Here is a 54,955-nt window from a genome sequence, read left to right on the forward strand (position 1 = left end):
GACCGGTGCTTCTCCCGCCACCGCGGCAACGAGCCCGCAGCGCCGAAGTACCGGTCCGCGATCGCCGCATCCGCCGCCTCGTGCGCGAACTCGTCGACGACCAGCCGGCCGCTCGGGCGAAGCAGCGCACCCGCCGCGTTCAGCGCGCAGCCCAGGTCATCGACATGGTGCAGGGAGAGCGAGAAGACGACGGCGTCATAGGCCTCGCCGTCGCGGAAGCCGCAGATGTCGGCGATCCGGATCCCGGGCCGCGCCCACACAGGGTCGACGTCGATCGCGGTGACGGCGTACCCGTCGGCACGCAGCGTGTCGGCCAGCAGGCCGTCGCCACACCCGGCATCCAGCACACGGGCGGGAGCGGGAGGGAGACACGACGTGATGAAGTCCATGTCATCCACCGTGCTGCCACCCGGCCATAACCACAACTGCGGGTTGAGCAGAGCAGGTATACGCTCAGAACATGCTCGAGACCTGGTCGCTCCGCGTGCTGGTCGAGGTGGCCGAGCGCGGTTCGTTCTCCGCCGCCGCCGAGGCGCTGACCATGACCCAGCCCGCCGTCTCTCGCCAGATCGCCTCGCTGGAGCACAAGGTCGGGGTGGCGCTGTTCCGCCGTGTCCCGCGCGGCGTCGCCCCCACCGCGGCGGGATCCATCGCCATCGACGAGGCACGCGCCATCCTCGGGCGACTGGCGGGCATGGAGGCCCGGCTCGGTGCGTTCGCCGAGCTCCGCACCGGTCACGTCCGCGTGTCGGCGTTCCCCAGCGCCAACACCGGGTTCGCTCCCGAGGCGATCCGCCGCTTCAGCGACCTCTATCCCGGTGTCGAGGTCAGCCTGGTCGTCGCCGGCTGGCGCGACATCCGCTCCGGCGGCGTCGACGTCGCGCTGGTGACCGACTGGGACGAGATCGACGACGACGGTGTCGGCCTGGTGCCGCTGCTCGAGGAGGAGCACTGGATCGTGCTCCCCGCCACGCACCGCCTGGCCGGCCGGACCACCGTCCCCTTGCGAGAGCTGCGCGGCGAGACCTGGATCGAGGGTAGCCACCCCGACTGCCTCGGCCCGCTGGAGGGCCTCGAGAAGGCGCTCGGCGGCCCGCCGCACATCGGCTTCACCTGCGACGACTGGACCGGCAAACAGGCACTCGTCGCGGCGGGCATGGGCGTCACGATCATGTCGACGCTGGCGGGTTCGGCCGTGCGTCCGGACCTCGCGCTGCGGCCTACCGCGCCGGCACTCCCCCGCCGGCGCGTCCTCGCCGCCGTCAGGCCGAAGGGGGTCCGGCCCGCGGCGGCGAGCGCGATGCTGACGGTGCTCACCTCACTCGCCGCCCGCTACCATTAGGGGGTGTCTGACGGCGGCCGTGCTCGTCGAGGTCGAGGCTCAGTGCTCGGCTCGAGGACGCCGCGTCAGCGGAGCTGACTGGCGAGCGGGCAGCGGAACGGGTCCGGGACACGGCCGACGGCGTTGAGGTAGCGGACGATCGCCCGGTACGCATCGACGAAGCTCGTCTCCGTGTAGTGGACGTCGTGCTTGGCGCAGTGTTCCCGGACGAGGGCTCGCGCCCGCCGGAGGTTCGGCCGAGGCATGTTCGGGAAGAGGTGGTGCTCGATCTGGTAGTTGAGCCCGCCCATGGCGAAGCTGGTGAACCGGCCGCCGGCGATGTTGCGCGACATCAGCACCTGACGGCGCAGGAAGTCGATCTTCTGGTCGGCCGGGACGATGGGCATGCCCAGGTGGTTGGTCGCGAAGGTGCCCCCGAGCAGCAGGCCGAACATGGCCATCTGAACCCCGAAGAACGCGGCCGCCTTGCCGGGCGGCAGCACCAGCAGCAGCACGGTGATGTAGCCGCCGAGCCGCCCGGTGACGAACGCCACCTCCCACCATCGATGCTTGAGCGGCTGCCGGCCCGCGAGCCGCTGGATGCTCGCGACGTGCAGGGCGAGCCCGACGAACATGATGAGCGGGAAGAAGTATCCCTGCCACTTCGTGAGGCGGGCCGCGAGCCCGCGCCGGCCCGACGCGATGGCGGGGGTGAACGCGAAGGCGCTGGGTCCGATATCGGGGTCGGCGCCTTCCTTGTTCGGATTGGCGTGGTGGCGGCTGTGCTTGCTCATCCACCAGCCGTGGCTGAGCCCTGCGAACAGCCCCGACAGCACCCGGGACATCCAGTCGTTCCAGCGGTGGGACTTGAAGATCTGGCGGTGTGCGCTGTCGTGCCCCAGGAAGCTGATCTGGGTGAGCACGACCCCCAGCCCCGCGGCGAGGAGGAGCTGGAACCAGGAGTCGCCGAGGAACGCGAACGCGACCCAGATGCCGGCGAAGAGCGTCACGGTCGCGACGATCATCGTCCAGTAGTAGGTGTAGCGGCGCCGGAGCAGGCCGGCGGCGCGCACCTGCTGCGCCAGCTCGGTGTACGTGCTCACGAACCGCTCTCTGCGCGGCACGGCTCGGGTGTTCGATTCGGCTGTGGCGCTCGGCGAAATGGTGGTCATGTGGTTCTCCCTGTCGCCGGCGCGGCTTGCGCCGTCAACGTCTGGCCGGCCCCCGTCCCTGTCATGCTCTGTACCCAGCCGGCCGGATGTCATCCCGCTCGTCCGCGAGCCCGGCCCTGGGTCGCGGCGGTTCTGCCGACGGCGCGGCGATCAGTTCCTCGAGCTGCCGGACGATGGTCGCGGGCGGGATCGGCGCCGGCTCGGCGAGGACGCTCAGCAGCGTGTCGACGGACTGCCCGACGGTGAATCTCGCGCCGGCGTCGCGGCGAGCGGCGTCGGAGAGCGGCCCGGCGGCCACGGCCGCCCGGATGCCCCAGGCGAGCGCCTCGGCGTCGTCCGGCTTGATCAGGGACACGCCCCCGCAGTCGGTCTCGGGCAGGCCGCCGTCGTCGGAGGCGATGACCCGGCAGCCGGCGTGCTGGGCCTCGATCGAGACGATGCCGAAGGTCTCGTGCCAGTACTGGCTGTTGGACGGCATCACCACGATGTCGTGCTCGGCCATCAGCGCCGCCATGGCGGCCGGCGTCTTGCGGGTGGGGACGACGGAGATCCGGGGATGCGCGTCGAGCAGCCGCTCGATGACCTTGCCCTGCGGCTTGTCGGCTCCGGCTGTCGTCGCCATGAAGTCGAGGTCGAGGTCCTGGTCGATGACGTCGATGTGCAGCGTCGACAGCAGGGTGTAGATGCCCTTCTCCGGGCTGAGTCGGCCGGCGAACAGCACCCTGGTGCGGCCGCCGGTGTTGACCGGCCGGGGCTGCGTGGCGAAGCAGGGCTCGGCGAACGGGTAGACGACCCTGATGGTGGCGACGTCGACATCGAGGAAGCGCGACCACAGTCCGGCCGCGTAGTGGCTGGTGGCGATCAGCGACCGATCCCTGGTCCCGTCGGCGGCGAACGCCCACTCGTGTTCCCGGATGGGCGGCGGGTTGTGCAGGATCAGGTACGCCGGCGTCTTCGTCGCCACCATGTACGGCTCGTTGACGAAGACGACGGTGCCGTCGAGGTCTCCCACTTCGGCCAGTGTCGCCAGGGACCGGAACGGGATGTCCGCGAACTCGTCGCGGCCGTCGGCGGTGCCCAGCCCGACGGTGACGACCTGCGCCGGGACACCGCGCCGGTTCAGTTCGCGGACCTGACCGACGGTGTAGTTCTCGGATCCGCCGGTGCCCGCCGGAAGCGGGTTGCCCGGGGACCAGATGAAGGAGATCAACGCGTGTACCACCCAAGGGTCGGCTGATTCGGACTCGAACAGGGCGCGGTCGTATGACCGCGGCTGCGAGCCCGGACGCGACGTCGGGCCATGACGACGGCCCGCGCGAAATCGACCAAGCGTGAGGGAGATCTACGTCAACGCCGAAACACCCGACGACCGGGCAGAGGCGCATCCCACAACATTCGATGAAACAACGATCACAGCTATCCATACACTACCATGAACAGCGCCATTACCAGCACGAACAGTAGAAGAACGACGGCGACGGGGCCGCCTGCGGTCCGCGGTGCGAATCCGGAGCCGACCCCGTCACGCCGGGTGCTGCGAGACCTACTCGACCGGCGTCTCCGCCGGCTCGTCCGGCGCACCGAACGGCGAGAAGTACGGCCACAGCGGCGAGGTCCGGTCCCACCGGCCCGGCCGGCCGTCGGCCGCCGCCGTCGTGAACACCGCGGGCTCGGCGGCCGTCACGCCGCCACCGGCACTCGTCGCCGTCACGATCCACGCGTACGTCGTCGACGGCGCCAGGCCCGGCCAGTCCGCCGTCGCCACCGCGCCCGAGGGCACCGTCACCGAGCCGACCTCGGCCACCGGGACGTACAGCGCCAGCGCGTCGGTCCGGAACGTCGTCGACCGGGTCTGCAGGTCGACCGGGAGCACCATGGCGTCCTCGGTGCCGTCGTACCGGCCGTCGGTGTCGAACTCCGTCGCCCCGAAGTTCGCCAGCAGCGGCGAGTAGGTGTCGACGATCATCTCGGAACGGTCGACGTCGAACTGCAGCAGCCGGAAGAAGCTGGCGCCGAACCGCAGCTGGTCGTCCGGGTCGTAGCCGCCGACGTCCGTGAGGCCCAGCCGCTCGGCGGACACCGTGTAGAACTGGTAGTCCGCCAGCAGCTCCACCACGCCGCGCCCGATCTCGCCGCCGACCTGCGGCTTGATGTTGGTGGCGACCCCGTGCTCGTGCCCGGCCAGCACCAGGAACACGTTCGGGTTGGGCTCGACCACCCGCCGGTAGAGCAGCGCCCCGTCCGGAGCGGAGAAACCGGCCATGCGCCCGTCCGGGTTGGTCGACGGGACGAGGTAGTCGTGCGAGAGCAGGATGCCGTTGCGGTCCGGGAACCGCTCGAAGATCGAGGTGGCCCACTCGGCCTCCTCCTTCGTCACCCCGTACGAGAGCCCGACGACGACGAAGTCCAGCCCGCCGGCCGAGAACAGGTCGTAGTGGTTCTGGTTGTCGCCTTCGCGCCACGGGCCGCCGTACTCCGCGTGCTCCCACTGGTCGTCCGCGGCGGCGTACCGGTCCGGGCCGTAGTACTGGTTGTACAGCGCCTCCGGCCCGGTCTCGCGGCCGGCCTGGTTGTCGTGGTTGCCGGCGATGACGCCGTTCGGGATGCCGGCGCCGTCGAGCACGCCCTGCTGCTGCGACGAGAACTCGAACTCGCCGATGACCTGCTGGCGCATCGGCTCGTCCAACGCCGGGCGGGTGTTGTTCTCGATGATGTCGCCGGTGTGCGCGGCGTAGGCGATCTTCCGCAGCTCCGCGTTGTCGACGACCCAGTCGACGATCCCCTCGTAGGCCGACGCCCAGACGGCGCGCTCCTCCGGCGTCTCCTGCTCGACGGCGCCCTCGGAGATGTACTGCGTGTCGGTGAAGTGGACGATCGAGAAGTCGTACGTCGACGGGTCGGCGAAGCCCTCGGGGTCGCCGGCCTCCATGTCGTCGGCGAACGGGTCCTGCGCCGTCACCAGCACGTGCACCCGGCCGCGGTCCACATACCGCCGCGCGACGGTGGCCGACAGGACGGTGCTGCCCTCGACGGCGCCGCGCGCGGTCCCGAGGGCCTCCCACGCGCCGGCCGACGGGTCCCAGGCGTGCAGCGTCGCCAGCCGCTGCGGGTCGACGACGCCCTCCCAGCGCAGGAAGGGCGTGTCGACGTTCGCGCGGACCCGGATGTCGAAGCGCTGGTAGGTGAGCTCGCGGCTGGTCGGCGCGGCCAGCGTGCGCCCGTCCAACGGGGCCAGGTCCCTCGTCGACACCGGCCGTTCCCCCGGCACCCGCAGCGTCGTCGGCATCGTCGCCGTCGAGCCCTGCCAGGCGGTGTCGGCGGTGAACACCTCGGCCTGCGAGAACGTCGCCTCCACGTCGCCGCCGCCCGGCGTGGCCACCCGCGCCGACAAGGACGCCGTCGAACCCACGTCGGTCGCGCCCTGCGCCGGCGACGGCTCGGCCGGGACGTCCGGGATGCCGGCGCTGGTGAAGACGATCTCGCGGACGGCGGTGTTGCCCAAGACGTCGGTGCCGGTCACCGAGAGCGTGTGCTCCCCCGGCGCCAGGCCCGGGCCCACGAGCGACCCCAGCGCGACCTCGGCGCCGTCCAGCGTCACCACCGGACCCGACAGCACACCCGACGCGTCGTCGACCGCGACGTCCAGCACCACCGACGACGTGAGCGTCGAGCCCGCGGCCGGCGTGCTCGTCACGACGTCCGGCGCGGTGTTGTCCGTCTCCAGCACACGCGTTGCCACCTCGCCCGTCGTCGACGACGCGGCGATGGTGTGCGAGCCGTCCGGCAGGGCCGCCGTGTCGAGGTCCGCCCTGAGGCCGCGCGACGGCGCGTCGACGACGAAGTTGAGGTCGACCTCGCGCAGCGGGTTCGCCGACGAGCCGCAACTGCCGTCGCCCATCCCGTAGCCGGCCTGCGGCCGCTGGACGGTCGCCGTGCCCTCGGCCGGGGTGAGGGCGACGCCGGAGATCGCATAGTCGTCCCGGTTGTCGCCGCAGCTGGTCGAGAACGTGCCGGTGACCAGGTCGATGGTGTTCCAGCCCGGCATGAGCCACTCGTTCGGGATGGTGACGTCGACGCGCTCGCTGACGTAGTCACCGCCCAGGTCGACCCTCATGCCGTTGACCAGCAGGTAGCTGTGGTAGCGCGCCTCGATGGAGTTCGTCCCGACATCGAAGCTGACGGTGGCCAGGCCCGAGCCGAGGGTCGGGCGCACGTGGGTCGCCGGAGCGTCGATGGTGTAGTGCAGCTCCACCTCGCGCAACGCCGTCGTGCTGGTGCCGCACGACCCGTCGCCCATCGCGTACGACGGCGCGATCTGCTGGCCCGTCGCGGTCCCCTCGGTGAGCGTGAGGGCCAGGTTCGAGAGGGTGAAGTCGTCGCGGTTCACGCCGCACGACTCGCTGCGCCCGCCGGTGACGACGGTGATGACGTTCTCGCCCGGGCGCAGGTACTGGTTCGGGATGGCGAAGTCGACCCGCTGGCTCACGTAGTTGCCGCCGAGGTCGATCTTCTTGCCGTTGACCAGCAGGTGGTTGTGGTAGCGGACGTCGAGGGAGTTGCCGCCGACGTCGAAGCTGAACGTGGCCGCGCCGCCGCCGAGGGTCGGCGCGGTGACCGGCTCGGCGCCGTCGACGGTGAGTGCCGGCACGCCGCCGGACGTCCCCGCCGGGAACGACGCGAACACCGGCTGGATGCCGGCCGTCAGGGTGCCGTCGGCCGGGGCGAGGTGCGGGGCGCCGGTCGGGGCGTTGTTGACGGTGACGGTGTGCGTGACGGTCGTGTTCGACGTGGTCCGGGCCACGATCTCGTGCGGGCCGTTCGCCAGCGTCGTCGTGTCGACCTGCGCGGTCAGCCCGGTGGTGGCCTGCGGCTCGCCGGCGATGTCGAAGGTCAGCTCCGCGGTCAGCAGCAGCGACGTGTTCGAGCCGCAGCTGCCGTCGCCGAAGGAGTAGCTGAACTCGTTCGCCTCGCCGTCGGCGACCTCTCCGAGCAGTTCGAGCGTGAAGTCGGACAGCACGAAGTCGTCGTAGTTGGTGCCACAGCTCGACGAGACGGTGCCGGCGAAGACCTCGACGGTGTTCTCACCCTGGCGCAGGTGCTCGTTCGGGAGGTCGAGGCTGACCCGCTGGTTGACAGCGTCGCCGAGGTCGATCCGGTGCGTGCCGTTGACCAGCACGTAGTTGCGGTAGCGCGCCTCGGTCGAGTTGCTGCCCACGTCGAAGTTCAGCGTCGAGACGCCGACGGTCGGGGTGGCGTCCTCGATCGGTGCGCCGTCGACGGAGAGGCTCGTGACGTCGTCGCCGGCGGTGGCCGGGACCGACGCGACGGTGACGACGCCCTCGAGGTACGCGCCGTCGGCGGGAGTGAGGGACGGCGGGGTGACGGCGGCGGGGCGGGCCCGCTCGGCCGCGGCCTCGGCGGCCTCCGCGGCCCCAGCCGCCTCCGTCGTCGCGTACGACGCGGGCCACGCGGCCCCGACGAGCACGGCCGCCAGCGCGGCGGCGACGATGCCGGCGCGTCTCACGCGTCGTGCGCGGTGGGCGGACTGACGTGGCGGGTGCGTCATCGACCAGGCCTCTCTTCGGGGGACGAACGCAGGATTGTCGCGATTGCCGGGAACCTCTGCGGGACCGCGGAGGGAAACGGCGGTGACCGTGACGTGAACCCTTCGAGCGGCGGCTGCGAGAGACCGAGTGTCCGTGTGGCCGGGGCGGCCGGCCCGAAGGTCGGCGACTGCTCGCCGGCGCCGCTCGCCGACGCCGCCCAGAACTGCTGCTCCGCGGGGCGGTCTCCGGCGCACCGCCGTCGCCGGCCGCTCTCACTGACGTCGATCTTGGAGCAAGTGCGCCATCTCTCGGACATTCCGCCGCACAATCGCCCCGTTTCTCCAAGATCAACGTCGTCCGGGGGAAGCGACGCCCTTCGGCCCGCCCCGGATCTCACTCGGTGACGAGCTCCGGGCATCGAAGACGGTCGATGCGGGTCAGTCCGCCGGGGCGCCCGTTGCGGCGGCCTCGGTGAGGGCGGCGATGACGGCGGCCGTGGCGGGCGGGTCGGGCGGCTCGCCGTAGCTGGCGGCGTAGATGCGCCGCGGCGGGACCGCGAGCCGGGTGACGGTGATGTCCGGGTGACGGTGCGCCTGCAGCGCCAGGCCGGGAATCGTCGTGACGCCGAGGCCGGCGGCGACCAGGCCCTGCATGACCACCATGTCGTCGGTGACGTGCGCCAGGCGGGGTGAGAAGCCGGCCTCCTCGCACAGTTCGACGAGGTGGCTGCGGCAGCGGACGCAGCCGCCGACCCAGGCGGCGTCGCGGTGGTCCGCCAGCGCCGGCCCGCCGCCGCGGGTCAGCAGGTACAGCGGGTCGTCGAGCAGGTGGGCGAGGCGGACGCCGTCCTGCTCGGGGGCGGTCTCGTCGAAGCGGAAGATGACGGCGAGGTCGATGCGGCCGGCGCGGAGCAGCTGCAGCGCGTCCTCGGGATGGGCGTCGGTCAGGCTCAGCTCGAGCCCCGGGTGGCGATCGGCGAGGACGGCGGCGGCCCGCGGGACCAGCGCGCTCATGACCGACCCGAACCCGGCCAGCCGGACCCGGCCGGACTGGAGCCCGACCAGCGTCGACAGCTCGGCCGTCGCGGAGTCGACACGCCCGATGATCTCCGCCGCACGGTCGGCCAGCAGCCGGCCGGCCTCGGTGAGCCGGATGCCGCGCCCGACCCGCTGGAGCAGCTGAGCCCCGGTCTCGGACTCGAGCCGGGCCAGGTGGTGGCTGAGCGACGGCTGGGCGTAGTGCAGGTCCTCGGCGGCGGCCGTGACGGAGCCGAGCCGGCTGACGGCGTCGAGGACGCGGAGCTGGACGAGGCTGACCATCGATGGAGTCTATCGGTCAGCGCGCGGATTGACATTGGACCTATGGGTCGGGCGCCGCCAGGCTGGGACACATGACGACATTCGCGATCGCGGCACTGGTGCTGATCATGATGCCCGGACCCGACCAGGTCCTCATCACGCGCAACGCCCTGGTCGGCGGCACGGCCGGCGGGCTGCTCACCATGCTGGGCGGCGTCCTCGGGCTGGCCGTGCACGCGAGCGCCGCCGCGCTCGGGCTGTCTGCGCTGCTGCTGACGTCGGCGACGGCGTTCACCGCAGTGAAGATCGTCGGCGCGGCGTACCTGCTCTGGCTCGCGATCCAGGCGCTGCGGTCGGCCGCCCGCTCGCTGCGTGAGCCGTCATCTCCGACGGCGACGGCGGACGCCGGGAACGCATCCGCCGCCGCGGCCTCGACCCGCCGCTCGGCCTACCTGCGCCAGGGCTTCCTGTCGAACGCGCTCAACCCCAAGGTGGCGCTGTTCTTCGTGACCTTCCTGCCGCAGTTCCTGTCGACGGGCTCCGGCTCGCCGCGGGCGGAGGCGCTGTTGCTCTCGGCGATCTTCGCCGGCCTCTACCTCCTCTGGTTCGGCCTCTACGTCGCCGCCGTCGAGCGTCTCGGCCGGTGGCTGCGCCGCCCCCGGGTGCGGGCCCGCATCGAGCAGGTCACCGGCGTGTTCCTGCTGACGGTGGCCGTGCGGCTCGCCACCGCGACCGCCGCTCACTGACCGATCGGGTGCAGACGCTCAGCGGAGCGACCGGCCTGGACCCGCCCGAGTTCGACCCGCCGGGCTGGCGACGACGACGGCGGTCGCGTAGCCTCCGGCGGAGTGACAAAGGAGGACAAAGAGGATGGCCGTCTGCGGCGCCTGCGGGTACCGGGTCTCCGAGCTGGCCCTCGAGTGCGGCCGATGCCGGGGGCCGATCCCCACCCCGAGCCGGGCCCCGGTCCCGGCGGTTCCGGTCGCGTCCGGGGCGAGCTCGGCCTCCGAGCCGTTCCCGCCACCGCCGCCCCCGCCGTCGTCGATGCCGCCGCCGTCGCCGCCCATGACGCCGTCTCCGGTGCTGCCGCTGCGCTCCCCCGTGCCGCCGTCGCCGCCCGCTCCCCCGGCCGCCGACCAGGCTGACGGCCACGCCGACGACCAGGGCGACGACCGGGCGCCGGTCTCGCGCGGGGTGATCGCCATCGTGGCGGCCGCCGCGGTGATCCTCGTCGTCATGATCGTGGTGATCGCCGCCGGCGGCCAGGGCCCGGCCGACGACGACCCGGCCGGGTCGGGCCAGGCGCGGGCGGAGCTCGCCGCGCAGGCCGACCTCGAGGTCCCGGGCACCGCCCCCGACGGCGTCGACAGCAGCGGCAACGAGGTCGGCTACGCCGCCGCCAACCTCGTCGACGGCGACCCGAGCACGGCCTGGCGGGTCGAGGGCGACGCGAGCGACGAGGAGATCGTCCTCACGCTGCCGTCGGCCCGCACCGTCACCGAGGTCGGCATCGTCAACGGCTACGCCAAGATCGACGACGACAGCGGCGACCGCCGCTACGGCCAGAACCGCCGGGTGCTCGCCGTCACCTGGATCTTCGACGACGGCACCGAGGCCTCGTTCGACCTCGAGGAGACGCCGGAGCTGCAGACCTTCACCCTCGACGCACCCGTCGAGACGACCACGGTCCGGGTCCGCCTCGACGAGGTCTCCGACCCCGGCGGCCGCGACTTCACGGCCGTCGGCGAGCTCAGCCTCCTCGGCAGCTGAGGGCGGTCACGCGGCCGCGGCGCCGAACCAGCGCGTCAGCGCGCCGGCCAGGGAGTCCTGGTCGTCACCGAGCCACACGATGTGGCCGTCGGGCCGCAGGAGCACGGCCGGCACGTCGAGGTCGGCGCCGAGGTCGGCGAGGTGGTCGACGCGGTCCGTCCAGCCGTCCGCCGAGAGCGCGCCGGTGCGGTCGAGCAGCAGCCCTCGGCCCTGATGCATCCTGTCGTAGAGACGCCCCCGCGTCAGCGTGACGTCCTTCTGCCTCCGGCCGAGCGGGTCGGGCTCGTCGCCGAGGTCGTAGCGGATCCCGACCGCGGTGACCTTCTCGATGAGGAACCGGTTCACCCCCTCGATCTGCATCAGTTCCTCGAGGACCCGGCGCACCGCCCGCGGTCCGGGCTCCTGGCGCAGCAGCTCGCTCTGCGCGTGGGTGTTGTTCAGGACGTCGTCGGCGACCGGGCGCCGCTCGGCCTCGTAGGTGTCGAGCAGGTCCTTCGGCGCCCAGCCGGCGAGCTCGGCGGCCAGCTTCCAGCCCAGGTTGAACGCGTCCTGGATGCCGAGGTTGAGCCCCTGTCCGCCCAGCGGCGGGTGCACGTGCGCCGCGTCGCCGGCCAGCAGCACCCGCCCGACGCGGTACCGCTCGGCCAGCCGCGTGGCGTCGCCGAAGCGGGACAGCCAGCGCGGCGAGTGCACGCCGAAGTCGGTGCCGGCGAAGGCCCGCAGCCGCTCCTTGACCTCGTCGAGGGTCGGCGGGACGGTGCGGTCCTCGGCCACCGCCGCGGCCGGCACGATGACGCGGAACGTGTCGCCGATGGGCCCGATGCCGAACGTGTGGTGGGTCTTGCGGATCTCGGCGATGATGGGGACCAGCTCGTGCAGCGGCGTGGTCACCTCCATCTCGCCGAGCAGCCACTCGTTCCGGGCGGGCTCGCCGTCGAAGCCGACGCCGAGCAGCTTGCGGACCGTACTGCGCCCGCCGTCGCAGCCGACGAGAAAGCGCGCCTCCAGCCGGGTGCCGTCGGCCAGCTCCACGTTCACGCCGTGGTCGTCCTGGGTCAGGCCGGTGAGCTCGCTACCGCGCCGGATCCCGGCGCCGAGCTCGGCGGCCCGCTCGGCCAGCAGCCGGTCGATGACGGGCTGCGGCAGGCCGAGGACGTACGAGTGCGCGGTGTCCATGCCCTCGGGCCAGTCCGTGCCGATGCCGGCGAAGTACCCGCCGAACCGGAACTGCCGGCCGGGCTCGAGGAAGCGCTCCAGCAGGCCGCGCTGGTCCATCACCTCGATGCTGCGCACGTGCAGGCCGAGCGAGCGAACCACTGGAGACGGCTCCGCGTCCCGCTCCAGGACCAGGACCCGCACCCCCTGCAGGCGCAGCTCAGCCGCCAGCATCAGGCCGGTCGGGCCGCCGCCGGCGACGATCACGTCGATCATGGAACCCCCAACTCACGGTGTGTGAGCTGCAGATTCTGCAGCAGCACCGGGGCCTTGCCGCAAGACCCCGGTGCTGCTATACGTTGAAGAGGGAGAGGTGTACCCCTCAGCCGGCCCTCTCGGCCGGTCCGGCTCAGCCGGCCTCTGGCCGGTAGCGCAGCCACACCACACCCGAGCGGTACGGCGTCGCGGCCACCAGGTTGAGCCGCACCGGGCCGACGCCGTCGAGGATGCGCGGGCCCTCGTGCCAGATGTGCGGGTGCAGCCAGAACCAGAACTCGTCCACCAGGCCGAGCCGGGTCAGCGCGTGCGCGAAGCTGCCGCAGCCGGTCACGACCAGGTTGCCCCGATGCTTGCCCTTCAGGGCCGGGATCGCGTCCTCGAGCTCGCCGTCGATCACGGTGGCGTTCCAGGCCAACGGATCGCGGAGCGTGCGCGACGCGACGTACTTGGGCATCGCGTTGATGCGGCCGGCCAGGTGGCCCATGCCGGGGTCCTCGCCGAGCTGCGGCCACACGGCCGACAGTCCCTCGTACACGGGCCGGCCCATCAGCAGCGCATCGGCGAGGACGAGCTGGTCCAGCGAGTCGTTGGTGCTGTCGTTGTCGAGCTCGAGCCAGGCCTCCGGGCTCGGCGACTCGAACGCGGCGTTCACCGACATGGAGTTGTGGACTATCAGCTTGCCCATCGTGGGCCTCCGTTCGTCATCGGGATGTGCCTGCGACGGTAGGAGGAGGCGGCGACCGGCCGCATCTGTCGAATGACTGGCGGTGAACCGGCCGGTGGGCGCGCCTAGAGGTCGAGCCTGCCCAGCTCGGCCCGCCGGGCGACGCCCAGCTTCGGATACGCCTTGTACAGATGGTGCCCCACGGTGCGCGGGCTGAGGAACAGCTGCGCGGCGATCTCGCGGTTCGTCTGCCCCTGCGCCGCCAGCCGCACGACCTGCAGCTCCTGCGGGGTGAGCCGGACCGCGCGGCGCGGCTCCGGCGGCGGCTGGCCGGTCGGACGCACGCCCAGCGCGTCGAGCTCGGCCTCGGCCCGCGGCGTCCACGCGTGCGCGGCGATCCGGTCGAACATCGCGAGCGCCTCGGCCAGCTGGGTCCGTGCGGCGGTCGGGCTGCGGTGCCGGCGCAGCCACTCGCCGTAGGCCAGGCGCGTCCGGGCCCGGTCGTACGGACCGCAGCCGTCGAGGCGCAGCGATTCCTCGAAGCGGTCGCGCGCCGACGGGCCGTCGTCGAGGATGGCGGCGCAGCGCAGCTCCAGGGCCGACGCGACGGGGCTCGCCGTCCGCGCGGCCCAGCTGCCGAGCTCGGCCAGCAGCTCCCGGGCGCGCTCGCGCTCGCCCACCCGCACGGCGGCGTCGATGTGGTCCGGGCGCGCGCGCACCAATACGTCGCGACGGACCGGTCCGCGGCCGGCCTCCTCGAGCCGGTCCAGCGCGGCGGCCGGCTCGGCCCGGGCCAGGTCGGTGACGGCCAGTGCCCAGGTGGCCAGAGCCTCGGCCACGCGGTGCCCGCGGGTGTCGGCGCGGACCTGCGCGGCCAGCCGCCCGCACCCGGCGGCGTCGCCACGGACGGCGGCCAGCCAGGCCGCGATGGACCGCAGCACGGTCACCTGCAGGTGCTGGCCGAGCTCGCCCGCGAGGGTGGTCGCTTCGGCGACGGTGACCTCGGCCTCCCGGAACCGCCCGGACACCAGGTACGCGAGGGCGAGCGGCTCGTTCGCGTACGGCAGCCAGCCGATGGCGCCCTGGTCGCGCAGCGCGGCGGCGAGCGCGGAGAGCGTCGCCAGCGCGGTCTCGTCGTCGCCGACGAGCAGCCCCACGAAGCCGCCGGTCAGCCGCTCGACGGCGCCGGTGATCCGGCCGTCGCGGGTCGCGTGCAGCAGGGTTCGCATCGTCCGCGCCGTCGTGGGGGTCGAGCCGCTGCTCAGCAGGGTGGTGAACGCGGCGAGCGCATCGCGCACCTCCACCGCCGGGCCGGGCGGCACCCGGGCCAGCAGGACGGCGCAGCGAGCGAGCAGCGCCGGGTCGGCGGCGTCGCGGGCGCACCAGCTCGCCTCGGTCAGCACCGCCGTCGCCCTGGCCGGGTCGATCGTGAGGATCGGTGCGGCGGCCTCGATCGCCAGCTCCGCGGCACGGGTCGGCGAGTCGCGTTCGTAGGCGACCTGGGCCCGGACCCAGCCGGCCTCGGCCGCCTGCCCGGCCCGCTCGGCGACGACGGCGCGAGCTCTGCCGCCGGTCGGCTCGTCCAGGCTGACGACGGCCGCGGCCGCCGCCGCGGCCAGCGACTCGGCGCGGTCGAGCTCGCCCGCGTCGTAGGCCGTGCGGGCCGCTCCGACGAGCCGGCGGGCCCGGGCGGGACGGTCGCCGCTCAGCGTCGCGGCGCGTTCCAGGGCCTGCGACGCGGCGGCCGGTGCGCCGCGCGTCGACGCCCGCTCGGCCGCGTCGTCCAACGCCGCCGCGACAGCCTCGTCGGCTCCGGCCGCGGCCGCCGCGAGGTGCCAGGCGCGCCGGTCGCCGTCGTCGATGACAGCGGCGAGCGCCCGGTGTGCGGCGAGACGGCGCCCGATGGGAACGTCCTGGTAGGCGGCGGCGCGGATCAGCGGGTGCCTGAACTCCAGGCGGCCGGAGCTGACGCGGACCAGCTCGCGGACCTCGGCCGGCTCCAGGTCCGCCACCCCGACGCCGAACGCGCCGCCGGCGGCGGTGAACGCGGCCAGCTCGGACCGATGGTCGGCGGCGGCCAGCAGCAGCGCCCACCGGGTCGGCTCGGGCAGCGCGCGCAACCGGCCGCGGAAGTGCTCCTCGAGCCGGCCCGCGGCGGGCAGCGGCGCGACCGGGGCGGGCAGCACGCCGGCCGGTGCGGGCGGCACGTCCGCCGGCTGCCCGACCGCGAGCTCCACGATCGCCAGCGGATTGCCGCCGGACTCGCGCAGCACCCGGGCGGCGACGTCGTGCGGCAGCGTGCGCCGCGCGGCCAGCAGCTGGGCCGCGCTGGCGCCGTCGAGCCTGGACAGCGTGACGCTCTCGATGCCGTCGGCGGGGAACGGGCGGTCACCGTCGCGTGCGGTGAGGATCGTGGCGACCGGGTCCGAGCTCAGCCGGCGCACGGCGAACAACAGCGCCGCGGCCGACGAGCGGTCGAACCAGTGTGCGTCGTCGAGCAGGACCAGCAGTGGCGCCCGCTCGGCCAGCTCGGAGAGCAGCATCAGCGTAGCCGCGCCGGCCATGAGCGGGTCCGTCGGGGCGGTCACCGTCCCGAACGCCGCGCGCAGCGCCCGGGCGTGGGAGTCGGGCAGCCCGCCGAACGCGTCGCCCGAACCGTCGGCGAGAGGCGCCAGCAGGACCTGCAGGCCGGCGAACGGGATCTCCGCCTCCGACTCCACCCCGGCGGCGCGCAGCACCCGGAACCCGCCGGCCATCGCGGCCGCGTGGTCGACGAGCGTGGTCTTGCCGATCCCGGCCTCGCCGCGCAGCACCAGGGCCCGGCCGTGCCCCTCCTTCGCGTCGGCCAGGAGACGGCGCAACCGCGACTGCTCGCCGGAGCGGCCCACGATGGACGCCACGGTGCCGGCGGACGCGATCTGCACACGGCGACGGTAGCCCCGCTCCCCGCTCCGTTCGAGCCCCGGCCCCACCCGTAGCCGTTGCCCGTGATCAAAGTCGGGCCGCGCCGGCGCTGCGGACGTAGGCGAGGGCGTCGGCCCACTCGACGACCTCGCCGAGCATCGTGCCGGCGGCCGTCAGGTGCCGCTCGCGCGGTGTGGGCCGGACGAAATCGGCGAAGTCGTCGTACACCGAGAGCGTCACCTGGGTCCGGACATCGGCGATCCGCAGCATGCCCATGACGCCGCGCAGGTGCTCGACCGCTCGGACGCCGCCGTCGGCCCCGTAGCCGACGAACCCGGCCGCCTTGTGATGCCACTCGGCGTAGAGGAGGTCGAGGGCGGTCTTCAGCACGCCCGGGTAGGACCGGTTGTACTCGGGCGTGACGAAGACGAAGCCGTCGAACCCGGCGACGGTCGCAGCCAGCCGTAGCGTGTGCGGACGCGTGTACTGCCCGGTCGCCGCGGGCATTGGCTCGTCGAGGTGCGGGAGGTCGAAGTCGGCGAGGTCGATGAGCTCGTATTCGGCGTCGCTGCGCTGTTTCGCCAGGTCGAGGAGCCACTGGGCGACGGCGGGGCCGACGCGGTCGGGGCGGGTGCTGCCGATGATGATCGCGATGCGGGTCATGCTTCGACGCTAGGAACGCCGGCCCGGCCGCTGCCATGGGCGCGCGTCTCACCGCTTTGCGCGATCGTCTCGCGGCCCTGCCCTCGGCGAGACGGCCGCCGTAGGCTCACGGTGTGGACTCGTTGAGCCAGGTCGTCGCCGTCATGCGCACCGGGCGGCCGCACTCGTTCCGGCTGCAGGCCGCCGGCACGTGGAGCTGGCGGTACCCGCCGGTGCGCGGCGCCGCCTTCCACGTCGTGCTGCAGGGGTCGTGCTGGCTGCTCCCGGCCGGCGGCGAGCCGATCGCCCTGGCCGCCGGCGACGTCGTGCTCTTCCCGCACGGCACCGGACACGGCCTGGCCGACCGGTCCGAGACCCCGCTCGCGGCGCCGTGCCAGACCGAGGCCGGCGCGCACACCGTCGTCGCCGGAACAGCCGCTACCGGAGCCGAGCCGGAGGTGGTCGCCGTCTGCGGGCAGTATCTCGTCGACCGCGAGCGGCCGCACCCGATGTTCGCCGAGCTTCCCGACGTCGTGCACCTGCCGAACCGGCTGGGCCGCTACCCGGCGCTGCACACCGCCGTCGAGCTGCTCGGCCGCGAGGTCGACGCTCCCGAGCCGGGTTCCGACGCCATCGTGCCCGCGCTGCTCGACGTGCTGTTCCACTACATCCTGCGGGCCTGGCTGACCCGCGAGGACTGCACGCGCCCGGAGTCGCGCGGCTGGGGTGCGGCTCTGAAGGACGACGTCGTCGGGGCCGCGCTCGCCGCCATCCACACAGCGCCGGAGCGGGCGTGGACGGTCGAGTCGCTGGGTGCCGAGGCCGGACTGTCGCGGGCCGCATTCGCTCGCCGGTTCACGACACTGGTCGGCATGGCGCCGCTGGCCTACCTGACCTGGTGGCGCATGACGACGGCGACCCGGCTGCTGCTCGACACCGACCTTCCCGTCGGTGCCGTCGCCCGCCGGGTCGGCTACACGTCGGAGTTCGCGTTCGCTGCCGCGTTCAAGCGTGAGTACGGCCGCCCGCCCGGCCGCTATCGCAGCGAGCGGGCGGCCGCCTGAACGTCTGCCCCGCCGGGCTCAGCCCTCGCGGGGGACGTCGCCGCGCCAGGCCCCGGACTCGAGGCCGCGCGACTCGATGAACTGCTTGAAGTTCTCCATGTCGCGCTCGGCCGCCGAGGACACCATGCCGGCCTTCTCGCCCGCCTTCTCGAGCATCCCCTCGGGCTCCATGTCCAACTGCAGCGTCACCCGCGTGTTCTCGGCGTCCAGCTTGTGGAACGTCACCACGCCGGCCTGGTCGACCCCGCCGGTGGAGCGCCAGGCGATGCGCTCGTCGGGGTGCTGCTCGGTGATCTCGGCGTCGAACTCCCGTTCCACGCCTGCGATCTTGATCTTCCAGTGCAGGTGCCGGTCGTCGAGCTGATGGACGGACTCGACGTCGTCCATGAACTTCGGGAACTCCTCGAACTGCGTCCACTGGTTGTACGCGGTCGTGATCGGGACGTGCACGTCGACGGACTTCGTGGCGGTGCTCATCGACGCCTCCTCTCGGGTCGCTTCTGCTCGGTCCCTCCGCCCGTACCCGGCGTTCGCGCGGGTATTCGGCCGTGTGTGGCGGACGCGCCCTGTGGGTACTGACGGGCGCGAAGGGGGTGGGGTGTGCGACTTCGACGGTGGGACCCGGCCAGTACCGCGATCCAGCGGCGGCGGCGCGGTCGAGGCTTCGGTTACCTGGACGTCGACGGCGAGGCGCTGCGCGACGCGGAGACGCTGGCGCGTATCGAGGCGCTGGTCATCCCGCCGGCGTGGCAGGACGTGCGGATCTGCCCGTGGCCGAACGGTCACCTGCAGGCCGTCGGCACCGACGACGCCGGGCGGCGGCAGTACCTGTACCACGAGGCCTGGCGGGTGCAACGCGATCGCGAGAAGTTCGCCCGCGTCCGCGAGTTCGGCCGGACCCTGCCCAAGGCCCGCGTCCGGGTCGCCGACGACCTCGCGACCCGCGGGCTGAACCGGCGCCGGGTGCTGGCCGCCGCGGCCCGGCTGCTCGACATCGGGTTCTTCCGTATCGGCGGCGAGGTGTACGCCCAGGAGAACGGCTCGCACGGGCTGACGACCGTCCTGCGCTCGCACGTCAGCGTCGCCCGCGGCGGCCGCGTGGTGTTCGAGTACCCGGCGAAGTCCGGGCAGGAACGGGTGCAGGCGGTCGCCGCCACCGACGTCGTCGACGTCATCCGCGCGCTCGTGCGCCGCCGCGAGCCGGACCAGACACTGCTCGCCTACTACGAGGGCCGCTCCTGGCACAACGTGCGCTCGGCCGACGTCAACGTGTACCTGCACGAGATCTGCGGCGACGACAGCAGCGCGAAGGACTTCCGCACCTGGCACGGGACGGTGCTGGCGGCGGTCGCGCTGGCGACCGGGACGGACGATCCCGCCGCGTTGAGCCGGACCGCCCGCCGCCGGGCCGAGGCGCGCGCGATCAAGGAGGTCGCCGAGTACCTCGGCAACACCCCCGCCGTCTGCCGCTCCGCCTACGTCGATCCGGCCGTCATCGAGGCGTTCGAACAGGGCGTCACCATCCGGCGCACGCTCGAGCGCCTGGGCACCGACGAGGTCCTCGTCGGCGAGGAGGACCGCGAACGCGTCGAGCGCGCCGTCCTCGAGCTCCTCGACGACGTCGGGTGACGGCGCCGACGACGCCGACGACGCTGAGGGCGCCGACGGCGTCAGTGGCGGCCGGGGACGAACTCCTGGGCCTTCGCCTTCACGCCCTGCACCAGCACCCGCCAGGCGTTCGGGTCGCCTTTGAGCAGCGCCTCGGTGGTCTCCTTGACCTGCTCGAAGGTCGCGTGCGGCGGGATCGGCGGCACCTCGGGATCGCAGCGGACGTCCAGGAGCACCGGGCCGTCCGCCGTCAGCGCCCGGTCCCAGGCGTCGCCCAGCTCGTCCGGCGACGACACGCTCACCCCGCCGACACCGAAGCAGCGCGCCGCCGCCGCGTAGTCGATGTCGGGCAGGGTCTGCGACTCCTCGAACTTCGGCGCGCCGCCCATGGCCCGCAGCTCCCACGTCACCTGGTTGAGGTCGTTGTTGTGGAACACGCACACGACGAGTCGCTTGTCGGTCCAGCGGTCCTGGTAGCGGGTGATCGTCATCAGCTCGGCCAGGCCGTTCATCTGCATGGCGCCGTCGCCGACGAGGGCGACCACCGGCCGGTCGGGGTGCGCGAACTTGGCGCCGATCGCGTACGGCACCCCCGCGCCCATGGTCGCCAGCGTCCCGGACAAGGACCCGCGCATCGCGCCGCGCATCCGCAGCAGCCGCGCGTACCAGTTCGTCGACGAGCCGGAGTCGGCGGTGACGATGGCGTCGTCGGGGATCCGCAGCGACAGCTCGTGCACGATCCGCATCGGGTTCACCGGCTGGGCGTCGACCATCGCCTGCCGCTCGACGGTCTCCCACCAGTCGGCGACGGCGCTCTCGACCAACGCCCGCCACGAGCGGTCCGTCACCGGCCGGAGCAGCGGGATCAGCGCCCGCAGCGTCGCGCCCGCATCGCCGACGAGGTTGACCTCCGTCGGGTAGCGCATGCCGGCCATCCGGCCGTCGAGGTCGATCTGCACCGCCCGGGCCTGGCCGAAGTCAGGCAGGAACTGCGTGTACGGGAAGCTCGAGCCGACGATGAGCAGCGTGTCGCAGTCGCGCATCAGCTCGTAGCTGGCCCGGGTGCCGAGCAGCCCGATCGAGCCGGTGACGTAGGGCAGGTCGTCGGACAGCACGTCCTTGCCGAGCAGCGCCTTCGCCACGCCGGCGCCGGTCGTCTCGGCCACCTGCATGACCTCGTCGGCGGCGCCGCGGGCGCCCTGGCCGACCAGGATCGCGACCCGCGACCCCGCGTTCAGCACCGACGCGGCCGCCTCCAGCTGCTCGTTCGACGGAACGACGACGGACGACGGCGTGTCCGGCGGCCCGGACGGCACCTGCCGGAACACGTGCTCCGGCGCGCTGTACTCGAGCTCCTGCACGTCCGCGGGAATGATCAGTGCCGTCGGCGCCCGCCGCGCCATCGCCGTCCGGAAAGCGCGGTCGACGGCGTTGGGCAGCTGCTCGGGAACGTTCACCTCGGCCAGGTACTCGCTCGCGACGTCCTTGAACAGCGCCTGGAGGTCGACCTCCTGCTGATAGTGCCCGCCCATGGCGGCCCGCGCCGTCTGCCCGACGATCGCGACCACCGGCACGTGGTCCAGCTTGGCGTCGTAGAGGCCGTTGAGCAGGTGGATCGCGCCCGGCCCGGAGGTCGCGAGGCAGACGCCCTGCCGCCCGCTGAACTTCGCGTAGCCGACGGCCTGGAAGGCCGCCATCTCCTCGTGCCGTGCCTGAACGAACCGCGGCTGGTCGCCGGCCTCGCCGAACGCCGCCACGATGCCGTTGATGCCGTCGCCGGGATAGCCGAAGACCTGCTCGACCCCCCACTCGCGCATCCGCGTCAACAACCGGTCCGCCACCGTCTCAGCCATGTGTGTCCTCCGGTCAGCTTCCCTGTGCCTCGGCTTCCCGTACCCGGCGGCCGCCTCCGGTAACGCTCACGCGAACCGGCGCAGACCGAGGACGACGCCCAGGTTGCGTGCCCGCTGGGCGAGCTCGTCGGAGGGCAGCTCCCACACTCCCCTGGCGCCGTCCGGACCCGGCCCCGCACCTACCGGCGGCCGCCGCCGCATGCGCCGTCGGCGGACGGGTACGGGGCGACGCAGGAACGACATCATGGGAGGTCGTCATGCCCAGCAAGTCGGCGAACGTGAAGAACGAGAAGCAGTACGAGGCCCTCAAGGACAAGGGCATGTCGAAGGAGCGGGCGGCCCGCATCGCCAACTCGCCCGGAGCTTCGAAGCGCGGCGGAAAGAAGAGCGGCTCCGGCGGCGACAGCTCGCAGGGCGGCACCAGCGCGCAGAAGAAGAAGGCCGGCAGCAAGGGTGGCAAGGCCACCGCGCGCAAGAGCTGACGGACCTACGGCTCCGGCGACTGGCGGGCGGTCGCGATGACCTGGTCGGCCCCCTCGCGTAGCTTGATCCGGTTGCGCTGCGACAGTCGGCTGAGGACGGCGAACGCCCGGTCGGCATCGAGGCCGTAGCGCTCCATGAGGACGCCCTGCGCCAGCCCGACGGCGTGGTGGGCGTCCATGGCGCGGCGCAGCCCGGCCTCGTCGCGCGCGGTCGCGATGGCGACGGATGCGTGTCGCGCGAAGATCTCCGCGACGGCGGCGTCGTCCTCGTCGAACGTGTCCGGTTCGGTGCCGTAGAGGCTCAGCGCGCCGAACGGCGCCTCGCCGGCGACCAGTCGGACGGCCACGACGCTGCGCAGTCCGCGCTCCGCGGCGGAGGCGGACCAGTGCGGCCAGCGGGAGTCGTCCTTGGTGTCGCCGACGAGCACGGCCGACCGGTGCTGCATGGCCTGCACCGCCGGCCCGTCCTCGAGGCTCACCTGCAACAGCTCGAGTTCGCGCACCCGCTCCTGCGTGGCCACGGCCGGCTCCAGCCGCCCGGTGCCGCTCAGCAGCACGAGCGTGGCGTCGCTGCAGCTGACAGCCTGCCGCGCGTACTCGACGACCAGCTCGAGCGTCTGCTCCGGATCGGGCGCGTCATGCAGCGCCGCCGCGATCGCGGCGAACTCGCCCGAACCCAGCTCACCACGCACCGCACCCTCGCTCACGTCGACAGTATGGATCCGAGGAGGATCGGATGACGAGTACCTTCTCTCAGTGGACGCTGGACGTTCGCGATGTGGACCTCATGGCGCGCTTCTGGTCGGCGGCGCTGGGCTACGACATCGACCCCGACGACGACGGCGACGGCGCCCATCTGCGGCCGCCGGCCGGCGCACCCGCCAACGCTCTGAGCGTCTGGCTGCAGCCCAGCGGCGGGCCGAAACGCGACAAGAACCGCAACCACCCCGACCTCGTCGCGACGGCCGGGACGGCGGACGCGGAGGTCGAGCGGCTGCTCGGGCTCGGGGCCACCCGCGCCGACGTCGGGCAGACCGGCAGCGAGGGATTCACCGTCCTCGCCGACCCGGAGGGCAACGAGTTCTGCGTCCTGCACCGCCGCCGGACCGTCTGACCGCCTGAGCCGACGGCGACGCAGGACGGCCGCGAGGCCGGCTCGTCGGGGCCGGGTCTCCTCAGGCGGACTCGAGCGCGCCGATCCTCGCACGCAGCCGCCGCAGGATGCCGGCCAGCAGGCGCGAGACCTGCATCTGGGTGACGCCGAGGTCGCGGCCGATCTCCGCCTGGGTCCAGCCGCGGAAGAACCGTAGGTACAGGATGCGCCGGTCGCGCTCCCCCAGCTCCCGGCAGGCCGGCGCGAGCGCGACCATGGCCTCGGACCGCTCGTACGCGGTGTCGTCGTCGCCGATGGTGTCGGCCAGCGAGGTCTCACCGTCGTCGACGCGGTAGTCGATGGAGGCGACCGTGAAGCACTCGTACGACGCCTGGGCCTCGCGGACGTCGGCGGCCTCGACGCCCAGGTGGCCGGCCAGGTCCGCCGCCGTCGGCGTGGCGCCATTCGACTGGGTGACCTCCGCCGTCGCCGCCGACAGTGCCGACTGCAGCTCCTGCACCCGCCGCGGCGGCCGCACCGCCCAGCCGTGGTCGCGGAAGTGGCGTTTGATCTCGCCCGCGATGGTGGGGACGGCGAACGAGACGAAGTCGCGGCCGAGCTCGGGATCGAACCGCCGGGCGGCGTTCACGAGGCCCAGGTGGGCCACCTGCAGGATGTCGTCGTTCTCGAGGCTCCGGCCGTAGTAGCGCCGGGCGATCGCCTCGGCGAGCCCGAGGTGGAGCAGGACCACCTCGGCGATGAGCTGACGGCGCTCGGTCCCGTCGGCGTCCGCCGCGCGGCGGAACAGATCGAGAGCGAGACGGTCCCGCTCCGCGTGCTGGTGCTGGTGCTGGTGCTGGTGATGGTCACGATGCTCGTCGAGCCTTGAACGAACGTGCGTCACGGCCGACACCTCTTCTCCCATGGAGGATGTGGCGCACTGCTTGACCACGCCTCTCCACCGAAGCACGTTATCTCTTCGTTATCAACCCGCTTCCGCGGATGCGCGCGGATCTCTCGGGTACGACCTGGCCATGGCGGTGCGCGACCCCGGCCGAGCCCGACGGGCGACCGCTGCCGTCTTCTTCCTGACGGCGATCCTCTCCGCCACCTGGTCGACCCGGGTCCCGGCCGTCCGCGAGCGGCTGGACCTGTCGGTGGTCGAGCTCGGGATCGCCGTGATGGGACTCGAGGGAGGCGCCGTCGCCGGACTGCCCGTCGGGGCCGTCGTCGTCGCCCGGCTGGGCGCGCGCCGGGCGACGGCGATCGCCTTCGCCGTCTTCGCCGCCGGGCTGGTGGGGACGGGCCTCGCTCCGGGCCTCGCGCTGCTCGTGGCGGCCCTCGCCGTGTTCGCGCTCGCCAACAGCGTCATCGACGTCGCGATGAACGTCCAGGGCGTCGACCTGGAGCGCCGGCTGGCCCGGCCCCTGCTGTCGTCGCTGCATGCCTGGGGGTCGGTGGGACTGGTCGTGGGCGGCCTCGCGGGAACGGCGGTGGCCGCCGGCGTGCCGGTCACGGTGCACTTCGCGGTGACGGCGGCCGGCGGGCTGCTCCTGGTGGCGGTCGCGGTCCACTGGTTCGTCCGCGAGGAGGCGGGACCGGCGCGGACCGGGTTCGCCCGGCCGGACCGCGGCCTCGCCGTCCTCGGGCTGATCGCCTTCTGCGCCTTCCTCGTCGACGGCACCGCCTACCAGTGGAGCGCCGTCCAGTTGCGGGCCGACAAGGACGCGGGTGCGACGCTCGCCGCCGCAGGGTTCACCGTTTTCGCGGTAGGGGTCGCCATCGGCCGGTTCGCCGCGGGCCGCGTCCTCGACCGGCACGGCCCGCGCCGGACGGTCCAGGCGGCCGGGCTGGTCGTGGTGGCGGGGACGGCGCTCGCCGCGGTGCCGTCGTCGGCCGTCCTCAGCCTGGCCGGATGGGGCGTCATCGGGACCGGCGTGGCCGCGCTGGCTCCCGTCGTCCTCGCCGCCGCGCCCGACGCCGGGCGGATGCCGGCGCCGGCGGCGATCGCGGCCGTCACCACCGTCGGCTACCTGGGGTCCTTCACCGGCCCGCTGATCATCGGGCCGGTCGCGGACGTGAGCAGCATCTCCGTCGCCCTCGGCCTCCTCGCCGTCGCCGGCCTCGCGACGACGGTCCTCGCGCGGACGGTGAGCGCATGGCGCGGCGGGGGCCGGGGAGGATCGGCACATGGGTCGCATCGACCGGACCGCTGAGCCCTGGGGAACGCGCACACCGCACGGACCGGGCGACACGTGGCCGGTCCGCGTATTCCGCCGCGACGGCGCGCTCGTCGCCACCGGTCGGGCGGCAGCGGAAGCATGCCGAGCCCGAGAGCGGGAACGTGACCGGCAGGGCGCGCGGTCATCCTAGGTGGCCGCGCTCTCCAGGCCCCGGTCGTCAAGCAGTGTGCGACCGGGGCCGACCCCGGCAAGGGCACCTGGCTCGGGTGAGCCGCACCCTGGGAATGCGGCTCGCCCGAGGTGAAACGGCGACCTCCGGCACGGGGGCTGAACCGGACGCGCCGCGGCGCCCATACCCCACGAGCGGACGTGATCACTCATCGTCGCCGCCGGCGAGGCCGGCCGGCCGCCGGCCCGGGACTGACACCCGGGGGACGACCGGCCGGCCTCGCGGCACGTCTAGCGCGCCACGCGGAACACGAACCGGCCCTGGTCCGTGGCGTGGTTGGCATCGCCGCCGTAGGTCGCGACGACGCTGTAGGGGCCGGCCCGCGGGCCCTCGGCCGCGCAGGTCGCCGTGCCGGCCGAGACCGTCGCGACGCAGAGGTGGTGCCACGCGAGGCGAAGTAGACCTCGCCCGTCGCCGTCTCCGCGAGGGTCGCGGTCAGCACCGCCGGCTCACCCGCGGCGACCTCCTCGGACGCCGCCGCGGCCGTGAGGTCCACCGGCGCCTTCCGGACGGTGACCCGGGCGGTCGCCGTCGATGCCCCGTGCTCGGCATCGCCCGAGTAGGCCGCGGTGACGTCGTGCGCGCCGGCAGGCAGGGTGCCGAGCACGCAGGCGGCCGTCCCGCCGGTCAGCAGCGCCCGGCACTGCGCGCCGTCCGCCGTGCTGAAGGTGACCGAAACCCGTCGCCGCCGGCGGGGTCACCGTCGCCGTGACCCGTACGGGCATCCCGTACGTCGCCGTCACCGGCGGGCGGGCCTGCGCGACGCGGCGCTCAGCGCTGTCGTCAGCGCAGTCGTCAGGGCGGCGAGGACAGCGACACGGCGGGACCGGCGGGGACCAGTGCCACGGCGTGGGACTCCTGCGGGCTCGTCGGAACAGCTCGGATGCCCGAGCCTGGCCAGCGCCGAAGACCCTTGCGGGGCGGAGAGGTGACCGCGCCGGGTCGGCGCGGTGAACTGTTCGGACAACCCTGAGGGATCGACACATATCGACACGTCTTGACAACGGGCCGGAAATGAGAGGGGATGAGAACACTGCAGCCGGGTACGTCCCGGTCACCCCAATCGTCAGTGGTTCAGAAGCGTGCCACACCTCGTCAGTCTCGGAGGTGTGAGCATGACCCGTTCCGTCCCTCGGCAACGCGCCGATGTCGCCGAGTCCCCCGTCGCCACCATGGACGGCCGGGCCGGACACGACCGGCGCACCACCGACCTCCTCCGCGCCGCGGCACACGCCGCCGGTCCGGAGCGACGCCGTCTCGTCGACCAGGCAGTGCTCGAGAACCTCGGCATCGCCGACGCCATCAGCAGGCGCTACGGCGGCCGCGGGCTCGACAGTGACGAGCTGCGGCAGGTCGCCTACCTCGGCTTGGTCGCCGCCGCTCAGCGGTTCGACCCCGAACGCGGCCACGACTTCGTCTCCTTCGCCGTGCCCACGATCCTCGGCGAGGTCAAGCGCTACTTCCGCGACCACGCCTGGGCGGTCCGGCCGCCGCGGCGCATCCAGGAGCTGCGGGCGGCGATGACGTCGGCCTCGGACGAGCTGAGCCAGCAGTTCGGCTCCGCGCCGACGGCGGAAGACCTGGCCGGCCACCTCGGCATCGCGGTCGAGGACGTCCGCGAGGCGGAGCGCTCCGGCGACCACTACACCGCCCTGTCGATCGACCAGCCGACGACCGCCGATTCCGACGACGCGGCGGGAACGCTCCTGGGTGACACCCTGGGCGCCGCGGATGCGGGCTACGACCGCTCCGAGGCGATGGTGCTGCTGACCGCCGCGTGCCGCGCGCTCCCCCGGCGCGACGCGCACATCCTCTACCTGCGGTTCTTCCTCGGCTGGACGCAGCATGAGATCGGCGCGGAGATCGGGGTCACCCAGATGCAGGTCTCGCGCCTGCTCGCCCGCATCCTGCGCCAGCTGCGGGCGAACATCGGCGAGACCACCTAGCGGCGAGGGACCAGGACCCCGTCAGCCGGTCGAGCCCCGGCCGACGTCGAAGCGCTCCTCGTATCGACGCCTCGCCTCGGCCAGCGCGGACCGGCCGACGCGGGCCACCGCCTCGATGTCGGTGACCAGCGGCTCGTGGTCCGGACCCTGGCCGACGACCCTGCCGGTGAGCAGCCACGCGAACCGGCCGGGCTCGTCGAGCTCGTCGTACTTGCACAGCCGCCGCGCGACCCAGTCGGCCGGCGGCCGCGGCCACCACGACTCTGGCTCCAGGGTCGTGACCGACCAGCCCGGAAGGTCGACGCCGGCCTCGTAGTCGCGGCTCGGGCCCGCCTTCGCGTCCGACGCCGGCCCCTTGGAGTACCGGACGAGCAGGCCGGGATGCTCGCCGACCGCCCGCACGACGTCGTCGAACGACTCGAGAACCGGCAGGTCCTCGCCGTCTGTGAAGTCCCTCGGCACCCGCACCCCTCGTCGCTCGTCCGCACCCGGCACCCGTCCTCTACCCAATCTTCACGGCTCTTTAGCGGCACGCGCGGCATAACCGCGGCGCGCGCGTGGAAAACTGTCGGCATGGCCATCGGAACGGTGAAGTTCTTCCGGGCGGACAAGGGTTGGGGGGCCATCAGTTCGCCGGACATTCCTGACGGTTGCGACGCCTGGGTGCACTTCAGCGTGATCGCCATGGACGGCTTCCGCGAGCTCGCCGCCGGCGACCGCGTCGAGTTCTCCTACGAGCAGGCGCAACAGGACAGCTTCCGCTACCGCGCCACCGTCGTCCGCAAGCTGCCCGAGGGCCGGCGCAAGTCCGCCTGATCAGCCGGCGGTGCTCTGCACGCACCGGGCGTCGCTCAGCGACGAGCGGTGACGATCCAGGCGCGGGCGTCGAACAGCACGCCGTCCGGCGTGGTGTGGGCGGCGAGGTGCGCGCGCAGCCGGTCGCGGGCGCGGGCGAGCTCCGGCCCGGTGAACCGGGCGAGGGCCGCGCGCGGGTCGCGCAGCTGCAGCACGGCCTCGAACGCCGCGCCGGCGCCGGCGCCGTACCAGACCGGCCGCGACAGGTCAGTGAACTCGACCTCGCCGTAGCCGGCGGACTCCAGCAGCGCGCGCGTGGCGTCGCGACCGGCGAGCGAGAAGGCGCTGCCGTCGCCGACGGCCGGGGCGGCGCCGTCGAGCACGACGTCGATCAGCGGGCCCGCCCAGGCGTTGGCGGCACTCTCCTGCCAGACGATCATCGCCAGGCGCCCGCCGGGCCGGGTCGCCCGCGCGAGGTGCGCGAACGCCGTCGCCGGATCGTCGAAGAACATCGTCCCGAACCGGCTCATGACCAGGTCGAACGCCGCGTCCGGGAAGGGATGCGTCTGCGCGTCGGCGACCTCGAAGCCGACGTTGGTCAGGCCCTCGGCGGCGGCGAGCTCGCGCGCCTCCTCGATCCGGCCCCGCGCGACGTCGACGCCCAGGACCCGGCCGCCGGCCGCCAGGCGGGCGGCGTCGCGGGTCGTGCGGCCGCTCCCGCACCCGACGTCGAGCACCCGATCGGTCCGCCGGATGCCGAGCGCGGCCCGGAACGGCGGGTCGAGATACCGGAGCTCGGCGTCGTAGTCGAAGGCCACGGGCTCCCCTCACAGGAGTGAGACGGCGACAGGCGCGGCTCAGGCGGGCCGGGCCAGCACGTTGACGGCCGCGCCGAACACTCGCGGCAGGGCGACGGCGAGCGGCACCAGTGCCCGCCGGCCGGCAGCCGTCGCCGTTGCGCCGACGAGGGCCCGGGTCATCAGCTCGTACCGCCAGGTCAGCCGCCGCCACGCCGCGTCGTACCGGGCCGGCGACCCCGCCGCGATCGCGGCCACGGCGGCGCGCGCCTGGGCCATGCCGAGCGCCACCCCCTCGCCGGTGAGCGCGTCGACGTAGCCGGCGGCGTCGCCGATCAGCAGCGTCCGGCCGGCGACCCGGCGGCGCGAGCGCTGCCGCAGCGGACCGGCGCCGCGCACCGTCGTCAGCGGCCTCTCGCCGATGCGCGAGCGCAGCGCGGGAAACGCGTCGAGGTGCTCGTCGAACGACGCCCTGGCCCTGGTCAGGACGGCGATACCGACCAGGTCCGGCCCGACCGGGGTCACGTACGCCTCGGCCGACGGCGCCCAGTGCACCTCGACGTAGTCGGTCCACGGCGCCAGCCGCACGTGCCGCCGCAGCCCGAACCGGCGCGCCGCGGCGACCGGCACGTCCAGGCCGAGCTGACGGCGGATCGGCGAGTGCAGACCGTCGGCCGCCACGAGATAGCGGGCCCGGACGCCGTCGACCTCGACGGCGTCCGGGTGCTGGACGACGGTGCGGACGGCGGCCGGAACGACCATGACGCCGGCGTCGTCGACGGCTCGGCGCAGGGCGGCGTGCAGCGTCGTCCGCCGGACGCCGCGGCCGGGCCCGGCGCGGAAGTCCGCCACCACGGACCGGGGGCCCGACACGTACCGGATCCCGCGCAGCGCCCGCCCGTCCGGGCGCACGCCCAGCTCGGCGAGGGCCTGGACGGCGCCGGGCATGAGCCCCTCGCCGCAGGCCTTGTCGATCGGCCCGGGACGCGGCTCGTACAGCACGACCTCGAGCCCGCGCCGCACCGCGTGCAACGCCGCCGTCAGCCCGGCCGGGCCGCCACCGGCGACGACGACGTCGATCACGGCGCCCGCTCGGCCTCGAGCGCCGTCAGCGCGGAGTTCTCCACCGAGAGCCGGACGGCGAGCAGCCCGGCGTTGAGCACGGTGAACACGACCGCGGTGATCCAGGCCGAGTGCACCAGCGGCAGCGCGAACCCCTCGACCACGACGGCGACGTAGTTGGGGTGGCGCAGCAGCCGGTACGGCCCCGCCTGCACGAGCGGGAGGCCCGGCACGACGATGACCCGCGTGTTCCATTGGTGCCCGAGGGTCGCGATGCACCACCAGCGCAGCCCCTGCGACAGCACGACGAGCGCCAGCATCGTCCAGCCGAGCGCGGGCACGAACTCCGGCCGGCGGATCCACACCTCCGCGACGGCGCCCACCAGCAGCCCCGTGTGCAGGACCACCATGAACGGGTAGTGCCCGCGGCCGTACTCGACGCCGCCGCGGTCGAAGCTCCAGGCCGCGTTGCGTTTCGACACCGCCAGCTCGGCCAGTCGTTCCAGGCCGACCAGCCCGACCAGCACCGTGAACAGCACCTCGGACATCGGCTCACGCCCGCAGCAGGACGAGTTCGAGACAGAAACCAGGACCCATGGCCAGCACGATCCCATACGACCCCGGCTCCGGCGGTCGCAGCTCGAGGGTGTCGGCCAGCACGTGCAGCACCGACGCCGACGACAGGTTGCCGATGCGGCCCAGCGAGTCCCACGTCAGCGACAGCGCGTCGCGCCCCACGCCCAGCGCGTCCTGCATGGCCTCCAGCACCTTCGGCCCGCCCGGATGGCAGACCCACCATCCGACGTCCGCCCGGCTCAGCCCGAGTCCGGACAGGAAGCCGTCGACGTCGTCGCCCACCTGGGTGCGCACCAGGTCGGGCACGTCGGCGCTCAGCACGATGCGCAGGCCGGTCGCGCCGACGTCCCAGCCCATGGTCCGCTCGGTGTCCGGGTAGAGCCGGCTCCGGCTCGCCAGTACCGTGGGCCGCACGCGGCCGGCCGACGGATCCAGTCCGTTCGCACGCGCGGACCCGGCCGCGACGACGGCGGCCGCCCCGTCGCCGAAGAGGCCGCTCGCGACGAGGTTCGGGATCGACGCGTCGCCCCTCTGCACCGTCAGCGAGCACAGCTCCACTGACAGCAGCACCGCGACGTCGCCGGGGTGGCCGAGCAGGTAGTCGTGCACGCGGGCGATCCCTGCGGCGCCCGCCACGCAGCCGAGGCCGACGATCGGCACGCGCTTCACGTCCGGGCGCAGCCCGATCCGCCCGGCGATCCGCGCGTCGAGCGACGGGACGGCGATGCCGGTGATGGTGGTCGAGACGATCAGGTCGACGTCGCCCGGCGTCAGGCCGGCGGCGGCCAGCGCGTCGGTGACAGCGCGGACCCCCAGCTCGGCGGCGGCCTCGATGAACGCGTCGTTGGCGGCGCCGAAGTCCTCGAGATCGGCGTAGCGCTCCTTCGGCAGGGCGAGGTGCCGCGTACTCACTCCGGCGTTGGCATGGAAGCGTTCCAGCAGCGCGTGGTCGTACCGGCCGGCCGGCGCGATCATGCGGGCGAACTCAGCCGTCAGGTCCGCCTGCGCGTACTTGTGGTCCGGCAGGGCCCCGTGAACGGAGAGAATGCGGGTCATGGTCCCGTATTACACGAATTCCGCGGCCCTAAACTCCGAACGATGACGAGAAGAGCGGCGGCGGGCGGCTTGGTACGGGCCTGCCACCCGGAGCCGACGGCCGCGGTGACCGCACTGGGCGGGCTGCTGGCGCTGCGGCTCGGCCACTCCCCCGCGACCCTCGCCCTCGTGGTGGCCGCGGTCTTCGCCGGCCAGCTCACCGTCGGCTGGTCCAACGACCTGATCGACGCCGGCCGCGACCGCGCCGTCGGCCGCACGGACAAGCCGCTGGCCACCGGCCGGGTCGCGGCCCGGACGGTGCGGGTCGCGCTGGTCGTCGCCGTCGTGCTCTGCGTCGGGTTGTCGCTGGCGCTGGGGGCAGCGGCCGGGCTGGTGCATCTGGCCCTGGTCGGCTGCGGTGTCGCCTACAACCTGGTGCTGAAGCGGACGGCGTTGTCGTGGCTGCCGTACGCGCTCGCGTTCGGGCTGCTGCCCGCGGTGGTGAGCCTCGCCCTCGACCCGCCGGAGTGGCCGCCGGCCTGGATGATCGCCGCCGGCGCCCTGCTGGGTGTAGGCGCGCACCTGGTCAACGTGCTGCCGGACCTCGACGACGACGCCGCGACCGGGGTGCGCGGCCTGCCGCACCGGCTCGGCCCCGTGCGCGCCCGGGTGACGGCCGTGGTCGTGCTCGCGGTCGCGTCGGTGCTGGTGGTGCTGGGACCCGGCCGGCCGCCGTGGTGGGCCTGGGCCGGCCTGGCCGTCGTCGGCGTCCTCGTGGTGGCGGCGCTGCGCGGTCGGGGCGCGACGCCGTTCCGGGCCGCCATGGCCATCGCGCTCGCCGACGTCGTGCTGCTGGTGCTGCGCAGCTGAGCCTCGTGGAGGTGGGTAGTGCATGCGCATGAGTGATCCCTGGGACCTCGTCGTCGTGGGCGCCGGCCCGGCCGGATCGGCGACCGCGCTCGGTGCGCTGACGGCGGCGCCGCGGCTGCGTGTCCTGCTGCTCGACCGGGCCGATTTCCCACGCGACAAGGCCTGCGGCGACGGCGTCGCACCGGACGTCACGGACGTGCTGGCGGTGCTCGGCCTCCCGGGCCTGCTGGACGACTGGGCGCCGCTGCGACGGCTGGAGCTGTCGCACGGCGAACGTCGTGTCTCGCGCCCGATGCGGCGGCCGGTCCGGGTCGTGCCGCGGACCGTCCTCGACCACCGGCTGCTGCAGGCCGCCGTCGCCGCCGGAGCACGGTGGGAGCGGCGCCGCGTGCGCTCCGTCCGGGTCTCGCGCGATGGTGTCGTCGTCGACGACGAGCTCTCGGCTCGCGTGGTGGTGGGTGCGGACGGCGCCTACTCCGTCGTCCGCCGCGCCGCCGGGCTGCCCGCCGTCACGCGCCGGGCCATCGCGCTGCGCGGCTACGTCGCGACGCCGCCACAGTGGACCGGCAAGCAGGTCATCGCCTTCGACCAGCGGCACGCGCAGGCCTACGCCTGGTGCTTCGACCGCGGCGACGGCCTGGCCAATGTCGGCTACGGCGCCTTCGGGACCGACGGGCTGACCCGGGCGACGCTGCTGGAGCGGCTCGGCGAGCTGCTGCCCGGGGCTGAGGACGGCGACGACTGGCGCGGGCATCACCTGCCGCTGTCGTCGTGGCGATGGGCCCAGCCCGGCGGCCGGCTGCTGCTGGCGGGCGACGCCGCCGGCCTGATCAACCCCATGACCGGCGAGGGCCTGCACTATGCGGTCGCTTCAGGTGCGCTGGCCGGACGGGCCGCGGCTGCCGCCGTCGCCGCGCATCGTCCTGGGACCGCGGGGGCGCGGCACCGTCGCGCGGTCCGCGCGCTCCTCGGGCGGCACCTGCGGCACACGGCGACGGCGGCCCGGCTGTCCGTGCTGCCGGCCGTGCTGACCGCTGGGATCGCGGCGGCCGACCGCGACCAGAGCGTGTTCGACGACCTGGTCGACCTCGGGCTCGGGCAGGGACGGCTCACCCGCCGGACCCTGAGCGCGCTGTCCCGCGCGCTGATCGTGCCCTGACGGCGGCGCCCGCGGTCTCTGTGCCACCTCGAGGGACGAGGCGCCGCGCGGCCTGCGACTGATGACTCGGCCTCCCCCATCCGCCGCGGCCGGCGTCGCGGCCCGCGAGCGGCGGGCTGGCCCCGGCCGCCTCGGCACGGATCCCCGCGACCAGCTCGGCCAGCGCGTCTGCCGCGTGGTAGCGCGGCCGCCAGCCCAGCGTGCCGCGAGCCTTGCGGCTCGAGACCAGCGCCACGCGATCGGACATGGTGAGCCAGCCCGGGTGAGACGGCTGCAGGCCGGTGCGCCAGCCCGCCCAGGCCAGGGCCGCCAGCAGGGTGCGCGGCAGCGGCACCGCGAAGCCGCCGAGGATGGCGCCGAGACGACGCGAGGAGAGGACCGGCTCCGCCGCGAGGTTGAAGGCGCCGCCGGCGCGCTGGTCGATGATCAGGCGCAACGCCGCCGCCACATCGTCGGCGTGGACGACTTGCGCGCGCAGGCCCGGCCAGACCGGGAACGGCAGCCATCGACTGCCCACCAGTCCGCGCGGAACGTGGGCGTTGAGGGTCCACCCGGCGATCTGTGTCGCCGCGTCGCGTTGGACGACGGCGCACGGCCGGATACGGGCGACGGTGACCCCCGGGTGTCGTTCCTCGAAGCGGTCCAGGAGGTATTCGAGGTCGGCCTTGTCTCTGCTGTACCCGCTGCCGGGAATGCCGTCCGATGGCCAGGCCTCGCCGACCACGCACCAGCGCGGCGCAGGCCGGTACGCCGCGACAGAGGAAGCGCAGATCACGTGCCGGATGCCGGCCCGTTCGGCCGCATGGAGCACGTTCTCGGTGCCGAAGACGTTCGTCCGGCGCCGAGGCGGGTCCTTGGTGCTCGGCTGGATCGCCCAGGCGAGGTGGACCAGCGTGTCGGCCCCGGCGAACGCGCCGGCGAGTTCGGTGCCGGCGCCCGGCCGGCCCACGTCGCACTGCAACCAGCGGGCCAGGTCGTACGGCGGCACGGCGGGAACCGCACGGCGAGCGACCCCGAGGACGTCGTCGGGGCCCGGCCGCTCGCGGAGCCGGCGCAACAGCGCGGTTCCGACGCTGCCGCTGGCACCGGTGATGACCAGTCGCACCAGCGCCTCAGCCGGAGGCGGGCGGGTGGGGCTGGCGGACACGCCCGACCGCGATGGCCTCCAGCCGCCGGAGCGACTCGTCGTTCCGCGGTTTGAGCAGCAGCGCCTGCAGCGCACCGGGTGCCAGCCGGCCGAGACCACGGACGACCTCCTCGGCCATCACGACGTGCGTGCCGCCCCCGGGCGACGGGCGCAGCGTGATCTCGACCCGCGCCGCACCGACCGGCCAGAGCCGCGCGTCGAGCGTGATGGCGGCGTTCGGGCGCATCGCCGTCACCGTGGTGACGTCCTCGATCGCCGCCGGCCACGGCCCGACACTGTGGTGGATCCGGGTGCCCACCTCGGGCCAGCCCTCGTCGACGGCGCGGATGTGGGACGCCCCGACGACCCAGCCCGCGAACGACCAGCCGTCGGCGAGGACGGCGAAGACGTGTTCGGGCTCGACCGGCACGTTCCGGGTGACTTCGATCACCGCGACCTCCCTGCGCATCGGCGTGTCGACGCCCTTACCCGCGCGGGCACCTTCCATCCCCCGGCCCGCGCTCGAGCCGTGCGACCGTCAAACGGCGCAGTCGCCGACGAGGCACGTCGCCACAGCCCTGAGGGGTGTGCGGCTGGCCGCCGGGGCTCAGTCGAGGCAGAACTCGTTGCCCTCGATGTCCTGCATGACGATGCAGGACTCGTTCTCCTCGTCGGCCGGGAGCACCCGCTCGCGGACCGCGCCGAGCGCGATCAGTCGCGTGCACTCGGCCTCGAGGGTGGCGAGCCGCTCCGCGCCCACGAGCCCGGTGCCGACGCGCACGTCGAGATGCACCCGGTTCTTGACGACCTTGCCTTCGGGAACGCGTTGGAAGTACAGCCGCGTGCCCACCCCGGTGGGGTCGACGCAGGCCGATGCCGGACCCTCGGTCCCTTCCGGGACGACGTACCCCAGCACCTCGCACCAGAAGCGGGCGAGGCGATCGGGATCGGCGCAGTCGAAGGTGACCTGGAACCGTTTGACCGACGTCATCGATCCACCCTATGCGACGCGGGTGGGAGCCGAGATCAGGGTGGCAGGGAAGACCTGCCCCGCCGGCGGTGTTGTAGAGGGCGAGCCGAGGAAGGGCGAGAACCGATGACCACCACCACACTGACCAGCGAGACGTTCGCCCAGACCGTCGAGGACAACGAGATCGTGCTGGTCGACTTCTGGGCCGCGTGGTGCGGCCCGTGTCGCATGTTCGCCCCGGTCTACGAGAAGGCCGCGGAGGAGCACCCTGAGATCGTCTTCGGCAAGGTCGACACCGAGGCCGAGCGCGACCTGGCCGGCTGGGCGCAGATCACGTCCATCCCCACCCTGATGGCCTTCAAGAAGGGCCACCTCGTGTTCGCCCAGCCCGGCGCGCTGCCGGCCGCCGCGCTCGAGCAGGTCATCGACGCCGTCACCACCCTCGACGTCGACGCGGCCCTGGCCGCTGCGGCCGCCGAGAAGACCGACTGATCGCGATCAGCCGCCCGCCGCGAGCGTGCGGCGACGCGTGACCGCCAGCACGAGGGCGATCCCCAGCGGCACCGTCACCAGGAGGAACGGCGGACCGGCCACCCGCTCCCCCGCGATCACGGCGGCAGCGACGGCCGACCCCACGGCGCTGCCCGCCTGACCGGCCGCGATCTGCCAGCCATAGGCCTCACCGGCGCCGGCGGCTGTGGCCGCCCGGGCGGTGAGCTCGTCCGCGGTGGCCAGCCACGGCGACAGGCCGATCCCGAACACGAGGACGGCCAGCGCCATCTCCGTCATCGTGCCGGCCAGGGCCGGCAGCCCCGACGTCCCGGCCAGCAGTGCGAGCCGCCGCAGGTAGGCGTCGGCCAGGCCGCGGCGGCGCCCGCGGACGGCGATCGCGGCACCGCCGGCGAGGCTGCCGAGCGACCAGGCGGTGACCAGCCACGGCGCGCCAGCGCCGTCGCCGGCCGTCGAGGCGAAGCCGGGCAGCAGCACCCACATCGCCCCGATGGCGGCCATGTACGAGAGGTGCACGAGGCTCACGGTCCGCACGGCCGGCCGGCGCAATGCGGTCGGCGGGCCCGCGAGAGCGGCTGACGGTGCCGCCTGCTCGCGTGGGACGGCCGCCAGCATCGCCGCGACGGCGATCACGCCCAGCGCCGCACACGCCACCAGCGCCGCCGGCGGGCCGCCCGCCGTCGACCACCACACCACCCACAGCGGGCCGAGCACATAGGTGAGCTCCTGCGCGAGCGCGTTGCCGGTGTACGCCCGGCTCAGCCCGCTCCCGGGCACCAGGGCCGGCAACAGCGCGCGCCCGCTGCTCACCGCGGGCGGCGAGGTCAGGCCGGCGACGGCGGCCAGCGCGATGAATCCCGTGGTGTGGGACATGACGGCCAGGGCGAGCTGTGCCGCCGCCGCTGCCGCCGTCGTCGCGCAGAGCACGAGGCGGTGCCCCCGCGACACGAGCAGCCGCCCCCACAGAGGCGCCGTGACCGCCATGCCGATCGAGCCCGCCGCGGCCGCTGTGCCCGCCACCGCGTAGTCGCCGGTGTTGTGGTGGCCGAGCAGCACGATCACCAGCGGGCGCATCGCCGTCGGCAGCTGGGCCAGGTTCGCCCCGACCACCACCACGACCGCGCGATGCGATACATTCATCAGTTATGAATTACCGTCCGGCCGGAACCGCAAACGTCCTCGGCGCCCTCGCCCTGCACGTGGCCGGCGTGGTCCGGAGCAGCGTCACCCGCGAGACGGGTGGCGGCGGCACGCTGCCCGACGCGCTGATCGTGATCAAGGACCAGCCGGGACGGACGGTCGACTGGCTCGGCCGGGTGCTGCAGATGTCCCAGCCCGGCGCGGTGCACCTGGTCCAGCGGCTGGCCGCGGCCGGCTGGGTCGAGCGGCGGCGCGGCGCCGACGCCCGCAGCTACGCCCTGCACCTCACGCCGCCGGGCCACGAAACCGCCGAGCGCGTGCTGCGGGTCCGCCAGCAGGCACTCGACGAACTGACCGACCGGCTCAGCCCCGCGCAGCGCCGGCACCTCGACGAGATCGCCGCGACGCTCCTCGCCGACACCGTCGGCGACGAGCCCGAGCTGGCGCGCGTGTGCCGGCTGTGCGATCGCTCGTGCTGCGACGCGTGCCCCGCCTACGCCGGCTACCTCCGCGCCGCCGAGGATCCGTCAGACATCCCCTAGCGGTGGCGGGTGTGATCGTCGAGGCCGCAACGCCGTCGAGCCGGCGCGAGGGCAGTGGCGGTCGCTCCCCGATCGCCACGGCGCGCCGATGGTGTGCATCGTGGACGGCGCCGGCGTTCCTGGCCGCTGCCACGCGGTGAGGAGTGACGCGGGCCGAGCCGGGGTACGTGCCCGGCCGATGGACGACTCCCCCGCTCCCGCCGCCCGGGTCCGTGTCGCGACCCTGAACATCTGGGCCCGCCACGGCGACTGGCCCGCCCGGCGGGCCGTGCTGCGCGACGGGTTCGCCCAGCTCGCGCCCGACCTGGTGGCACTGCAGGAGACCGTGCTCACCGACGGCGACGACCAGGTCGCCGAGCTGTTCGGCCCCGAGTACACCGTCGTGCACCACGGGCGGCGCACCGCCGACGGTGTCGGGTGCAGCATCGTGAGCCGCTGGCCGCCTGTCGACGTGCACCAGACGGACCTGCACGTGACCGAGCGGGTCGACCCCGCCGACTTCGTCGGGCAGTGCGCGGCCGTCGAGGTCGAGACGCCGCTCGGGCCGCTGCTCTTCGTCAACCACAAGCCGAGCTGGCGGGTCGAGCTCGAGCACGAGCGCGAGCTCCAGGCGACGGCCGCGGCGGCCTTCGTCGAACGGCTCGTAGGCGGACGGCGACAGCTGCCGGTCGTCGTCGCCGGCGACATGGACGCCCGGCCAGAGACCGCGAGCATCCGGTTCTGGACCGGCCGCCAGTCACTCGCCGGCACCAGCGTCGCCTACCAGGACGCCTGGGAGTTCGCCCATCCCGGTGAACCCGGACCCACCTTCGCCGCGGAGAACCCGCTCGTCGCCGCACACTGGCGTCGTATCGCCGACCGCCGCATCGACTATGTCCTCCTCCGCTGCGTCGACCGTGGCCCGCCCGTCACCATCGCCTCGTGCCGGCGCCTTTTCGACCGGCCGGTCGACGGCGTCCAGGCCAGCGACCACTACGGGGTCACTTGCGATCTGTCGGCGCCCGGTTAGCCGGCCGGGTCGGTCTCCGACCGGTCGGTCCCCGACCGGTCGAGCCCGCCTGTCACGAATGGAGCACGCCGCACGGTCCGAGATGGTGACCGGATGGCGACCGGCGCCTCCGGCAGTGCTTCGGAGGTGCGAGATGAAGATCGTCGTCATCGGCGGCAGCGGGCTGATCGGATCCACCGTCGTCACCCGGCTCCGCGAACACGGGCACGAGGCCGTCCCCGCGTCGCCGGCCACCGGCGTCGACACTCTCACGGGTGAGGGGCTGGCCGAGGCGATGGCCGGCGCGGACGTGGTCGTCGACGTGGCGAACTCCCCGTCGTTCGAGGACGATGCGGTGCTGCGGTTCTTCGAGACGTCCACCCGGAACCTGCTGGCCGCCGAGGCCGCGGCCCAGGTGGGGCACCACGTCGCCCTGTCGATCGTCGGGGCCGACCGGCTGCCCGACGGTGGTTACCTTCGGGCGAAGGTGGCCCAGGAAGCCCTGATCGAGGCCGCGCCGATCCCCTGGTCAATCGTCCGCTCCACCCAGTTCTTCGAGTTCGTCGGGCGCATCGTCGATGCCGCGACCGACGGGACCACGGTGCGGCTGCCGCACGTGTTGTTCCAGCCGATCGCCGCCGTCGACGCCGCCTCGGTGGTGGCACGGACGGCCGCGGGCGCCCCGCTCAACGGACGCCTCGAGATCGCCGGGCCGGAACGGTTCCGGTTCGACGACTTCGTCCGCGACGGCCTGGCCGCCCGGCACGATCCGCGCACGGTGCTCACCGATCCGCACGCGCGCTACTTCGGCACCGAGCTCGACGAGCGGTCGCTCGTGCCCGGCGACGGCGCGGTGCTCGGTGAGATCCGGTACGCGGACTGGCTGAGCCGGACGGCGGCCGCTGCCGGCGCCGGCTGAGGGTCTTGTCCGGAGGGAACACCGAGTGCCAATCTGGGTGATCGGCGCCGGCCGGGCGTCCGCACGCGTCCGACCGCTCCGCCTGCCCGCTTGGAGGCAGTCGTGCAACTCGGGGCACGCCCTCCACGGTGGCTCCGGGGGCGCGACAAGGAGTGCGAGGTCGTGCTCGGCCCGATCCGGACGGCGCGGTCGGGCCGGAGCGCCGCGCTTGCGGTGCAAGGTGAGGCGGGCATCGGCAAGACGGCGCGGCTCGACTACCTCGTCGACGCGGCCACGGGCTGCCGGGTCCTGCGGGCCGCTGGCGTCGAGTCGGAGATGGAGCTCGCCTTCGCCGGCCTCCACCAGCTGTGCAACCCCCTGCTCGACGGGCTGGACGGGTTGCCGGCTCCGCAGGCCGAGGCTCTCGGGACCGCCTTCGGCATCCGGGCCGGCACACCGCCCGACCGGTTCGTCATCGGGCTGGGGGTGTTGACCCTGCTGTCCGACCACGTGGAGGACCAGCCCCTGGTCTGCGTGATCGACGACGCGCAGTGGCTCGACCAGGCCTCTGCCGAGATCCTGACGTTCGTCGCGCGCCGGCTGGCCGCGGAGTCGATCCTCATGGTGTTCGCGGCGCGGGCGACGGGGGAGGAGCAGGCCTGGGCGGGACTGCCGCGGCTGATGGTGCACGGCCTGAAGAAGGCCGACGCCGTCGCCGTGCTGGAGTCGGTGGTCACGACCCCGCTGGACGGCCGGCTGCGCGACCGGATCCTCGCCGAGACACGGGGCAATCCGCTGGTCCTGCTGGAGCTGCCGCGGTGGATGTCGTCGGCCGAGCTGACGTTCGGGCCGGAACAGGCGGCGGCCGGCTCCGTGGCAGGCCGCGTGGAGGAGCGATTCCGCCGGCGGCTCGATCCGCTGCCCGACGAGACTCGGCGCCTCCTGCTGATCGCCGCGACCGAGCCGCTCGGGGACGTCGGTCTGCTCTGGCGTGCGGCGCAGCGCCTCGGCCTCGGGCCGGACGCCGCCACCCCGGCCGAGGCCGCGGAGCTGATCGATGTGTGGGACACCGTGCGGTTTCGTCACCCGCTCGTCCGTTCCGCGGTCTACCGCTCCGCCGGGCCACTGGATCGGCAGGCGGCACACCGGGCGCTCGCCGAGGCCACCGACCCGGACCGGGACCCGGACCGGCTGGCCTGGCACCGTGCGCACGCGGCCTCCGGCCCGGACGAGACGGTCGCCGCCGAGCTGGAGCGCTGCGCCGATCGCGCGCTGGCGCACGGCGGTCTCGCGGCTGGTGCCGCGTTCCTCGAACGGGCGGCCAGGTTGACTCCGGACGAGGCCGGCCGCGTCGAACGCGAGCTCAAGGCGGCGCAGACCATGCTGCACGCCGGTGCGTTCGAGGATGCCCTTCGCCTGCTCGCGCTGCTCGAGCACCGTGCTCTGACCGAGCTGCAACGCGCCCGCGCCGAAGTGCTCCGAGCCCAGATCGCCTTCGCCTCGAACCGCGGCCACGAGGCCCTGCCGCTGCTGCTGGCTGCTGCTCGCCGTCTCGAGCCGCTCGATGTGGAGCTCGCCGCCGATGAAACGAGCCGTTCAGGCGTACCGGACCGATCAGCTCTCCGTCGAGGAAGGGCTGCGGTTCTTGGTGCTCGCCGGTGCGATCGCCTGCGACGGATGGGACCTGCCCGGCTGGAGCGCGATCGCCGGCCAGCACCTCGAGTTCACGCGCGAGGCCGGGGCTCTGAACGCGCTGCAGTTCGGACTGAACAGCGTGATCTACCCGCGCCTGTTCGGTGGCGATCTCGGCACCGCGGGCGCCCTCCTCGACGAGGCCGAAGCGCTCGCGGAGGTGGCCGGAACCACGCTGCATCCGTATGGGGCGATCGGTCTGGCGGCTTACCGCGGCGACCAGCAGCGCGGCGGCCGGCTCATCGCGGCCGCCAGGGCCGATGCCCTCAGCCGTGGCGAGGGACTCGTCCTCGCGCTGACGTCCTGGGCCAGCGCGGTGATGTGCAACGGCAACGGCGACTATCCGTCGGCGCGCGCGCACTGCCTCGACCTCCTTCGCGGCCCACCCGATGACGACGGACGACCGTCGCTGCTGCCCGTGGGGTCCCAGCCCGGCGGCTGGACGCTGGCCGAGCTGGTCGAGGCCGCCACGCGGTGCGACGATCTCGCGACCGCGACCGCCGCGGCCGGACGGCTCGCCGAGGTCGCTGCGGCCATCGGCACGGACTGGGCTCTCGGTGTGGCCGCACGATCCGAGGCACTGCTCGACGACGGCGGCCCGGCCGAGGACCTCTTCCGTGAGGCGATCGACCGTCTCGGTCGCGCCGGGGTGGGCGTCGAGCTGGCCCGGACCCACCTGCTCTACGGCGAGTGGTTGCGTCGTTCCGGTCGCCGCGCCGACGCGCGGACGCTGCTTCGAGACGCACACGACGCGCTGGCGGCGATGGGGGCCGAGGCGTTCGCCGAACGCGCACGCCGCGAGCTGGCCGCGACCGGCGAGACGGTGCGCAGGCGGCGGGCCGACACCCGCCAGGAGCTCACCGCGCAAGAGCTGCACATCGCCCGTCTCGCGGCGGAGGGACGTACCAATCCCGAGATCGGCGCCGAGCTCTACCTCAGCCGGCACACCGTCGAGTGGCATCTCCGCAAGGTGTTCGCGAAGCTCGACGTGACCAGTCGCCGGCAGCTGCGCACCGCCCTCGGACGCCCCGTCGCCTGACCGGGCACGTGGCCACGTGGCCACCTGCCCACCCCCGGCCCCTGACCTCGCCACGCATCGGCCACGCACTCTCATGGGCGCGGCACCGCTCCCCCGGACGCGAGGGTGCTCGCATGAGCACGCGTCTGTCGGACCCACCGCTGGGCCACGCGACGTCGGTCTTCGCCGGCGCTCGGCCCCGGCTCCTCGCGATCGCGTTCCGGATCCTCCAGGACACGGGCGCCGCCGAGGACATCGTGCAGGACGCCTGGCTGCGATGGCAGCGCACCGACCGATCGGTCGTGCTGGACCCCGTCGCCTTCCTGGTCACGACGACCACGCGGCTCGCGCTGAACGCCGCGCAGTGCGCCCACCGACGCCACGAGGCCCCGGTGGCCGGGCGGTTCATCGAACCGGTCGAGGGCGGCGCCGGCCCCGAGGTCGAGGCCGAGCGCCGCGAGGCCATCGAGGCGGTGATCACCATGCTGATGGAGCGGCTCACGCCGGTCGAACGCGCCACCTACCTGCTGCGCGAAGGGTTCGACTACCCGTACCTCCGGATCGCCGAGCTGCTCCGGTTGCAGGTCGCCCACACCCGCCAGCTCGCGCGGCGGGCGCGGCTACGCCTCACCTCGGACCGCCGGGCACCGGTCGACGCGGCCGCCCGGCGGTGCCTGGTCGAGGCGTTCCTCGCGGCGGCCCGGACCGGCGACCTCGCCGGCCTCGAGGACCTCCTGGGTGCCGACCTGGTGGACCGCCCGCCCCTCGGGCGACGGACGTAGCGCTGTCACAACCGGCGCCGCTGCCCGGTCTTACCCAGTGATCGCCACGAGAAGGGAAGGACCCATGTCCGAGCAGAGACCGACCGTCGTCCTGGTCCACGGCGCCTTCGCCGAGTCCGCGAGCTGGTCCGGCGTGGTCGAACGGCTACGCGACCGCGGCCTCGACGTCGTCGCGGCCGCCAATCCGCTGCGGAGCCTGTCCGGCGACGCCGCGTACGTCCGCGACGTGATCGCCTCGATCAACGCACCCGTGGTGCTCGCGGCCCACTCCTACGGCGGCATGGTGATCAGCCAGGCCGCCGCCGGCAGCGCTGCCGTCGGCGCCCTCGTCTACGTCTGCGCGTTCGCGCCCGACCACGGCGAGACCGCCTTCGGCCTGTCGACGAAGTTCCCCGGCAGCACCCTGGGCGAGGCGCTCGCCGCCTACCCGGTCTCCACCGGCGGGAACGACCTCGCCATCCGGCCCGAGGTGTTCCATCACCAGTTCGCGGCCGACGTCACCCCGGCCCAGGCGGCCCTGATGAGCGCGACCCAGCGTCCCGTCACCGAGGCCGCGCTCACTGAGGGGCTGCCCACCGACACGCCGGCCTGGCGGTCGATCCCGTCGTGGTTCGTCTTCAGCGACCAGGACCTCAACATCCCCGTCGACCTGCACCGCTTCATGGCCGACCGCGCCGGTGCCAAGGTGACCCGCGAGATCCGCGGCGCCTCACACGCGCTCACCGTCTCCGAGCCCGAGGCCGTGGCGGCGACGATCCTCGAGGCCGTGGACGCGGTGACGACGTGAAGATCGTCGTGATCGGCGGCACGGGGCTGATCGGCTCCGCCGTCGTCCCGCTGCTGAGGCACCACGGCCACGACGCCGTCGCGGCGTCGCGGCGGACCGGGGTCGACACCGTCAGCCGCGCGGGCCTGGCCGACGCGCTCACCGGCGCGTCGGTGGTGATCGACGTCGCGGACTCGCCGTCCTTGGAGTACGACGCCGCGATGCACTTCTTCGAGACGTCCACGCGGAACCTGCTCGCCGCCGAGGCAGCGGCGGAGGTGCGCCATCACGTCGCGCTGTCGGTCGTGGGCGCGGACCGGCTCCCCGAGATCGGCTACTTCCGCGCCAAGCTGGTGCAGGAGAACCTCGTCATGACCTCGCCGATCCCCTTCACCGTCGTCCGGGCGACCCAGTTCTTCGAGTTCCTCATGCGCATCGCCGACGCCGCCACCGACGGCGACGCGGTGCGGCTCGCGCCGGTCCCGGTGCAGCCCATCGCCGCCGACGACGTCGTCTCCGTGCTCGCCCGGGTGGCGGTGGGGTCGCCGTCGAACGGCGTCGTCGAGATCGCCGGTCCGGACCGGTTCCGGTTCGACGAGCTCATGTGGGATGACCTGTCCGCCCGCGACGATCCTCGCTCGGTCGTCACCGACGAGCGGGCACGCCACTTCGGCGCCCTGCTGACCGAGCGTTCCCTCGTCCCCCGCGACGGCGCGTGGCTGGGCCGCACGCGCTTCGCCGACTGGCTGCTGCACCACAGGACCACGCTGGCCGCCGAGGTCGCGCTGGTCCAGTCCAGTCACCTCGACGACGCGATGCGCGAGCCGGTCGCCGACTGGCGGTTCGACCCGGCCGAGGCGCAGTGGTACGACGCGGTGCTGCACGACCTCCGCGACGCCGTCGTGCACGGGAAGCGGCGGACGGGTGCGGGCCGGTGAACCTGGTCAGGGACGGTCACGGGCTGCCCGCCGTCGAGGTCGTGCTCGGGCTGGGCACGGACACCGACGCCGGTCTCACCGCCGCCGAGGCCCGGCAGCGGCTCGAGCGCCACGGCCCCAACGCCCTGCCGCCCGCGCGCCGGCCAGCGGCGGTGGTCCGGCTGCTGCGCCAGCTGCATCACCCGCTCGTCTACGTCCTGCTGGCTGCCGCACTGGTCACGGGCCTGCTGGGCGAGTACGTCGACTGCGGCGTCATCGTCGGCGTCGTGGTGCTGAACGCGGTGGTGGGATTCGTGCAGGAGTCGCAGGCGGAGGGCGCCCTCGACGGCCTGCGGGCCCTGGTGCGCACCCGCGCCCGCGTGGTCCGCGACGGTCACGCCCAGGTGGTCGCGTCGGAGGACGTGGTGCCCGGCGACCTCGTCGTCCTCGAGGCCGGCGACAAGGTCCCCGCCGACCTGCGCCTCGTCCGGTCGAGCCGGCTGAGCGTCGACGAGTCCGCGCTGACCGGCGAGTCCGTGCCGGTGGACAAGGACGAGGCCGTGGTCGTACCCGCAGGCACGCCGGTGGCGGACCGGCGCAACCTGGCCTACTCGGGCACCCTGGTCACCGCCGGCAGCGGTGCCGGCGTAGCCGTGGCCACGGGCGCGGCGACCGAGCTCGGCGCCATCCACCGGCTGGTCGGAGCGGCCGAGTCGCTCGCGACGCCCCTGGCGGCGAAGCTCGCCTCGTTCAGCCGGCTGCTGACCGTCGCGATCCTGGCCCTCGCGGCTGTCACGTTCGCGGTCGGGCTGATCCGCGGCCAGGGCGGCGCCGAGACCTTCACGGCCGCCATCGCGCTGGCCGTCGGCGCGATCCCCGAGGGACTGCCGGCCGCGGTGACGATCACGCTGGCGATCGGGGGTCGCGGATGGCGCGCCGGCGGGCGGTGATCCGGCGGCTGCCCGCCGTCGAGACACTCGGCAGCACGACGGTCATCTGCACCGACAAGACCGGGACCCTCACCCGCAACGAGATGACCGTCCGCGCGATCTGGACGCCGGGCGGTGAGTACGAGGTCACCGGCTCCGGGTACGCGCCGTCCGGGGCGGTCCTCGACGGGACCGGCCGGCCGGCGGACGTGCGCCACGCGACCGCGCTGCGGTGGTCGCTGCTCGCCGGCGCGGCCTGCACCGACGCGTCGGTGCGAGAGTCGGGCGGACGGTGGGGCATCGTCGGGGACCCGACCGAGGCGGCCATGGTGGTCGCCGCCGCCAAGGCCGGGCTGGACGCGTCGCGGGTGGCCGCCGACCTCCCCCGGCTCGCGACGCTGCCGTTCAGCTCGGAGCTGCAGTACATGGCCACGCTGCACACCGAGACCGGGACGGGGCGCCGCGTCGTTCTCGCGAAGGGCTCGGTCGAGCGGCTGCTCGGCCTGTGTCACGCACAGTTCGACGCGTCCGGCGACCGGGGCCCGCTGAACCGCGCAGCCGCACACGCCGCGCACGCTGCCGCCGTCGACCTCGCCGGCCAGGGGTTGCGCGTCCTCGCGACCGCCATGGCCGTGCTCGACGACGGCGACGAGTTCGATGACGGCGGGCTGGCCGGCCGCCTGGTGTTCACGGGGCTGCAGGCGATGCACGACCCGCCCCGCGAGGCCGCGACCGCCGCCGTCCGCGCCTGCCGGACCGCGGGCATCTCGGTGAAGATGATCACCGGTGATCACGCGGCCACGGCGGCCGCGATCGCCCGCCGGACCGGACTGCTCGACGGTGCCGGCGCACCGGCGGGGGCGGTGCTCACCGGCGCGGACCTGCGTGCCATCGCGCCCGCCGCGTTCGGTGACGCCGTCGACCGGGCGCGCGTGTTCGCCCGGGTGTCGCCGGAGCAGAAGCTCCGCCTGGTCGAGGCGCTGCAGGACCGCCGCCACGTGGTCGCCATGACCGGCGACGGCGTCAACGACGCACCCGCGCTGCGGCAGGCCGACATCGGCGTCGCCATGGGTGCGAGTGGAACCGAGGTGGCCAAGGACGCCTCGGACATGGTGCTCACCGACGACGACTTCGCCACCATCGAAGCCGCCGTCGAGGAGGGCCGCGGCGTCTTCGACAACCTCACCAAGTTCATCGCCTGGACGCTGCCGACCAACATCGGCGAGGGCCTCGTCATCCTCGCCGCGATCGCGTTCGGCACCGCGCTGCCGATCCTGCCCACCCAGATCCTCTGGATCAACATGACGACGGCGGTGGCGCTGGGACTCACGCTGGCCTTCGAGCCGAAGGAGGCGGGCATCATGACCCGCCCGCCGCGCGATCCGGACCAGCCGCTGCTCACGGCCGGGCTGGTGACGCGGATCCTGCTCGTCTCGACCCTGCTGGTCGGCGGCTCGTGGTGGTTGTTCGAGTGGGAGCTCTCGACGGGCGCGGGGCTCGCCGAGGCCCGCACCGCGGCGCTGAACCTCTTCGTCGTCGTCGCGGCGTTCTACCTGTTCAGCTGCCGCTCGCCCACCCGGTCGGCGTGGCGGATCGGGCTGTTCACGAACCCGTGGATCCTCGTCGGCGTGACCGTCCAGGCGCTGGCCCAGCTGGCCCTGACCTACGTGCCCGCCATGAACGCCGTGTTCGGCACCGAGCCGGTCGGCGTAGACACCTGGCTGCGGATCCTGGTGATCGCCGCGCTCGCGGCGGCCGTGGTGGGCCTGCACAAGTGGGCCGGAGCCCCGCGCTCGGTGGCCCGCGCCGATCAGACGGTCGCCACGAGCACGTAGCGCTCGTCGGTGACCGGCCGGCCCCAGAGGTCGGGGTCGCCGCCGAGGTCCTCGACCCGTAGCTCGCGCGCCAGCGGCCGCACCGCCGCCACCAGGTCGCCCGCGGCGACGCCGCCGTCCCACGGCAGGTCTGCGGCCGCGTCGGCGTAGGACGCCTCGGACCCGGCCGCGGCCCAGCGCCCCTCGACGAGGACGAGCGTGCCGCCGTCACGCAGCCGGCCGCTCCAGTCGCGGAGCGCGGCCACCGGGTCGGGCAGGGTCCAGACGAGATGTCGCGCCAGCACCACGTCGAACCGCTCGTCGCCCGTGGGCGGCGATGCCGCGTCGCCGACGAGGAACCTGCCGCGGCGCCCGGCGCCGTCGAACTTGGCCCGCGCGCGCTCGACCATGCGCGCCGACAGGTCGACGCCCGTCACGCGGTGCCCCGCCTCGGCCAGCAGCAGCGAGAGCGAGCCCGTACCGCAGCCCACGTCGAGCACGTCGGCCGGCCCGGCCGGCAGCCACTCGCCCAGCCGTTGCCGCCAGGCGGCGCGGGTCGGTCCGGCCCGCAGCCCGTGGTCGGGCTCGTCGTCGAACGCCTCCGCGGCCTCGTCCCAGAAGTCCCTGATGGCGGTCTCGGCCTCCCCCGTCATGCGCCTCACTCCCCTGCTCCCGCGTCGCTGATCCCGAGTATCGCGGCTGGGTCCGACAACGTCGCGGGTTATCCTCACCGGCAACGAGGATGGCGCTGACGAAGGGCGGCCTGCGTGGACGTGGAACCCGAGACCGAACCCCGCCCGCGCCACGGCCTCGGCGGGGTCGCCCTGTTCATGGGGGTACTCGCCCTGGTCTTCGCGTTCGTCCCCATCGTCGGCGAGTTCGTCGCGGCACCCGCGGCCGTGCTCGCGATCGTGCTGGGCCTGATCGGCTTCAACCGCGCCGAGAAGGGCCTCGCCACCGACGGCGGCCGTGCCCTCACCGGCGCCGTTCTGGGGCTGGTCGCGGGATTCGTCGTGTTCGTCGTCCTCATCGCCACGATGGGGCCGCGCACCTGACCCCGCGCGGCGTCAGCGGGCGCGGCCCTCGGCCAGCATGGCGACCGAGGCGGCGACCCGCTTGGCCCGCGTCTCGGGCTTCTTCGCGCCGGTGACCTGCAGGACGTGCCAGAGCTGCTTGCTGTACGACAGCGTCGCCCAGAACTCCTTGGCCGCCGGGTCGGCATCGAGCGCGGCGCCGAGGTCGTCGGGCATCTCGACCTCTCGAGGGGCGGTGTCGAGCTCGACGTCGACCTCATAGGTGTCGCCGACGGTGACGCCTGCGGCCGCGCGGCGCTCCATGCTCATTCCCACCATGTACCGCTCGCCCATGCGGGCGATCGAGCTGCGGTACGTGAAGCCGTCGACGGTGACGGTGACGCGGGGGTTGCCGCCCCCGCCCAGCCCCTCGACGACGGTGTCGGGCACGACGAAGCCGGCCTTGTTGTCGCCGCCGGATTCGAGCTCGCTCGTGAAGCGCACGCTGGTCCCTCCTCGGAGTGGTTCGACCCGGTCCATCGTGTCAGGTTCCTCGGCGGCGCCTCGGGCCGCTACGGGACAGGCACGGCCTCGGCCTCGGTCTCGGGTGCCGGCCCGGTCTCGTCGTCCGTGTCGCCGTGGGCGGTGCGGACGTGCCGGAACGCGCGCAGGGCGACCACGGCCAGGGCGGCGTAGAAGGCGGCGCTGACGATGCCGACCACGTGCAGGCCGGAGGTGAACGCGTCCCGGGCCGCCGCCAGCAGGTCGTCGCCCTGCTCGGCGGGGAGGTGACGGGCCGCCTCGGCCGCGCGGTCGATGCTCTCGCGGGCGGCGGCGGCGACGTCGGCCGGGACCGCGCCCAGCGCGCCCTCCACGGAGCTCCGGTACACCGCCGTCCCGAGCGTGGCGAGCGTCGCGATGCCGAGCCCGAGCCCGAACTCCGTGGTCGTCTGCACGATCGACGCCCCGGAGCCCGCCCGCTCCGGCGGCACGGCGCCCATGGCGAGGTGGTTGCAGAGCGCGGCCAGCGGCGCGGTGCCGAGCATGACGACGGACATCGCGACGAAGATGGCCGCGGGGCCGGAGGTCGAGCCGGCCAGCGTGAAGATGGTGTAGCCGACGGCGGCGACGACCAGGCCGCCCGCGATCAGGTACGCCGGGCGGATGCGGTTGGCCAGCACCGGCGTGGTCAGGTTGCCGATGATCATCAGCACGTTCGGCACCAGCAGCAGCAGTCCGGCCGTCAGCGGGGTCAGGCCGGCGACGTTCTGCAGGTACAGCGTCACGAGCAGCAGGGTGCCGGTGCCGACCAGCGCGGTCACGAAGAACAGGGTCAGCGCGGTGCTGAACGTGCGGTTGCCGAACAGGCTCAGGTCGAGCAGCGGATGCTCCAGCCGCCGCTGCCGGCGGACGAACGCCACCCCTGCCGCGATGCCGGCCACCAGCGCCACGGCGGGGAACGTCTCCCACCCGTGCCGGGCCAGCTCCTTGAGCCCGTAGACGAAGGGCAGGATCGTCCCGAGCGACAGCACGACGCTGAGCGGGTCGAGCCGGCCGGCCCCCGGCGCACGGTGGTCGGGCAGCAGCGACGGGCCGAACACCAGCAGCAGCACGATTCCGGGCACGGCCACCAGGAACACCGAGCCCCACCAGAACTGCTCGAGCAGCACGCCTCCGACCAGCGGGCCGAGCGTCATCCCGCCCATGAAGCAGGTGAGGTAGACGGCGACGGCGCGGCTGCGCTGCCTCTGCTCGGTGAACATGACAGTGACCAGGGCCAGCACCGACGGCATCATCGCGGCGCCCGCCATCCCGAGCAGCGCACGGCTGGCGATGAGCATCTCCGGGCTGGCCGAGAACGCCGCCGCCACCGAGGCGAGGCCGAAGCCGGCGCCGCCGGCGAGCAGCAGCCGCTTGCGGCCGATCCGGTCGCCGATGGTGCCCATGGTGACCAGGAAGCCGGCGAGCAGGAACCCGTAGATGTCGACGATCCACAGCTGCTGGATGCCGGAGGGCGCGAGGTCGGCGCTCAGGTGCGGAACGCCCAGGTAGAGCACGGAGAAGTCCATTGCGACGAGGAACGTGGGCAGGCCGAGCACGGCCAGCCCCAGCCACTCCCGCCGTCCCGCGCCGGATGTCGTGGTCGCAGTCGTCATGATCTGATCCCGTCGGTGGTGGGCGCCTCTCGTGGCGCCTCTCACCCCTGCTACGAACACGGATCGCCCGATCCGACACCGCTCCGCGGCATTGCGTCCGACGAGTGAGCCGAACGGTCCAGTGACAGACCGCCGGGCCCGGGCATGATCGTCTCCATGGATCTCACGATCGACTTCTGGCTCGGCGTCATCGTCGGCGCCATCGGGATCGCCGTCCTCACGGCGATCATGGGCGCGATCCAGGAGTGGCGCGCCCGGCGGGCGATGCGCGACCCGGGCCTCACGCGCGAGCGCCGCGACCGGGACACCCGCGGCACGGGTCGCTGGGAGCTCCGCGGCTGACGCCGGGCTCGCCTGCGGGCTCCCGCCTACCGCCGTGGCGAGCTATCGCTATCGCTCCGGGCCGCTTCGGTTCTCCGCGGCGGCGGCCTCGGCTTTGGCGTCCTCGACGGCGGCCTCGGCCTGCTGGGCGACCTGCTGGGCGGCGGCCGCCGGGTCGGCGGTGAACGGGTCGGCGGCGGTCAGCTCACGGTGCCCGTCGTGGTCGAGCTCGGCCGGCCGATCGCCGTGGTCGCGGTCCGCGGGCGGCACAGCGCCGGTGCGGGAGTAGTCGCCGAAGGCGCCGGTGACCGACCGGATCGCCTCGGTGAGCTCACCCGGGATGACCCAGAAGGTGTTGTTGGGGCCGTCGGCCAGGTGCGGCAGCGTCTCGAGGTACTTGTAGGCGAGCACCTTCGGGTCGGCGTTGTTCTGATGCACCGCCTGGAAGACCCGTTCGATGGCCCGGGCCTCGCCGTCGGCGCGCAGGATCATCGCCTGCTGGTTGCCCTGGGCCTCCAGGATCTCCTGCTGGCGGGTCCCCTCGGCGGTGAGGATCTTGGACTGCCGCTCCCCCTCGGCGTGCAGGATGACCGCACGCTTGTCGCGCTCGGCCCGCATCTGCTTCTCCATGGCCTCCTTGATGGTCGACGGCGGATCGATCGCCTTGATCTCGACGCGGTTGACCCGGATGCCCCACTTCCCCGTGGCATCGTCGAGCACCGTCCGCAACTGGGCGTTGATCACCTCACGCGAGGTCAGCGTGCTCTCCAGGTCCATGCTGCCGATGACGTTGCGCAGCGTGGTGACCGTCAGCTGGTCGATGGCCTGCAGGTAGTTGGCCACCTCGTAGGCCGCGGCACGCGGGTCGGTGATCTGGTAGTAGAGGACCGTGTCGATGTTCACGACCAGGTTGTCCTGGGTGATCACCGGTTGCGGCTGCGACGTGAACACGTGCTCGCGCACGTCGAGCTTGGTGTTGATGCGATCGACCATCGGGATGATGAAGTTCAGGCCGGGCTGGAGCGTGGTGCGGTAACGGCCGAACCTCTCCACGTTGTACCGACGCGCCTGAGGCACCACCCGGACCGCCGAAGCGACCCCGAACACCACCACGACCGCGAGGACGATGATGAGCACCAGCAGTTCCATGTCTCCTCCGTCGTCTCAGGGCAGCAGCTCACGCGGATAGACGATGGCCGTGGCGCCCTCGATCTCCATGACATCGACCACCGCACCGGCCGGGATCACGTGCTCGTCGTCCAGCGTCCGCGCCGACCACGTCTCGCCGGACAGCTTGATGAGCCCGTGCTCGGCGGTGACCTCTTCGATCACCACGGCCCTCTTGCCCACCAGCGCATCGCTGCCCTCACTCGTCAACGGCGGACGGCGCATATGCTGCCGCGCGATCGGCCGCACGATGACCAGCCCGGCCGCGCCCGCCACGGCGAACGCCGCGACCTGCACCAGCACGGCGCCACCCAGCCCCGCGACGACGGCCGCGACCAACGCCGCGCCGGCGAGCAACCCGAACGCGAACGTGAACGTGAAGAACTCAGCAACGCCCAACACCGCGGCCAGCAACAACCACACGATCCACGACATTCGAACCGACCTCCCGGCATCCAGGACGGTTCCCTTCAATCTAGCTCGCCGGCCGGCTCGTTCCGAGGTCCGCCCCTGAGCGATGGAGCTCACCTCCGCCGACATCAGCGGAACAGTGCATGGCCCAGGGCGTCGGTCAGCCAGGCGGCGATCTCGTCGGCGGTCCAGCCTCGGTCCTGCAGGAGCCGGCGGGGCTGGTTCCGCAGCTGTCACGCGACTGGCGCGCGCCCTGCCGAGACGGTTGCTCGCCACGAGCATGCGGCATCGCCGGACGGGTAGAGGTGCGGCAGGTGAAGGGAGGCGACCACCATGGGCGCTGACGACAAGATCAAGAACACGGCCGAAGACGCCAAGGGCAAGGCCAAGGAGGCCTACGGCGAGGCCACGGACGACGAGTCGACGCAGGCCGAGGGGAAGGCCGACCAGACCAAGTCAAATCTGAAGCAGGCGGGCGAGAAGGCCAAGGACACCTTCAAGTAGTCCTTCGCCAGAGCCGGGCGGCCCGCGCCGATGGACCGCCCGGCTCCAGTCCGGTCTGCCAGGTTCGAGGGGGTGTCGACATGTCCGATCCGGTCGCCGAGCTCAATCAGTTGTTGTACACGGCCACGCCGTCCGAGCGCCGGGCCGTCCTGCGAGCGGCCCTTCCGGTCCTCGCCCGGTGGATGGTCGACTCCGTCGACACCTGCGCCGGCGACGAGGACCCCGACACGTCGCGCTGGCCGCTGCTGGTGTCGACGGAGCTCCTCGTCCCGCTCGGCGCCGCCGTGCACCGCGCTCAGACCGCCACCTCGCCCGTGCCGCGGCAGGCTCAGGGCCGGCAGGCACCGACGACCACCTCCTGAGCGGGCAGTGCCTCACCCCTCGGCACGGCCCGACGTGTCGAGGGACCAGGACGTGCTCATGCTTCCGTCCGCCTCGTGCTCGCGAAACTCGAAGCGCATGTCGTAGCGGTCGAAGGCCTGGAGCCAGCGCTCCCAGGACACCCGCTCGTATCCGGCGGCCGGTTCGGTGTCCGGCAGTTCCAGAGCCAGGTCGACGGGCCGCGAGCCACCGCCGTCGAGCTGCTCGCTCATCGTCGGCACACCGTCGCGGTCCGCCGCCCAGGCACGAATGGTCTCGTGGTTGCGGGTGACCAGCGTCTGGCCCGGCTGGTCCTCATGCTCGTCCGGGCCCGAGACCGCCTTGTGCGTCGGCTGGGTCATGGATCCTCCTCAGCGCCCGCCGTGCGGGCGGTACTCGTCGGCGGGCGTGTCCAGGTCCATGCCGCCATCGCCGCCCTGGCCTCGGGGCGACTCGGGTTCCGCGGCGCTGCCGGGGCCGCCGCCCGGCTCGTCGGCGAACGTCGTCGACGAGTGCTCGTCAGCGAAGTCCGCGTCCTCGTCCGGCGGTTCCGGCCGCTCAACAGGGTCGTTGTGGTCCTGGTCGTGACTGTTCATCGGGGGCCTCCCTCGTCGTCCGGTGCCCTTACCCGAGGCGCGGAGTTCCAGCCCCCGCGCCTCGCCTCGAACGACCTGCACTCCCCCGCGTCGGAAGGCTCTGCCCGGCGACCGCCTCGTCGTCCGCCCCACGCGGCACCGCCACGCTGCCGACGAGGCATGCCCGGACCATCACCTTCACCGCGATCTGACCCACCACCGAGCCCCCGGCGCGACTCGCCGCCCTCGCCCTGATCGCCGCGCACACCGTCCGCAACGCTGGACGACGGCAACCTGCGGCGCGCCGGCCGGGCCGTTCGGGCTCGGTGAGCGTAGCCGGGCCGGCGACCTGCTGCCGGAACTGCTGCCCGGCGACTTCATCGCGGGGACGGCGGTCGTCGACGGCGTGTGGCAGCTCGGCCGCCTCGACATCGACGTCGAGCTCAGGCCGGAGACGTCGGGCAGCCAGGTCCTCGACCCCGCGCCTTCGCCCGCGACCGCCGCCGCCCGCCTGTGGGTGGTCCCGTGGATCGCGCTCACGGCGCTCGCGATCGTCGTCCTCGCGGTCGTCCGGCGGCGCCGCACGACGAAGCTCCGTCGGAGGACGGACGCGACCGCCGCCGCTTCCGTCATCTGACGGGTGCCATCGGAGCCGCGGGACGGTACTGTCACTGAGCACCGTTATCATTACGGCTTCGTGGAGGATCCGGCTGGTGAGTGAGGTCCAGGTCACGGAGGATCGACGCGGCGTCGGCCGGTTCGTTCCCGAGCTGTTCGTGCTGGCGCTGGTGGCGGCGGTCCTGTTCCGGCCGCGCGTGGCCGGCTGGTTCGACAGTGCGACCCTGCAGACGTG

At 73.5% G+C, this 54,955-nt stretch carries 57 protein-coding genes and 2 pseudogenes (1 of these 59 running past the window's edge); 28 read left to right on the top strand and 31 right to left on the bottom strand.

What is annotated here, in order from left to right; genetic code table 11:
• Window positions 1-389: the 5' portion of a class I SAM-dependent methyltransferase gene (locus E1212_RS07315; protein WP_131980841.1), read on the bottom strand. Its footprint begins 169 nt before the window's first position; 389 of the gene's 558 nt are visible here — the first part of the coding sequence; it begins with the start codon at window positions 387-389; its stop codon lies beyond the left edge, outside the window.
• A gap of 71 nt (window positions 390-460) precedes the next feature.
• Here E1212_RS07315 and E1212_RS07320 point away from each other — a divergent pair, with 71 nt between their 5' ends.
• Window positions 461-1,342, top strand: coding sequence for a LysR family transcriptional regulator (locus tag E1212_RS07320; RefSeq protein WP_131980843.1), 882 nt, complete (start codon window positions 461-463; stop codon window positions 1,340-1,342).
• A 65-nt stretch (window positions 1,343-1,407) separates the two neighbouring features.
• On the opposite strand, the gene E1212_RS07325 is transcribed toward E1212_RS07320, so the two are convergent.
• The 4 genes from E1212_RS07325 to E1212_RS07340 all read right to left on the bottom strand — a co-directional run bounded on the left by E1212_RS07325 (window position 1,408) and on the right by E1212_RS07340 (window position 9,358).
• Window positions 1,408-2,493: a fatty acid desaturase family protein gene (locus E1212_RS07325; RefSeq protein ID WP_131980845.1), complete on the bottom strand. Its 1,086-nt coding sequence runs from the start codon at window positions 2,491-2,493 to the stop codon at window positions 1,408-1,410.
• Between the two features lie 61 nt (window positions 2,494-2,554).
• Window positions 2,555-3,703: a glycosyltransferase family 4 protein gene (locus tag E1212_RS07330; protein WP_131980847.1), complete on the bottom strand. Its 1,149-nt coding sequence runs from the start codon at window positions 3,701-3,703 to the stop codon at window positions 2,555-2,557.
• A 333-nt stretch (window positions 3,704-4,036) separates the two neighbouring features.
• Entirely contained in the window at window positions 4,037-8,017 is a 3,981-nt protein-coding gene (locus tag E1212_RS07335) for a metallophosphoesterase family protein (protein WP_131980849.1), read from the bottom strand.
• A gap of 459 nt (window positions 8,018-8,476) precedes the next feature.
• Complete coding sequence (locus tag E1212_RS07340; RefSeq protein ID WP_131980851.1) at window positions 8,477-9,358, bottom strand: LysR family transcriptional regulator; 882 nt, start codon at window positions 9,356-9,358, stop codon at window positions 8,477-8,479.
• Between the two features lie 71 nt (window positions 9,359-9,429).
• Here E1212_RS07340 and E1212_RS07345 point away from each other — a divergent pair, with 71 nt between their 5' ends.
• Entirely contained in the window at window positions 9,430-10,083 is a 654-nt protein-coding gene (locus tag E1212_RS07345; RefSeq protein WP_131980853.1) for a LysE family translocator, read from the top strand.
• Window positions 10,084-10,207: 124 nt separating this feature from the next.
• Entirely contained in the window at window positions 10,208-11,107 is a 900-nt protein-coding gene (locus tag E1212_RS29315; protein ID WP_162605367.1) for a discoidin domain-containing protein, read from the top strand.
• A 6-nt stretch (window positions 11,108-11,113) separates the two neighbouring features.
• Here the strand turns inward: E1212_RS29315 and rox are convergent, their stop codons facing one another.
• From rox to E1212_RS07370, 4 genes are all read right to left on the bottom strand, one after another.
• A complete protein-coding gene (rox, locus tag E1212_RS07355; RefSeq protein WP_131980855.1) occupies window positions 11,114-12,538 on the bottom strand; it encodes a rifampin monooxygenase in 1,425 nt (474 codons plus the stop codon).
• A 133-nt stretch (window positions 12,539-12,671) separates the two neighbouring features.
• Window positions 12,672-13,226 carry a dihydrofolate reductase family protein gene (locus E1212_RS07360; protein ID WP_131980857.1) on the bottom strand — a complete coding sequence of 185 codons (555 nt, stop codon included), beginning with the start codon at window positions 13,224-13,226 and terminating at the stop codon, window positions 12,672-12,674.
• Between the two features lie 104 nt (window positions 13,227-13,330).
• Window positions 13,331-16,129, bottom strand: a complete 2,799-nt coding sequence (locus E1212_RS07365; protein WP_162605368.1) for a helix-turn-helix transcriptional regulator — start codon at window positions 16,127-16,129, stop codon at window positions 13,331-13,333.
• Between the two features lie 67 nt (window positions 16,130-16,196).
• On the bottom strand, window positions 16,197-16,772 hold the full coding sequence (locus E1212_RS07370; RefSeq protein ID WP_131980861.1) for an NADPH-dependent FMN reductase: 576 nt from the start codon (window positions 16,770-16,772) through the stop codon (window positions 16,197-16,199).
• Window positions 16,773-16,885: 113 nt separating this feature from the next.
• Here E1212_RS07370 and E1212_RS07375 point away from each other — a divergent pair, with 113 nt between their 5' ends.
• Window positions 16,886-17,815: an AraC family transcriptional regulator gene (locus E1212_RS07375; RefSeq protein ID WP_131980863.1), complete on the top strand. Its 930-nt coding sequence runs from the start codon at window positions 16,886-16,888 to the stop codon at window positions 17,813-17,815.
• A gap of 18 nt (window positions 17,816-17,833) precedes the next feature.
• Here the strand turns inward: E1212_RS07375 and E1212_RS07380 are convergent, their stop codons facing one another.
• Entirely contained in the window at window positions 17,834-18,292 is a 459-nt protein-coding gene (locus E1212_RS07380) for an SRPBCC family protein (RefSeq protein WP_131980865.1), read from the bottom strand.
• 123 nt (window positions 18,293-18,415) lie between these two features.
• On the opposite strand from E1212_RS07380, the gene E1212_RS07385 reads away from it, so the two are divergent.
• Window positions 18,416-19,444 (top strand): DNA topoisomerase IB, encoded by a 1,029-nt coding sequence (locus tag E1212_RS07385; protein ID WP_131980867.1) that lies wholly within the window; start codon window positions 18,416-18,418, stop codon window positions 19,442-19,444.
• Window positions 19,445-19,485: 41 nt separating this feature from the next.
• Here E1212_RS07385 and E1212_RS07390 read toward each other — a convergent pair whose 3' ends face one another.
• Together E1212_RS07390 and E1212_RS07395 are read right to left on the bottom strand one after the other, a co-directional pair.
• Window positions 19,486-21,276: a thiamine pyrophosphate-requiring protein gene (locus E1212_RS07390; protein ID WP_131980869.1), complete on the bottom strand. Its 1,791-nt coding sequence runs from the start codon at window positions 21,274-21,276 to the stop codon at window positions 19,486-19,488.
• A 66-nt stretch (window positions 21,277-21,342) separates the two neighbouring features.
• On the bottom strand, window positions 21,343-21,522 hold the full coding sequence (locus E1212_RS07395) for a hypothetical protein (RefSeq protein WP_131980871.1): 180 nt from the start codon (window positions 21,520-21,522) through the stop codon (window positions 21,343-21,345).
• An 11-nt stretch (window positions 21,523-21,533) separates the two neighbouring features.
• Here E1212_RS07395 and E1212_RS07400 point away from each other — a divergent pair, with 11 nt between their 5' ends.
• Complete coding sequence (locus E1212_RS07400) at window positions 21,534-21,758, top strand: DUF7218 family protein (RefSeq protein ID WP_131980873.1); 225 nt, start codon at window positions 21,534-21,536, stop codon at window positions 21,756-21,758.
• Between the two features lie 5 nt (window positions 21,759-21,763).
• Here the strand turns inward: E1212_RS07400 and E1212_RS07405 are convergent, their stop codons facing one another.
• On the bottom strand, window positions 21,764-22,465 hold the full coding sequence (locus E1212_RS07405) for a GAF and ANTAR domain-containing protein (RefSeq protein WP_131980875.1): 702 nt from the start codon (window positions 22,463-22,465) through the stop codon (window positions 21,764-21,766).
• Between the two features lie 29 nt (window positions 22,466-22,494).
• On the opposite strand from E1212_RS07405, the gene E1212_RS07410 reads away from it, so the two are divergent.
• Window positions 22,495-22,872: a VOC family protein gene (locus tag E1212_RS07410; RefSeq protein WP_131980877.1), complete on the top strand. Its 378-nt coding sequence runs from the start codon at window positions 22,495-22,497 to the stop codon at window positions 22,870-22,872.
• Between the two features lie 61 nt (window positions 22,873-22,933).
• Here the strand turns inward: E1212_RS07410 and E1212_RS07415 are convergent, their stop codons facing one another.
• Window positions 22,934-23,602, bottom strand: a complete 669-nt coding sequence (locus tag E1212_RS07415; protein WP_162605369.1) for a sigma-70 family RNA polymerase sigma factor — start codon at window positions 23,600-23,602, stop codon at window positions 22,934-22,936.
• On the opposite strand from E1212_RS07415, the gene E1212_RS29320 reads away from it, so the two are divergent.
• Together E1212_RS29320 and E1212_RS07420 are read left to right on the top strand one after the other, a co-directional pair.
• Window positions 23,588-23,740 (top strand): hypothetical protein, encoded by a 153-nt coding sequence (locus E1212_RS29320; RefSeq protein WP_162605370.1) that lies wholly within the window; start codon window positions 23,588-23,590, stop codon window positions 23,738-23,740. The two genes, E1212_RS07415 and E1212_RS29320, sit on opposite strands and share 15 nt — an antisense overlap.
• A 145-nt stretch (window positions 23,741-23,885) precedes the next feature.
• A complete protein-coding gene (locus E1212_RS07420) occupies window positions 23,886-25,067 on the top strand; it encodes an MFS transporter (protein WP_131980881.1) in 1,182 nt (393 codons plus the stop codon).
• Window positions 25,068-25,411: 344 nt separating this feature from the next.
• On the opposite strand, the pseudogene E1212_RS31035 reads toward E1212_RS07420, so the two are convergent.
• Window positions 25,412-25,927 (bottom strand): annotated as a pseudogene (locus tag E1212_RS31035) (Ig-like domain repeat protein); the annotation flags it as partial.
• Between the two features lie 451 nt (window positions 25,928-26,378).
• Between E1212_RS31035 and E1212_RS07430 the strand changes: the two are divergent.
• Entirely contained in the window at window positions 26,379-27,209 is an 831-nt protein-coding gene (locus E1212_RS07430) for a sigma-70 family RNA polymerase sigma factor (RefSeq protein WP_131980883.1), read from the top strand.
• 21 nt (window positions 27,210-27,230) lie between these two features.
• On the opposite strand, the gene E1212_RS07435 is transcribed toward E1212_RS07430, so the two are convergent.
• Window positions 27,231-27,671 carry a DUF6098 family protein gene (locus tag E1212_RS07435; protein ID WP_203416559.1) on the bottom strand — a complete coding sequence of 147 codons (441 nt, stop codon included), beginning with the start codon at window positions 27,669-27,671 and terminating at the stop codon, window positions 27,231-27,233.
• Between the two features lie 111 nt (window positions 27,672-27,782).
• Between E1212_RS07435 and E1212_RS07440 the strand changes: the two genes are divergently transcribed.
• Window positions 27,783-28,025, top strand: a complete 243-nt coding sequence (locus tag E1212_RS07440; RefSeq protein WP_131980887.1) for a cold-shock protein — start codon at window positions 27,783-27,785, stop codon at window positions 28,023-28,025.
• A 35-nt stretch (window positions 28,026-28,060) separates the two neighbouring features.
• Here the strand turns inward: E1212_RS07440 and E1212_RS07445 are convergent, their stop codons facing one another.
• The 4 genes from E1212_RS07445 to E1212_RS07460 are packed head-to-tail and all read right to left on the bottom strand — an operon-like array spanning window position 28,061 to window position 31,495.
• Complete coding sequence (locus E1212_RS07445; protein ID WP_131980889.1) at window positions 28,061-28,822, bottom strand: class I SAM-dependent methyltransferase; 762 nt, start codon at window positions 28,820-28,822, stop codon at window positions 28,061-28,063.
• A gap of 39 nt (window positions 28,823-28,861) precedes the next feature.
• A complete protein-coding gene (locus tag E1212_RS07450; RefSeq protein WP_131980891.1) occupies window positions 28,862-29,884 on the bottom strand; it encodes an NAD(P)/FAD-dependent oxidoreductase in 1,023 nt (340 codons plus the stop codon).
• Complete coding sequence (locus E1212_RS07455; protein ID WP_131980893.1) at window positions 29,881-30,411, bottom strand: isoprenylcysteine carboxyl methyltransferase family protein; 531 nt, start codon at window positions 30,409-30,411, stop codon at window positions 29,881-29,883. Before E1212_RS07455 ends, E1212_RS07450 begins: the two co-directional genes overlap by 4 nt.
• Before the next feature lie 4 nt (window positions 30,412-30,415).
• Window positions 30,416-31,495 carry a type III polyketide synthase gene (locus E1212_RS07460; RefSeq protein WP_131980895.1) on the bottom strand — a complete coding sequence of 360 codons (1,080 nt, stop codon included), beginning with the start codon at window positions 31,493-31,495 and terminating at the stop codon, window positions 30,416-30,418.
• Window positions 31,496-31,537: 42 nt separating this feature from the next.
• On the opposite strand from E1212_RS07460, the gene E1212_RS07465 reads away from it, so the two are divergent.
• A complete protein-coding gene (locus E1212_RS07465; RefSeq protein ID WP_131980897.1) occupies window positions 31,538-32,344 on the top strand; it encodes a UbiA family prenyltransferase in 807 nt (268 codons plus the stop codon).
• Between the two features lie 28 nt (window positions 32,345-32,372).
• A complete protein-coding gene (locus tag E1212_RS07470) occupies window positions 32,373-33,503 on the top strand; it encodes a geranylgeranyl reductase family protein (RefSeq protein ID WP_203416561.1) in 1,131 nt (376 codons plus the stop codon).
• On the opposite strand, the gene E1212_RS07475 is transcribed toward E1212_RS07470, so the two are convergent.
• From E1212_RS07475 to E1212_RS07485, 3 genes are all read right to left on the bottom strand, one after another.
• Window positions 33,454-34,608, bottom strand: coding sequence for an NAD-dependent epimerase/dehydratase family protein (locus E1212_RS07475; protein WP_203416563.1), 1,155 nt, complete (start codon window positions 34,606-34,608; stop codon window positions 33,454-33,456). The genes E1212_RS07470 and E1212_RS07475 overlap by 50 nt on opposite strands.
• A 7-nt stretch (window positions 34,609-34,615) precedes the next feature.
• A complete protein-coding gene (locus E1212_RS07480) occupies window positions 34,616-35,080 on the bottom strand; it encodes an SRPBCC family protein (protein WP_131980899.1) in 465 nt (154 codons plus the stop codon).
• A 156-nt stretch (window positions 35,081-35,236) separates the two neighbouring features.
• Window positions 35,237-35,620 (bottom strand): VOC family protein, encoded by a 384-nt coding sequence (locus E1212_RS07485; protein WP_131980901.1) that lies wholly within the window; start codon window positions 35,618-35,620, stop codon window positions 35,237-35,239.
• Window positions 35,621-35,725: 105 nt separating this feature from the next.
• Between E1212_RS07485 and trxA the strand changes: the two genes are divergently transcribed.
• Window positions 35,726-36,091 (top strand): thioredoxin, encoded by a 366-nt coding sequence (gene trxA, locus E1212_RS07490; RefSeq protein ID WP_131980903.1) that lies wholly within the window; start codon window positions 35,726-35,728, stop codon window positions 36,089-36,091.
• A gap of 6 nt (window positions 36,092-36,097) precedes the next feature.
• Here trxA and E1212_RS07495 read toward each other — a convergent pair whose 3' ends face one another.
• Window positions 36,098-37,249 carry an MFS transporter gene (locus E1212_RS07495; RefSeq protein WP_131980905.1) on the bottom strand — a complete coding sequence of 384 codons (1,152 nt, stop codon included), beginning with the start codon at window positions 37,247-37,249 and terminating at the stop codon, window positions 36,098-36,100.
• 5 nt (window positions 37,250-37,254) lie between these two features.
• Between E1212_RS07495 and E1212_RS07500 the strand changes: the two genes are divergently transcribed.
• From E1212_RS07500 to E1212_RS07535, 9 genes and pseudogenes are all read left to right on the top strand, one after another.
• Window positions 37,255-37,791, top strand: a complete 537-nt coding sequence (locus E1212_RS07500; protein WP_131980907.1) for a MarR family winged helix-turn-helix transcriptional regulator — start codon at window positions 37,255-37,257, stop codon at window positions 37,789-37,791.
• A 178-nt stretch (window positions 37,792-37,969) separates the two neighbouring features.
• Window positions 37,970-38,800, top strand: a complete 831-nt coding sequence (locus E1212_RS07505; protein WP_162605371.1) for an endonuclease/exonuclease/phosphatase family protein — start codon at window positions 37,970-37,972, stop codon at window positions 38,798-38,800.
• A 133-nt stretch (window positions 38,801-38,933) separates the two neighbouring features.
• The gene (locus E1212_RS07510; RefSeq protein ID WP_131980911.1) at window positions 38,934-39,698 is read left to right on the top strand and encodes an SDR family oxidoreductase; all 765 of its coding nucleotides are present in this window, start codon (window positions 38,934-38,936) and stop codon (window positions 39,696-39,698) included.
• A 162-nt stretch (window positions 39,699-39,860) separates the two neighbouring features.
• Entirely contained in the window at window positions 39,861-41,762 is a 1,902-nt protein-coding gene (locus E1212_RS07515; RefSeq protein WP_203416565.1) for an AAA family ATPase, read from the top strand.
• A gap of 25 nt (window positions 41,763-41,787) precedes the next feature.
• On the top strand, window positions 41,788-42,408 hold the full coding sequence (locus E1212_RS29920; protein ID WP_203416567.1) for a helix-turn-helix transcriptional regulator: 621 nt from the start codon (window positions 41,788-41,790) through the stop codon (window positions 42,406-42,408).
• Window positions 42,409-42,521: 113 nt separating this feature from the next.
• On the top strand, window positions 42,522-43,169 hold the full coding sequence (locus E1212_RS07520; protein ID WP_131980913.1) for a sigma factor: 648 nt from the start codon (window positions 42,522-42,524) through the stop codon (window positions 43,167-43,169).
• A 64-nt stretch (window positions 43,170-43,233) separates the two neighbouring features.
• Window positions 43,234-43,956 (top strand): alpha/beta fold hydrolase, encoded by a 723-nt coding sequence (locus E1212_RS07525; protein ID WP_131980915.1) that lies wholly within the window; start codon window positions 43,234-43,236, stop codon window positions 43,954-43,956.
• Complete coding sequence (locus E1212_RS07530) at window positions 43,953-44,873, top strand: SDR family oxidoreductase (RefSeq protein WP_131980916.1); 921 nt, start codon at window positions 43,953-43,955, stop codon at window positions 44,871-44,873. The genes E1212_RS07525 and E1212_RS07530 overlap by 4 nt, the downstream gene beginning before the upstream one ends.
• A pseudogene (locus E1212_RS07535) lies at window positions 44,870-47,616 on the top strand (HAD-IC family P-type ATPase). The gene E1212_RS07530 and the pseudogene E1212_RS07535 overlap by 4 nt, the downstream one beginning before the upstream one ends.
• On the opposite strand, the gene E1212_RS07540 reads toward E1212_RS07535, so the two are convergent.
• On the bottom strand, window positions 47,592-48,248 hold the full coding sequence (locus E1212_RS07540) for a class I SAM-dependent methyltransferase (RefSeq protein ID WP_131980918.1): 657 nt from the start codon (window positions 48,246-48,248) through the stop codon (window positions 47,592-47,594). The pseudogene E1212_RS07535 and the gene E1212_RS07540 overlap by 25 nt on opposite strands.
• A gap of 114 nt (window positions 48,249-48,362) precedes the next feature.
• Between E1212_RS07540 and E1212_RS07545 the strand changes: the two genes are divergently transcribed.
• Window positions 48,363-48,650, top strand: coding sequence for a hypothetical protein (locus E1212_RS07545; RefSeq protein WP_131980920.1), 288 nt, complete (start codon window positions 48,363-48,365; stop codon window positions 48,648-48,650).
• A gap of 12 nt (window positions 48,651-48,662) precedes the next feature.
• Here E1212_RS07545 and E1212_RS07550 read toward each other — a convergent pair whose 3' ends face one another.
• The gene (locus E1212_RS07550) at window positions 48,663-49,112 is read right to left on the bottom strand and encodes a YdeI/OmpD-associated family protein (protein WP_131980922.1); all 450 of its coding nucleotides are present in this window, start codon (window positions 49,110-49,112) and stop codon (window positions 48,663-48,665) included.
• A gap of 68 nt (window positions 49,113-49,180) precedes the next feature.
• Window positions 49,181-50,764: an MFS transporter gene (locus E1212_RS07555; protein WP_131980924.1), complete on the bottom strand. Its 1,584-nt coding sequence runs from the start codon at window positions 50,762-50,764 to the stop codon at window positions 49,181-49,183.
• Window positions 50,765-50,920: 156 nt separating this feature from the next.
• Here E1212_RS07555 and E1212_RS07560 point away from each other — a divergent pair, with 156 nt between their 5' ends.
• Entirely contained in the window at window positions 50,921-51,106 is a 186-nt protein-coding gene (locus E1212_RS07560; protein WP_131980926.1) for a hypothetical protein, read from the top strand.
• 48 nt (window positions 51,107-51,154) lie between these two features.
• On the opposite strand, the gene E1212_RS07565 is transcribed toward E1212_RS07560, so the two are convergent.
• Together E1212_RS07565 and E1212_RS07570 are read right to left on the bottom strand one after the other, a co-directional pair.
• Window positions 51,155-52,234: an SPFH domain-containing protein gene (locus E1212_RS07565; RefSeq protein WP_131980928.1), complete on the bottom strand. Its 1,080-nt coding sequence runs from the start codon at window positions 52,232-52,234 to the stop codon at window positions 51,155-51,157.
• 15 nt (window positions 52,235-52,249) lie between these two features.
• Window positions 52,250-52,687 carry an NfeD family protein gene (locus E1212_RS07570; protein WP_131980948.1) on the bottom strand — a complete coding sequence of 146 codons (438 nt, stop codon included), beginning with the start codon at window positions 52,685-52,687 and terminating at the stop codon, window positions 52,250-52,252.
• 309 nt (window positions 52,688-52,996) lie between these two features.
• Here E1212_RS07570 and E1212_RS07575 point away from each other — a divergent pair, with 309 nt between their 5' ends.
• Window positions 52,997-53,167 carry a CsbD family protein gene (locus E1212_RS07575; RefSeq protein WP_131980930.1) on the top strand — a complete coding sequence of 57 codons (171 nt, stop codon included), beginning with the start codon at window positions 52,997-52,999 and terminating at the stop codon, window positions 53,165-53,167.
• Window positions 53,168-53,247: 80 nt separating this feature from the next.
• A complete protein-coding gene (locus tag E1212_RS07580) occupies window positions 53,248-53,529 on the top strand; it encodes a hypothetical protein (RefSeq protein WP_131980932.1) in 282 nt (93 codons plus the stop codon).
• Between the two features lie 12 nt (window positions 53,530-53,541).
• Here the strand turns inward: E1212_RS07580 and E1212_RS07585 are convergent, their stop codons facing one another.
• Together E1212_RS07585 and E1212_RS07590 are read right to left on the bottom strand one after the other, a co-directional pair.
• Window positions 53,542-53,889 (bottom strand): hypothetical protein, encoded by a 348-nt coding sequence (locus tag E1212_RS07585; RefSeq protein ID WP_131980934.1) that lies wholly within the window; start codon window positions 53,887-53,889, stop codon window positions 53,542-53,544.
• Between the two features lie 9 nt (window positions 53,890-53,898).
• Complete coding sequence (locus tag E1212_RS07590; RefSeq protein ID WP_131980936.1) at window positions 53,899-54,123, bottom strand: hypothetical protein; 225 nt, start codon at window positions 54,121-54,123, stop codon at window positions 53,899-53,901.
• A 385-nt stretch (window positions 54,124-54,508) separates the two neighbouring features.
• Here E1212_RS07590 and E1212_RS07595 point away from each other — a divergent pair, with 385 nt between their 5' ends.
• Window positions 54,509-54,739: a hypothetical protein gene (locus tag E1212_RS07595; RefSeq protein ID WP_131980938.1), complete on the top strand. Its 231-nt coding sequence runs from the start codon at window positions 54,509-54,511 to the stop codon at window positions 54,737-54,739.
• The last annotated feature ends 216 nt before the right edge of the window (window positions 54,740-54,955 follow it).

This window comes from Jiangella ureilytica, from assembly GCF_004348545.1.
Taxonomy (GTDB): Bacteria; Actinomycetota; Actinomycetes; order Jiangellales; family Jiangellaceae; genus Jiangella; species Jiangella ureilytica.

Coding starts and splice junctions, on each gene's coding strand:
- E1212_RS07390 (WP_131980869.1), bottom strand. CDS start 21,276: ATGGCTGAGACGGTGGCGGACCGGTTGTTGACGCGGATGCGCGAGTGG.
- E1212_RS07345 (WP_131980853.1), top strand. CDS start 9,430: ATGACGACATTCGCGATCGCGGCACTGGTGCTGATCATGATGCCCGGA.
- E1212_RS07520 (WP_131980913.1), top strand. CDS start 42,522: ATGAGCACGCGTCTGTCGGACCCACCGCTGGGCCACGCGACGTCGGTC.
- rox (WP_131980855.1), bottom strand. CDS start 12,538: ATGATCGACGTGATCGTCGCCGGCGGCGGCCCGACCGGCCTGATGCTG.
- E1212_RS07340 (WP_131980851.1), bottom strand. CDS start 9,358: ATGGTCAGCCTCGTCCAGCTCCGCGTCCTCGACGCCGTCAGCCGGCTC.
- E1212_RS07585 (WP_131980934.1), bottom strand. CDS start 53,889: ATGACCCAGCCGACGCACAAGGCGGTCTCGGGCCCGGACGAGCATGAG.
- E1212_RS07395 (WP_131980871.1), bottom strand. CDS start 21,522: ATGATGTCGTTCCTGCGTCGCCCCGTACCCGTCCGCCGACGGCGCATG.
- E1212_RS07465 (WP_131980897.1), top strand. CDS start 31,538: ATGACGAGAAGAGCGGCGGCGGGCGGCTTGGTACGGGCCTGCCACCCG.
- E1212_RS07485 (WP_131980901.1), bottom strand. CDS start 35,620: ATGACGTCGGTCAAACGGTTCCAGGTCACCTTCGACTGCGCCGATCCC.
- E1212_RS07420 (WP_131980881.1), top strand. CDS start 23,886: ATGGCGGTGCGCGACCCCGGCCGAGCCCGACGGGCGACCGCTGCCGTC.
- E1212_RS07380 (WP_131980865.1), bottom strand. CDS start 18,292: ATGAGCACCGCCACGAAGTCCGTCGACGTGCACGTCCCGATCACGACC.
- E1212_RS07570 (WP_131980948.1), bottom strand. CDS start 52,687: ATGTCGTGGATCGTGTGGTTGTTGCTGGCCGCGGTGTTGGGCGTTGCT.
- E1212_RS07410 (WP_131980877.1), top strand. CDS start 22,495: ATGACGAGTACCTTCTCTCAGTGGACGCTGGACGTTCGCGATGTGGAC.
- E1212_RS07575 (WP_131980930.1), top strand. CDS start 52,997: ATGGGCGCTGACGACAAGATCAAGAACACGGCCGAAGACGCCAAGGGC.
- E1212_RS07580 (WP_131980932.1), top strand. CDS start 53,248: ATGTCCGATCCGGTCGCCGAGCTCAATCAGTTGTTGTACACGGCCACG.
- E1212_RS07440 (WP_131980887.1), top strand. CDS start 27,783: ATGGCCATCGGAACGGTGAAGTTCTTCCGGGCGGACAAGGGTTGGGGG.
- E1212_RS07400 (WP_131980873.1), top strand. CDS start 21,534: ATGCCCAGCAAGTCGGCGAACGTGAAGAACGAGAAGCAGTACGAGGCC.
- E1212_RS07560 (WP_131980926.1), top strand. CDS start 50,921: ATGGATCTCACGATCGACTTCTGGCTCGGCGTCATCGTCGGCGCCATC.
- E1212_RS07470 (WP_203416561.1), top strand. CDS start 32,373: ATGAGTGATCCCTGGGACCTCGTCGTCGTGGGCGCCGGCCCGGCCGGA.
- E1212_RS07320 (WP_131980843.1), top strand. CDS start 461: ATGCTCGAGACCTGGTCGCTCCGCGTGCTGGTCGAGGTGGCCGAGCGC.
- E1212_RS07460 (WP_131980895.1), bottom strand. CDS start 31,495: ATGACCCGCATTCTCTCCGTTCACGGGGCCCTGCCGGACCACAAGTAC.
- E1212_RS07525 (WP_131980915.1), top strand. CDS start 43,234: ATGTCCGAGCAGAGACCGACCGTCGTCCTGGTCCACGGCGCCTTCGCC.
- E1212_RS07540 (WP_131980918.1), bottom strand. CDS start 48,248: ATGACGGGGGAGGCCGAGACCGCCATCAGGGACTTCTGGGACGAGGCC.
- E1212_RS07505 (WP_162605371.1), top strand. CDS start 37,970: ATGGACGACTCCCCCGCTCCCGCCGCCCGGGTCCGTGTCGCGACCCTG.
- trxA (WP_131980903.1), top strand. CDS start 35,726: ATGACCACCACCACACTGACCAGCGAGACGTTCGCCCAGACCGTCGAG.
- E1212_RS29315 (WP_162605367.1), top strand. CDS start 10,208: ATGGCCGTCTGCGGCGCCTGCGGGTACCGGGTCTCCGAGCTGGCCCTC.
- E1212_RS07500 (WP_131980907.1), top strand. CDS start 37,255: ATGAATTACCGTCCGGCCGGAACCGCAAACGTCCTCGGCGCCCTCGCC.
- E1212_RS07565 (WP_131980928.1), bottom strand. CDS start 52,234: ATGGAACTGCTGGTGCTCATCATCGTCCTCGCGGTCGTGGTGGTGTTC.
- E1212_RS07325 (WP_131980845.1), bottom strand. CDS start 2,493: ATGACCACCATTTCGCCGAGCGCCACAGCCGAATCGAACACCCGAGCC.
- E1212_RS07590 (WP_131980936.1), bottom strand. CDS start 54,123: ATGAACAGTCACGACCAGGACCACAACGACCCTGTTGAGCGGCCGGAA.
- E1212_RS07430 (WP_131980883.1), top strand. CDS start 26,379: ATGACCCGTTCCGTCCCTCGGCAACGCGCCGATGTCGCCGAGTCCCCC.
- E1212_RS07370 (WP_131980861.1), bottom strand. CDS start 16,772: ATGACCCGCATCGCGATCATCATCGGCAGCACCCGCCCCGACCGCGTC.
- E1212_RS07555 (WP_131980924.1), bottom strand. CDS start 50,764: ATGACGACTGCGACCACGACATCCGGCGCGGGACGGCGGGAGTGGCTG.
- E1212_RS07495 (WP_131980905.1), bottom strand. CDS start 37,249: ATGAATGTATCGCATCGCGCGGTCGTGGTGGTGGTCGGGGCGAACCTG.
- E1212_RS07510 (WP_131980911.1), top strand. CDS start 38,934: ATGAAGATCGTCGTCATCGGCGGCAGCGGGCTGATCGGATCCACCGTC.
- E1212_RS07455 (WP_131980893.1), bottom strand. CDS start 30,411: ATGTCCGAGGTGCTGTTCACGGTGCTGGTCGGGCTGGTCGGCCTGGAA.
- E1212_RS07360 (WP_131980857.1), bottom strand. CDS start 13,226: ATGGGCAAGCTGATAGTCCACAACTCCATGTCGGTGAACGCCGCGTTC.